General features: G+C 70.9%; 54 protein-coding genes (2 of these 54 running past the window's edge). 22 read left to right on the top strand and 32 right to left on the bottom strand.

The genetic code is table 11. The features are described from left to right. A protein-coding gene (locus tag BLV96_RS17725; RefSeq protein ID WP_244180291.1) for a beta strand repeat-containing protein crosses the window boundary here: on the top strand, nt 1–2,317 show its 3' portion. It extends 956 nt beyond the left edge of the window; only the last 2,317 of its 3,273 coding nucleotides appear in the window; the start codon falls outside the window, past its left edge; the stop codon is at nt 2,315–2,317. Between the two features lie 185 nt (nt 2,318–2,502). Here the strand turns inward: BLV96_RS17725 and BLV96_RS17730 are convergent, their stop codons facing one another. Next, the gene (locus BLV96_RS17730) at nt 2,503–3,273 is read right to left on the bottom strand and encodes a dioxygenase family protein (protein WP_086675409.1); all 771 of its coding nucleotides are present in this window, start codon (nt 3,271–3,273) and stop codon (nt 2,503–2,505) included. 68 nt (nt 3,274–3,341) lie between these two features. Further along, nucleotides 3,342–3,722: a hypothetical protein gene (locus BLV96_RS17735; protein ID WP_086675410.1), complete on the bottom strand. Its 381-nt coding sequence runs from the start codon at nt 3,720–3,722 to the stop codon at nt 3,342–3,344. A 67-nt stretch (nt 3,723–3,789) separates the two neighbouring features. Here BLV96_RS17735 and BLV96_RS17740 point away from each other — a divergent pair, with 67 nt between their 5' ends. Then, on the top strand, nt 3,790–4,242 hold the full coding sequence (locus tag BLV96_RS17740) for a MarR family winged helix-turn-helix transcriptional regulator (RefSeq protein WP_086675411.1): 453 nt from the start codon (nt 3,790–3,792) through the stop codon (nt 4,240–4,242). On the opposite strand, the gene dnaB is transcribed toward BLV96_RS17740, so the two are convergent. The 12 genes from dnaB to BLV96_RS17800 form a co-directional block, all read right to left on the bottom strand. Continuing rightward, nucleotides 4,239–5,654 (bottom strand): replicative DNA helicase, encoded by a 1,416-nt coding sequence (gene dnaB, locus BLV96_RS17745; RefSeq protein WP_086675412.1) that lies wholly within the window; start codon nt 5,652–5,654, stop codon nt 4,239–4,241. The two genes, BLV96_RS17740 and dnaB, sit on opposite strands and share 4 nt — an antisense overlap. A 502-nt stretch (nt 5,655–6,156) precedes the next feature. Beyond that, nucleotides 6,157–6,945, bottom strand: a complete 789-nt coding sequence (locus BLV96_RS17750; RefSeq protein WP_086675413.1) for an ESX secretion-associated protein EspG — start codon at nt 6,943–6,945, stop codon at nt 6,157–6,159. A gap of 86 nt (nt 6,946–7,031) precedes the next feature. After that, the gene (locus tag BLV96_RS17755; protein ID WP_086675414.1) at nt 7,032–8,396 is read right to left on the bottom strand and encodes a hypothetical protein; all 1,365 of its coding nucleotides are present in this window, start codon (nt 8,394–8,396) and stop codon (nt 7,032–7,034) included. A 1-nt stretch (nt 8,397) separates the two neighbouring features. Then, entirely contained in the window at nt 8,398–9,003 is a 606-nt protein-coding gene (locus BLV96_RS17760) for a DUF3558 domain-containing protein (protein ID WP_086675415.1), read from the bottom strand. Beyond that, nucleotides 9,000–9,353, bottom strand: a complete 354-nt coding sequence (locus tag BLV96_RS17765) for a hypothetical protein (RefSeq protein ID WP_086675416.1) — start codon at nt 9,351–9,353, stop codon at nt 9,000–9,002. The genes BLV96_RS17760 and BLV96_RS17765 overlap by 4 nt, the downstream gene beginning before the upstream one ends. A 129-nt stretch (nt 9,354–9,482) precedes the next feature. After that, nucleotides 9,483–9,941 carry a 50S ribosomal protein L9 gene (rplI, locus tag BLV96_RS17770; protein ID WP_086675417.1) on the bottom strand — a complete coding sequence of 153 codons (459 nt, stop codon included), beginning with the start codon at nt 9,939–9,941 and terminating at the stop codon, nt 9,483–9,485. Nucleotides 9,942–9,955: 14 nt separating this feature from the next. Beyond that, nucleotides 9,956–10,204 (bottom strand): 30S ribosomal protein S18, encoded by a 249-nt coding sequence (gene rpsR / locus BLV96_RS17775; RefSeq protein WP_003098744.1) that lies wholly within the window; start codon nt 10,202–10,204, stop codon nt 9,956–9,958. A 43-nt stretch (nt 10,205–10,247) separates the two neighbouring features. Continuing rightward, nucleotides 10,248–10,760, bottom strand: a complete 513-nt coding sequence (locus BLV96_RS17780) for a single-stranded DNA-binding protein (protein WP_086675418.1) — start codon at nt 10,758–10,760, stop codon at nt 10,248–10,250. A 17-nt stretch (nt 10,761–10,777) separates the two neighbouring features. Then, nucleotides 10,778–11,104, bottom strand: a complete 327-nt coding sequence (gene rpsF, locus BLV96_RS17785; RefSeq protein ID WP_176173898.1) for a 30S ribosomal protein S6 — start codon at nt 11,102–11,104, stop codon at nt 10,778–10,780. Between the two features lie 102 nt (nt 11,105–11,206). Beyond that, entirely contained in the window at nt 11,207–12,076 is an 870-nt protein-coding gene (locus tag BLV96_RS17790; RefSeq protein WP_208608256.1) for a hypothetical protein, read from the bottom strand. Between the two features lie 82 nt (nt 12,077–12,158). Continuing rightward, nucleotides 12,159–13,067, bottom strand: coding sequence for a hypothetical protein (locus BLV96_RS17795; protein ID WP_208608257.1), 909 nt, complete (start codon nt 13,065–13,067; stop codon nt 12,159–12,161). Between the two features lie 120 nt (nt 13,068–13,187). Next, the gene (locus tag BLV96_RS17800; RefSeq protein ID WP_091389321.1) at nt 13,188–13,988 is read right to left on the bottom strand and encodes a hypothetical protein; all 801 of its coding nucleotides are present in this window, start codon (nt 13,986–13,988) and stop codon (nt 13,188–13,190) included. A gap of 114 nt (nt 13,989–14,102) precedes the next feature. Here BLV96_RS17800 and BLV96_RS17805 point away from each other — a divergent pair, with 114 nt between their 5' ends. After that, complete coding sequence (locus BLV96_RS17805) at nt 14,103–14,876, top strand: deoxyribonuclease IV (protein WP_167379641.1); 774 nt, start codon at nt 14,103–14,105, stop codon at nt 14,874–14,876. On the opposite strand, the gene BLV96_RS17810 is transcribed toward BLV96_RS17805, so the two are convergent. Together BLV96_RS17810 and BLV96_RS17815 are read right to left on the bottom strand one after the other, a co-directional pair. Continuing rightward, nucleotides 14,873–16,423: a glycosyltransferase family 87 protein gene (locus BLV96_RS17810; protein WP_091389327.1), complete on the bottom strand. Its 1,551-nt coding sequence runs from the start codon at nt 16,421–16,423 to the stop codon at nt 14,873–14,875. The two genes, BLV96_RS17805 and BLV96_RS17810, sit on opposite strands and share 4 nt — an antisense overlap. Nucleotides 16,424–16,472: 49 nt before the next feature. After that, nucleotides 16,473–17,531, bottom strand: coding sequence for an ROK family transcriptional regulator (locus BLV96_RS17815; RefSeq protein WP_091389328.1), 1,059 nt, complete (start codon nt 17,529–17,531; stop codon nt 16,473–16,475). A 56-nt stretch (nt 17,532–17,587) separates the two neighbouring features. On the opposite strand from BLV96_RS17815, the gene BLV96_RS17820 reads away from it, so the two are divergent. After that, nucleotides 17,588–18,631: a Gfo/Idh/MocA family oxidoreductase gene (locus tag BLV96_RS17820; RefSeq protein WP_086679636.1), complete on the top strand. Its 1,044-nt coding sequence runs from the start codon at nt 17,588–17,590 to the stop codon at nt 18,629–18,631. 42 nt (nt 18,632–18,673) lie between these two features. Here the strand turns inward: BLV96_RS17820 and BLV96_RS17825 are convergent, their stop codons facing one another. The 4 genes from BLV96_RS17825 to BLV96_RS17840 all read right to left on the bottom strand — a co-directional run bounded on the left by BLV96_RS17825 (nt 18,674) and on the right by BLV96_RS17840 (nt 26,899). Then, on the bottom strand, nt 18,674–21,025 hold the full coding sequence (locus tag BLV96_RS17825) for a transglycosylase domain-containing protein (RefSeq protein WP_086679633.1): 2,352 nt from the start codon (nt 21,023–21,025) through the stop codon (nt 18,674–18,676). 79 nt (nt 21,026–21,104) lie between these two features. Next, nucleotides 21,105–23,540, bottom strand: a complete 2,436-nt coding sequence (locus tag BLV96_RS17830; protein WP_244180293.1) for a transglycosylase domain-containing protein — start codon at nt 23,538–23,540, stop codon at nt 21,105–21,107. A 151-nt stretch (nt 23,541–23,691) separates the two neighbouring features. Further along, a complete protein-coding gene (locus BLV96_RS17835) occupies nt 23,692–26,151 on the bottom strand; it encodes a transglycosylase domain-containing protein (protein ID WP_086679628.1) in 2,460 nt (819 codons plus the stop codon). A 349-nt stretch (nt 26,152–26,500) separates the two neighbouring features. After that, nucleotides 26,501–26,899 (bottom strand): DUF5318 domain-containing protein, encoded by a 399-nt coding sequence (locus BLV96_RS17840; protein ID WP_086679625.1) that lies wholly within the window; start codon nt 26,897–26,899, stop codon nt 26,501–26,503. A gap of 245 nt (nt 26,900–27,144) precedes the next feature. Here BLV96_RS17840 and BLV96_RS17845 point away from each other — a divergent pair, with 245 nt between their 5' ends. From BLV96_RS17845 to BLV96_RS17860, 4 genes are all read left to right on the top strand, one after another. Continuing rightward, the gene (locus BLV96_RS17845) at nt 27,145–27,690 is read left to right on the top strand and encodes a PadR family transcriptional regulator (protein WP_086679623.1); all 546 of its coding nucleotides are present in this window, start codon (nt 27,145–27,147) and stop codon (nt 27,688–27,690) included. 72 nt (nt 27,691–27,762) lie between these two features. Beyond that, nucleotides 27,763–28,851 (top strand): inositol-3-phosphate synthase, encoded by a 1,089-nt coding sequence (locus tag BLV96_RS17850; RefSeq protein ID WP_086679620.1) that lies wholly within the window; start codon nt 27,763–27,765, stop codon nt 28,849–28,851. 91 nt (nt 28,852–28,942) lie between these two features. Further along, nucleotides 28,943–29,473: an RNA polymerase sigma factor gene (locus BLV96_RS17855; RefSeq protein ID WP_244180296.1), complete on the top strand. Its 531-nt coding sequence runs from the start codon at nt 28,943–28,945 to the stop codon at nt 29,471–29,473. Next, a complete protein-coding gene (locus BLV96_RS17860; RefSeq protein ID WP_086685285.1) occupies nt 29,470–30,171 on the top strand; it encodes a hypothetical protein in 702 nt (233 codons plus the stop codon). The genes BLV96_RS17855 and BLV96_RS17860 overlap by 4 nt, the downstream gene beginning before the upstream one ends. Here the strand turns inward: BLV96_RS17860 and BLV96_RS17865 are convergent. Continuing rightward, the gene (locus BLV96_RS17865; protein ID WP_091389331.1) at nt 30,164–30,802 is read right to left on the bottom strand and encodes an HAD family hydrolase; all 639 of its coding nucleotides are present in this window, start codon (nt 30,800–30,802) and stop codon (nt 30,164–30,166) included. The genes BLV96_RS17860 and BLV96_RS17865 overlap by 8 nt on opposite strands. Nucleotides 30,803–30,868: 66 nt before the next feature. On the opposite strand from BLV96_RS17865, the gene BLV96_RS17870 reads away from it, so the two are divergent. The 5 genes from BLV96_RS17870 (at nt 30,869) to BLV96_RS17890 (ending at nt 37,100) form a co-directional block, all read left to right on the top strand. After that, nucleotides 30,869–31,327: a MarR family winged helix-turn-helix transcriptional regulator gene (locus tag BLV96_RS17870; RefSeq protein ID WP_086680461.1), complete on the top strand. Its 459-nt coding sequence runs from the start codon at nt 30,869–30,871 to the stop codon at nt 31,325–31,327. Then, nucleotides 31,317–32,534 carry an MFS transporter gene (locus BLV96_RS17875; protein ID WP_086680463.1) on the top strand — a complete coding sequence of 406 codons (1,218 nt, stop codon included), beginning with the start codon at nt 31,317–31,319 and terminating at the stop codon, nt 32,532–32,534. Before BLV96_RS17870 ends, BLV96_RS17875 begins: the two co-directional genes overlap by 11 nt. A gap of 109 nt (nt 32,535–32,643) precedes the next feature. Further along, entirely contained in the window at nt 32,644–34,722 is a 2,079-nt protein-coding gene (locus tag BLV96_RS17880; protein ID WP_086680465.1) for a PhoX family protein, read from the top strand. 88 nt (nt 34,723–34,810) lie between these two features. Further along, the gene (locus BLV96_RS17885; protein ID WP_086680468.1) at nt 34,811–36,406 is read left to right on the top strand and encodes a DUF7850 domain-containing protein; all 1,596 of its coding nucleotides are present in this window, start codon (nt 34,811–34,813) and stop codon (nt 36,404–36,406) included. A 13-nt stretch (nt 36,407–36,419) separates the two neighbouring features. Next, entirely contained in the window at nt 36,420–37,100 is a 681-nt protein-coding gene (locus BLV96_RS17890) for an SDR family oxidoreductase (protein ID WP_086680469.1), read from the top strand. Between the two features lie 231 nt (nt 37,101–37,331). Here BLV96_RS17890 and BLV96_RS17895 read toward each other — a convergent pair whose 3' ends face one another. Genes BLV96_RS17895 through BLV96_RS17905 form a run of 3 tightly spaced genes read right to left on the bottom strand, consistent with a single transcriptional unit; the run spans nt 37,332 to nt 41,097 of the window. Then, on the bottom strand, nt 37,332–38,639 hold the full coding sequence (locus tag BLV96_RS17895; RefSeq protein WP_086680471.1) for an amidohydrolase family protein: 1,308 nt from the start codon (nt 38,637–38,639) through the stop codon (nt 37,332–37,334). 23 nt (nt 38,640–38,662) lie between these two features. Next, nucleotides 38,663–39,313, bottom strand: coding sequence for a response regulator (locus BLV96_RS17900; RefSeq protein WP_086680473.1), 651 nt, complete (start codon nt 39,311–39,313; stop codon nt 38,663–38,665). Next, the gene (locus BLV96_RS17905) at nt 39,310–41,097 is read right to left on the bottom strand and encodes a sensor histidine kinase (RefSeq protein ID WP_086680474.1); all 1,788 of its coding nucleotides are present in this window, start codon (nt 41,095–41,097) and stop codon (nt 39,310–39,312) included. The genes BLV96_RS17900 and BLV96_RS17905 overlap by 4 nt, the downstream gene beginning before the upstream one ends. 173 nt (nt 41,098–41,270) lie before the next feature. On the opposite strand from BLV96_RS17905, the gene BLV96_RS17910 reads away from it, so the two are divergent. Together BLV96_RS17910 and BLV96_RS17915 are read left to right on the top strand one after the other, a co-directional pair. Beyond that, nucleotides 41,271–41,972, top strand: coding sequence for an ABC transporter ATP-binding protein (locus BLV96_RS17910; RefSeq protein ID WP_086670921.1), 702 nt, complete (start codon nt 41,271–41,273; stop codon nt 41,970–41,972). Continuing rightward, nucleotides 41,969–44,218: an ABC transporter permease gene (locus BLV96_RS17915; protein ID WP_086670923.1), complete on the top strand. Its 2,250-nt coding sequence runs from the start codon at nt 41,969–41,971 to the stop codon at nt 44,216–44,218. The genes BLV96_RS17910 and BLV96_RS17915 overlap by 4 nt, the downstream gene beginning before the upstream one ends. A 40-nt stretch (nt 44,219–44,258) precedes the next feature. Here the strand turns inward: BLV96_RS17915 and trmB are convergent, their stop codons facing one another. The 6 genes from trmB to BLV96_RS17945 all read right to left on the bottom strand — a co-directional run bounded on the left by trmB (nt 44,259) and on the right by BLV96_RS17945 (nt 49,145). Continuing rightward, nucleotides 44,259–44,954, bottom strand: a complete 696-nt coding sequence (trmB, locus tag BLV96_RS17920; protein ID WP_086670925.1) for a tRNA (guanosine(46)-N7)-methyltransferase TrmB — start codon at nt 44,952–44,954, stop codon at nt 44,259–44,261. Nucleotides 44,955–44,963: 9 nt separating this feature from the next. Next, a complete protein-coding gene (locus BLV96_RS17925) occupies nt 44,964–45,533 on the bottom strand; it encodes a hypothetical protein (protein ID WP_086671128.1) in 570 nt (189 codons plus the stop codon). Between the two features lie 156 nt (nt 45,534–45,689). Beyond that, nucleotides 45,690–46,445, bottom strand: coding sequence for a hypothetical protein (locus BLV96_RS17930; RefSeq protein ID WP_086670927.1), 756 nt, complete (start codon nt 46,443–46,445; stop codon nt 45,690–45,692). Next, nucleotides 46,442–47,347: an ABC transporter ATP-binding protein gene (locus BLV96_RS17935; protein WP_086670929.1), complete on the bottom strand. Its 906-nt coding sequence runs from the start codon at nt 47,345–47,347 to the stop codon at nt 46,442–46,444. The genes BLV96_RS17930 and BLV96_RS17935 overlap by 4 nt, the downstream gene beginning before the upstream one ends. Before the next feature lie 92 nt (nt 47,348–47,439). Next, a complete protein-coding gene (locus tag BLV96_RS17940; protein ID WP_086670931.1) occupies nt 47,440–48,189 on the bottom strand; it encodes an ABC transporter permease in 750 nt (249 codons plus the stop codon). A 17-nt stretch (nt 48,190–48,206) separates the two neighbouring features. Continuing rightward, on the bottom strand, nt 48,207–49,145 hold the full coding sequence (locus BLV96_RS17945; RefSeq protein WP_086670934.1) for an ABC transporter ATP-binding protein: 939 nt from the start codon (nt 49,143–49,145) through the stop codon (nt 48,207–48,209). A gap of 197 nt (nt 49,146–49,342) precedes the next feature. On the opposite strand from BLV96_RS17945, the gene BLV96_RS17950 reads away from it, so the two are divergent. The 3 genes from BLV96_RS17950 (at nt 49,343) to BLV96_RS17960 (ending at nt 51,884) form a co-directional block, all read left to right on the top strand. Then, entirely contained in the window at nt 49,343–49,930 is a 588-nt protein-coding gene (locus BLV96_RS17950; protein ID WP_086670936.1) for a TetR family transcriptional regulator, read from the top strand. Continuing rightward, entirely contained in the window at nt 49,927–50,838 is a 912-nt protein-coding gene (locus BLV96_RS17955) for an SDR family NAD(P)-dependent oxidoreductase (protein WP_086670938.1), read from the top strand. The genes BLV96_RS17950 and BLV96_RS17955 overlap by 4 nt, the downstream gene beginning before the upstream one ends. A gap of 149 nt (nt 50,839–50,987) precedes the next feature. Beyond that, on the top strand, nt 50,988–51,884 hold the full coding sequence (locus tag BLV96_RS17960; protein ID WP_244180298.1) for an endonuclease domain-containing protein: 897 nt from the start codon (nt 50,988–50,990) through the stop codon (nt 51,882–51,884). A gap of 3 nt (nt 51,885–51,887) precedes the next feature. Here BLV96_RS17960 and BLV96_RS17965 read toward each other — a convergent pair whose 3' ends face one another. Next, nucleotides 51,888–52,544, bottom strand: coding sequence for a response regulator (locus BLV96_RS17965; RefSeq protein WP_086670940.1), 657 nt, complete (start codon nt 52,542–52,544; stop codon nt 51,888–51,890). Beyond that, complete coding sequence (locus BLV96_RS17970) at nt 52,541–53,707, bottom strand: sensor histidine kinase (protein ID WP_425266188.1); 1,167 nt, start codon at nt 53,705–53,707, stop codon at nt 52,541–52,543. The genes BLV96_RS17965 and BLV96_RS17970 overlap by 4 nt, the downstream gene beginning before the upstream one ends. Nucleotides 53,708–53,898: 191 nt before the next feature. On the opposite strand from BLV96_RS17970, the gene BLV96_RS17975 reads away from it, so the two are divergent. The 4 genes in view from BLV96_RS17975 to BLV96_RS17990 are tightly spaced (at most 59 nt apart) and all read left to right on the top strand, a layout consistent with a single transcriptional unit that may run on beyond the window. Next, nucleotides 53,899–55,407, top strand: coding sequence for a dynamin family protein (locus BLV96_RS17975; protein ID WP_208608287.1), 1,509 nt, complete (start codon nt 53,899–53,901; stop codon nt 55,405–55,407). 59 nt (nt 55,408–55,466) lie between these two features. After that, complete coding sequence (locus tag BLV96_RS17980) at nt 55,467–56,114, top strand: hypothetical protein (RefSeq protein WP_086670946.1); 648 nt, start codon at nt 55,467–55,469, stop codon at nt 56,112–56,114. A 46-nt stretch (nt 56,115–56,160) separates the two neighbouring features. Beyond that, complete coding sequence (locus BLV96_RS17985; protein WP_086670949.1) at nt 56,161–56,547, top strand: nucleotide exchange factor GrpE; 387 nt, start codon at nt 56,161–56,163, stop codon at nt 56,545–56,547. Next, nucleotides 56,544–57,054: the beginning of a dynamin family protein gene (locus BLV96_RS17990; RefSeq protein WP_086670950.1), read on the top strand. It continues 1,328 nt past the right edge of the window; the window shows 511 of its 1,839 coding nt (coding positions 1–511); its start codon is at nt 56,544–56,546; its stop codon lies off the right edge, out of view. Before BLV96_RS17985 ends, BLV96_RS17990 begins: the two co-directional genes overlap by 4 nt.

A 57,054-nucleotide genomic window follows, 5' to 3' on the forward strand; every position in this document is an offset into this window, starting at 1 on the left:
GACCTACCTCGAGACGTCCGGCAACGACTCGTTCCTGTCCGGCAACGGCGGGGCGGCCTCGCTGTCCCCGATCGCGAACGTCGCGGGTGTCGCGGGCTCGTGGATCGGCAACGCCACGGCGGGCATCCCCGACGCCGGCAGCTCCTCCAGCACGGTCGACTCGGGTGGCTTCGTCAAGACCGCCGGCGACAACGCCAGCGGCTCGGGCAACGTCCTGAACCCGTCGGTCGCGCTGCCGGTCGAGGCCTTCGGCATCGGTGGCACCTACATCGGCCAGGCCAACGCCGCGCACGACAACACCACCGACGCCAACGCGGGCAACGGCAGCTACACCAAGGGCAACGGCTCCGTCCTCGGCGGCAACATCGTCAACACCCAGGCCGCGGGCGCGCCCGAGGTCTTCGGCATCGGCGGCAGCCACATCGGCAACGCGTCCGGCTCGGCGACCGAGGACAAGACGGTCACCGCCGGGGCGTACGACGGCACGCAGGGCAACGACTCGTCCGGCTCGGGCAACGTCGTGCAGGTGCCGGTCGGCCTGCCCGCCGAGGTCTTCGGCGTGGGCGGCTCCTTCATCGGCCAGGGCTCCGGCTCGGCCGACGAGACCAAGGTCGTCTCCGGCGGCGGCGGTGGCAGCACCCACGACGACAACGGCTTCCTGAGCTCGAACCTGGGCACCGTGCCGGCGTCGCTGCCGGTGCAGGTCGCCAACATCGGCGGCGCGTTCGTCGGCCAGGGCCACGGCAAGGGCTCGACCGACACGACGTCCAACGCGGGCGGCGACGTCACGGCGAACGGCCCCGCCGGCGCCGGCGCCGGCAACATCATCGAGGCCCCGGTCTCGCTCCCGGTGCTGGCCGCCGGCAGCGGTGCCGCCCTCGCGGGCATCGGCACCGGTGAGAACGACAACATCACCGACTCCTCGGCCGGTGGGGACGCCCTCACCGACGGCCAGGACGGTGCGCTGGCCGGCAACATCGTGAAGGCCCCGGTCGCGGGTGTCGCGCAGGTCTTCAGCGACGGCGTCGCGGGTGCGGCCCTGGGCCACGGCCTGGGCACCAGCGACACCATGTCGCAGGCGGGCGGCGACGCCACCACCAACGGTGACGGTGGCGCCGTGGCCGGCAACATCGTCGGCGCGGACGCGCTGCCGGTCGCGCAGGTCTTCGGGGACGCCGTCAGCGCGGCGGGTGTCGCCACCGGCACCGGCATCAACACGACGTCCGTGCAGAACGCGGGCGACGACACCACCTCGGGTGTCGAGGGTGCCATCTCCGGCAACATCCTCGACATCCCGGCCACGGCGATCGCGCAGCTGTTCGGCGACGCGGTGACTGTGGGCGGCGTCGCGCACGCCATCGGCGACAACTCGCTGACCACGCAGAACGGCGGCGAGCCGGTCACCGAGGGTGACGGGTCGGCCCTGTCGGGGTACAACTTCTACCACGACATCGTGGCGCCGGTGCAGATCTTCGGCGTGCCCATCGAGCTGCTCGGGGTCGCGACCGCCGAAGCGACCGACATGACGAGCATCAACGAGGACGAGGACGCCATCGCGTTCCCGGTCGAGGGCTCCGAGCTGGCCGCCGACGAGCTGCCCTCGCTGGCCGCGCTGCGCAGTGGCCTGCCGGCCCAGGGCCTGCCCTCGCTGGACGGGCTGACCGGCAAGCTGCCGATCGCCGGTCTGCCGACGCAGGGCCTGCCGTCGCTGACGGGCCTGACCGGCAAGCTGCCGGTCGCCGGGCTGCCGGCCCAGGGCCTGCCCTCGGTGGACGGGCTGACCGGCAAGCTGCCGACCGCCGGGCTGCCGGCCCAGGGCCTGCCCTCGGTGGACGGGCTGACCAGCAAGCTGCCGACCGCCGGGCTGCCCACCCAGGGCCTGCCCGCGCTGCCGGTCGCCGCGCCCCTCGGCACCGAGCGGGCCGACCTGCCGACCGGTGGGGGCAACCCGCTGGCCGGGCTGACCAAGCTGGCGCAGCTGCCGGCCGCGGGTGGCCTCAACGGCGCCCCGGCGCTGCCGAAGGCGGGCCTGCCCACCCCCGCGGCGCTGCCCGTGGTGAACGGCCTGCCCGGCCACACCCAGCGTGCGGACCTGCCGGTCGCCGCCCTCCCGGTGACCCCGGCGCTGCCGGTCGCCCTCCCGGTGACCCCGGCCCTGCCCGCGGCCCCGGCGCTGCCGGCCGCCCCGGCCCTGCCGGTGAACGCCAAGCTGCCGGTGCTGGACAGCGCGGCCCCGGCCGCGCAGGTCCCGGCGATGTCGGGCCTGGACTCCACCGGCTTCCTCGGGAAGCTGCTGGGCCTGGTGAAGCGCAAGTAGTTCGGTGACGCCGGGTGAGGTTCAGCCAGAACCCGCCCGGCCCCCCAACCCCGGCAGGTGTTCCACCGCGCCGCGAGGTTTCCTCGCACGGAGCACCTGCCGATCGATGGAACGCTCCTTCCCTGGAGACGGCGAGCCCCAGGAACCGATCAGGTTCCTGGGGCTCGTTCGTGTTCCGGGGCCGGTCAGGAGAACTGCAGGGACCGCTTCGCCAGCCCGTGCCAGAAGCCGTCGATCACCGTGCGGCCGGACTTCTCCTCCGCCGTCGCGCCGAGGGAGACGAACAGCGGCGCGAAGTGCTCGATCCGCGGGTGCGCGAGGGCCGCCGCCGGCGCCTTGTGCCGGAAGTCGAGCAGGGCGTCGACGTCTCCGCCGCGCACGACCTCGTCGCCCCAGTGGTCGAACTCGGCCGACCACGCGGGCGGTGTCCCGTCGGTCGCGCGGGCCATGCCGCTGAGGTTGTGGGTGAAGAAGCCGCTGCCGATGATCAGCACGCCTTCGTCGCGCAGCGGCGCGAGCTTGCGGCCGAGGTCGAACAGCTCCTGCGGGTCGAGCGAAGGCATGGACACCTGCAGCACCGGGACGTCTGCGTCCGGGTACATCTCGACCAGCGGCACGTAGGCGCCGTGGTCGAGGCCGCGCTCCGGCGCGTCGTGCACTGGGGTGTCAGTCGAGCGAAGCAGCTTCCGCACCTTCTCCGCCAGCTCCGGCGCGCCCGGTGCCGCGTATTTGACCTGGTAGTAGCGCTCGGGGAAGCCCCAGAAGTCGTACACGAGCGGCACGGTCGTCGTGGCCGCGATGGTCAGCGGGGCCTCCTCCCAGTGCGCCGACACGACCAGGATCGCGCGGGGCTTGGGCAGGTCGGCCGACCAGGCGGCGAGCTGGCGGGTCCACGTGGTGTCGTCGGCGAGCGGCGGCGCTCCGTGGCTGAGGTAGAGGACCGGGGTGCGGGTCATCGACGGCTCCAGTGCTTGAAAGTTCAACTACTAGGATACCTGACGCCGGTGCGGTCCGGGATATTCCACTAGTGCCCTTCGAGGTTCGCCGCGCAGCGCTCCAGGGTGCGGATCGTCGTGCGGTAGTCGTCGTCGCTGATGCCGTCGGTCACCGCCGTGCGGAACGTCCGGACGCGGGCCTCGACCCGGGTGTGGGCTTCGCGGCCGGCGTCGGTGAGCTCGCCGTTCCCGGCGACCCAGCCGCAGGTCCGGAGGTCGGCCAGCTGACCGGCCGTCTCGCCGAACGGGGCCAGTGCCGCGCCGACCTCCTCCGGCGTGCGGGCACCGAGGGCGATCGTGTTGAGTACCTGCCAGTGCCGGCGGCTCAGCGACTCCGCGTCGAGGGCCTGGGCCATGGAGGATTCGAGGAGCTCGTGGACGTGGCGCAGGTGCCATCCGAGGGGTTTCATGGGTACTCCGACTATGTCGATGAACAACTACATGTAAAAGTACATGCAGTTCGGAGGTGGAGCAACCATGACGGACGCGGTGGCCGACGTCGAACGCGCCATGATCGCGATCCGCCGCAGCCAGCAGCGGCGGGCGCTGAGCCGGATCGGCAAGGCCCGCGGCCAGGGCGCGCACGACCCGGTGCACGAACTGCTCGACGTCGTCGAAGAGCTCGCCGAACGCGGCGAGGCGGGCACGGTGACCGCGTTGAGCGCGGCGATGGGTGTCGACCAGCCACGCGCGAGCCGGCTGGTGGCGCGCGCGGTCGAACAGGGCCTGCTGCGCCGCGAAGCCGATCAGCGCGACGGACGGCGTGCCGTGCTCGTGCCGACCGAAGCCGGCCAGGCGCACCTCGACGAGCTGCACGCCTTCCGGCGCTCGGTGTTCGCCGAGGTGATGGCGGACTGGCCGGAGGAGGACCGCGAGAACTTCGGCAGGCTCCTCACGGCGTTCGTCCGCGGGTACAGCGCGCTCGGCTAGTCGTGCGAGAGGTCGACGAACCGGCTGTAGTGCAGCTGGTGGGCGACGGTGATCGTCGCCGTCGGCCCGGCACGGTGCTTCGCGATGATCAGATCCGCTTCGCCCGCGCGCGGGTCGTCGCGCTCCCAGGCGTCCGGGCGGTTGACCAGGATGACGAGGTCGGCGTCCTGCTCCAGTGAGCCGGACTCACGCAGGTCCGACAGCATCGGGCGCTTGTCCGTGCGCTGCTCGGGACCACGGTTCAGCTGGCTGATCGCGATCACCGGGACCTCGATCTCCTTCGCCAGCAGCTTCATCTGCCGCGAGAACTCCGAGACTTCCTGCTGCCGCGACTCGACGCGCTTGCCGGACGTCATCAGCTGGAGGTAGTCGAGGACGACGAGCTTGAGGTCGTTGCGCTGCTTCAGCCGCCGGGCCTTCGCGCGGATCTCCATCATCGTCATGTTCGGCGAGTCGTCGACGAACAGCGGCGCCTCGGACACCTCGCTCATCCGGCGGGCCAGCCGCGTCCAGTCGTCGTCGGACATCTTGCCGCCGCGCATGTCGGCGAGGCGGATCTTGGCTTCGGCCGAGAGCATGCGCATGACGATCTCGGTCCGGCTCATTTCCAGCGAGAAGATGACGCTGGTCATGCCGTGCCGGATCGACGCCGAGCGCGCGAAGTCCAGACCCAATGTCGACTTGCCGACACCGGGACGGGCGGCGACGATGATCATCTGGCCCGGGTGCAACCCGTTGGTCAGCTCGTCGAAGTCGGTGAACCCGGTCGGGATGCCCTGGGACTGGCCACCGCGCGAGGCGATGGCGTCGATCTCGTCCATCGTGGGCTGCAGCAGCTCTTCCAGCGCGACGTAGTCCTCGCTGGTCCGGCGCTCGGTGACGTCGTAGATCGCGGCCTGCGCGCGGTCGACCACCTCGTCGATGTTCGCGCCGTCGGCCGCGGCCGCGCCGTAGCCGTACTGCACGATCCGGGTGCCGGCCTCGACCAGGCGGCGCAGCACGGCCTTCTCGGCGACGATCTCCGCGTAGTAACCCGCGTTCGCCGCCGTCGGCACCGTCGCGATCAGCGTGTGCAGGTAGGGCGCGCCGCCGACGCGGCCCAGCTCCCCGCGCCGCTCCAGCTCCGCCGAGATGGTGATCGGGTCGGCGGGCTCGCCGCGGCCGTAGAGGTCGAGGATGCAGTCGTAGATCGCCTGGTGCGCGGGCCGGTAGAAGTCGTCGGGGCCGAGCGCCTCGATGACGTCGGCGACCGCGTCCTTCGACAGCAGCATGCCGCCGAGCACGGACTGCTCGGCCGCGAGGTCCTGCGGCGGCTGGCGGTCGAACCCGCCGCCCCCACCACCGGAGCCGGGGTCGCTCGGACCCGGGTCGGACTCCGCGTACATCGGACTGCGGTCGTCGGTCAGCGCCACCGCCCCGGACACCTCCTCATCGTGTCGAACACCCGTTCGAGTATGCCGGATCTTCGCTCTCGAAGCACGCGGCTCGATCCGCGTCACCCGTCTCCGGGCCCCTCCCCGATGATCGGGGACAACGTCCGTCAGTCGTCTTCGACACGCGGAGCGCCACCGTGAGTACAGGCCCGAGCGGGCACGCTAGATCCCCCGGAAGGCGGATGGCAATTCCGGATGGGGACCCATCTGTGGACAACCTGGGGATGAACGGGGGTAACCAGTCACAGGTGGCCCGAGAGCTGTGGACAACTTGGGGACAAGGCTGATCGGCTTCGGTAACTCCGCAGGTCAAAGCCTGTGAACAAGGTGTGGAGAACTTGCCGAAAACTCGTTCGGCGTGTCGCGTGAAACCCGTTGTTCGGCGTGTCGTGGACCAGCCGGAGACCATTGAGTCGCGCGACCTGTGGATGAATATCACGGAGGGTAGAGCGGTCACCCGGTGGGCTGAACGGCCGACGGATCAGGCCGCGGTCAGCCTGCCCTGTGCGCTGCGTAACCGGTCGGCGAGAACGCGCTGGTCGGCCGGGGTGAAGGCGATCCGGTTCTCCCCGCGCCCCGGAACCTCTTCGGTCAGCCATCGGCCTTCCGAGGTATCGATGTAGTTCACCGGACGTTCGATCCGCTGCCACCCGCCGGTGCGGCTGCGGGCCGCGACGTACAGGCTGCCGCTCCCCATTCGGCGTAGCGCCAGGATCCGCCGGAGCTCGTCGGCCTCCTGCGAACCCTCGGCCGGGCGGTCGTTGCGGAGCACCGCGTACCCGCCGTCGTCACCGCGGGGGCTTCCCTCGAGCTGGCTCTTCGGCACCGCGAGCGGCGTCCCGCGCCCGGGCGCCAGCTTCGGGATCTGGCCGAGGAAGTCGTCGAGCAGCTCCCCCGGTCGTGACGACTCCAGCACGACGGCGTCCAGCTCTTCGTGCTTGGCCAGCACGAACGCCTCACCGCCGGCGCTGCCGGCCAGCAGCCGGTAGCTGACCGGCTTGCCCTGGAACCCGCCGTCTACCCAGCCGTAGTACTCCAGCTGCGGCCGGGCGATCGCTTCGACCGTCGCGACGAACCCGGGGTGCATGCCGCGCGGGCCGTACAACCCGGCCTTCGAGAGCTCGGCGTTGACCCGCTCGTCCTCGGCGCGCTGGGCTTCGTCGCTGTACCACGTCGGCTTGTCGGACAGCACCGTGTGCGGCTCGCCGCCCCGGCGCCGGATCAGGTTGATCAGGGTGCCGGTCGAGATGGTGACCTGCCTGTCCAGCACGCTTTCCCCCAGTAGGAATCCGAACCCGGTGCAGCCGAAACGCCGGGCGCGCCCATCTTGGCACGCGCCCGGGCCTCCCGCGTGCGCTACTCGCCGATGACCGGCGGGGCCGTCAGCTCGTCGGTCCCGAAGATGTCGTTCGGGTCGTCGCCGAGCAGGTACTTCGACGTGCGTTCCTCGTCGCCGCCGCCCTGGCCCTTGGCGCCGTGGCCCATGCCGCCCATGCCACCCATCCCGGTGGAACCCGTGCGCCCGGCCGCCGCGCCGCCCGCGCCCATGGCGCCGCCGGCCCCCATGCCGCCGCGGCCCGCGCCGGCCGAGCCCGCGCCACCCGGCAGGGCCGCGCCGGTCGAGCCACCGGGCCCGAAGCCCGCGCCGCCGCCCGGGCCGAAGCCCGCCGTCGGGTCGCCGATCCCGGCCGAGCCGCCGGGTCCGAACCCGCTGCCGCTGCCACCGCCACCGGAGAAGCTCGGCGTACCGCCGCCGGGCCCGAAGCCCGGCATCCCCGGCACGTCCGACGGCGAGAAACCGGACGAGTGCGTGCCGTCGTTGAAGTTCGGCGGGGTGTAGTTGCCGCCGCCGGGCAGCTTCGACGGGTCGTAGCTCCCGCTCGGCACCTTCCCCGGGTCGAAGCTGGGCACCTTGGACGGGTCGTACCCACCGCCCGGCACCTTCGACGGGTCGAAGCTGCCGCCGGGGGTGTTCGGCGAGCCGGGGAACGACGGGACGCCACCCGGGCCGGGCATGTTCACGCCGCCGGGGCCGGTGCCCGGGGCACCGCCGCGCTCGCCGTCTCCCGTCCCGTTGCCGTTCCCGTTACCCGGCTTCTTCTTGCCGTCCTTGCCGTTGTCGACGCTGACGTTCTCCTGCTGCCCCTTCAGCGCGGAGTACGTCGGCATCTTCTGGCCGTTGTCGTTGCTCGCCTTGTAGTAGGTGTTGAAGGCGTCGACGTTGGCCTGGCCCTTGGTGTTGTAGTCGCGGATCGCCCGGTCGGTGTCGGTCGTCCACGGCGTCACCGCGTTGAGCAGGTTGTTCTTCGGCGGGTCCTTCGGGACCTCCTGCACCTGCGCGTGCACCGTGGTGAACGCGTTGTTCTGCTCGCCGAGGTACTTGTCGGAGTCGGTGAGCTTGGTGCCGGAGTCCTCCATCCACACCCGCAGCGGGTGCGCGCCGGCGTTCTGCGCCGCTTCCGAACCGCCGCCGGTCCAGGCCGAGTCCATCTCCTTGGCCAGCGTGTCGATGGTCGTCAGCCGGTCCGCGTAGGCACCCTTCAGCCGGCTCGCCGCCGCCTGCCCGTTCTGGATCGAGCCGGTGCCGGGGCCGGTGGTGACCTGGTGCCAGATGTCGTAGCAGTCGATCTTGCGATCGCCCTGCTGCGAGGTGTGGTCGTCCGAGTGCGTGGTGGCCATGTTGTACGCGGCGAACCCGCCGAGCAGGACCAGTTCCAGCATGTCAGCCCCCCATCAAGGTCTGGACCATCGCTTCGCCGAACTTCCCCGCGACCGAGCACGGGTCCGCCGCGCCCGCGCCGTGGTCGTACTGCACCAGGATGTTGACGGCCAGCTCGTCGGTCACGCCGACGAACAGGCCACACTTGCCGTTCTTGCGGTCGTCGAGCGCGGCGGCGTAGACGGCCGGGTACCCGTAGGCCTGCGACTCGCCGAAGTAGGCGTCGTTCGCCTTGGTGTCGTAGACGTCCTGGAGGCCGTTCTTGTTCGCCGTCACCGTGGTCACGTCGATCTGGTTGCCCGGGTCGGCCGCCTCCTGGAAGGTGCAGCTCGGGCCGTTGCCGGTGCTGCGCGGGGTGCCGTCGCCGAGGCTGAGGGTGGAGCGGCCGGCCGCGTTGATGGTGTTGCACGCGTCCGACGTGATGTTCGCGGTGTTCAACGGCTCCGGCACCCGCGGCGCGGAGTCGGCGGCGGACCGGCTCGTCGTCTCGCTGGAGCTCGACTCGGCGGTCGCCGCCGGGTTGGCGGTGCCGCGGGTCTTGCCCGAACAGCCCGCGACGGCGAGCACGGCGAAGGCCAGGGCGCCGGCGGCGAGGAGTCGTCGGTTCACGTGGCCTGGTTCCCCGTCTTCGAGAGGTCGGCCTGCGTGTCCGACTCCTTGGTGGTGATCTTCTGCTTCGCGGCCGTCAGGGCCTCGATGTAGTTCTTGACGTATTCCTGCATCTTGGAGTTCTGCTCGAGGAACGCCTTGCCGGACGGGTTCGCGAGCTTCTCCCAGTCACCGCTGGCGAACTCCTTGCCGGGCGCCTTGACGTTCGCCATCAGGTTGGCGTCGTCATAGTCGCGCTTGAGGTCGGCCTGGAGGTCCTGCCACTTCTTGATCACGCCGTCGATCTTGTCGGCGTCGAACGTGAAACCCCCTCCGCCGGACGGCGCGGACATGTTGACCTCGTTACCCATCCGAGTGCGCTCCCTTCGCGTCCCGCTCCATTGTCCTACGACGGCCGCCGTCTGTCCGGGGTTCCCCCGAAACGCGTGAAGGCGGGCCGCCCACCAGGGAGCGACCCGCCTTGTGCACGGCGTACTGCCTTACTGCGAGGCCTTGACCTCGAGGCGCACGTCGACCTTGACGTCCGGGTGCAGCCGGGCGCCGACCGAGTGCTTGCCGACGGTCTTGATGTGGTCGCGCAGCTCGATGACGCGCTTGTCGAGCAGCGGGCCACCGGCCGCCTTGATCGCGTCGACGATCTCGCCGGCGGTGATCGAACCGAAGAGCTTCTTCGAGCCCTCGGCCGCCTTGCCGGTGAGCTGGACGGCGCCGAGGCCCTCCAGCGTCGCCTTGATCTCCTTGGCGTGGTCGAGGTCGCGGATGCGACGGCTCTCCTGCGCGCGCTGGATCGTGCGGACGTTCTTCTCCGCGCCCTTGGAGGCCACGATCGCGTAGCCCCGCGGGAGCAGGTAGTTGCGCGCGTAACCGTCCTTGACCTCGACGATGTCGCCGGGGCCGCCCAGGTTGGCCACGTCCGTGGTGAGGATGATCTTCGCCATGTCAGTGCCCTCCCTTAGCGCGCGGTCGAGGTGTAGGGCAGCAGCGCCATCTCGCGGGAGTTCTTGACCGCGATGGCGATGTCACGCTGGTGCTGGCTGCAGTTGCCGGTGACGCGACGGGCACGGATCTTGCCGCGGTCGGAGATGTACTTCCGCAGCAGGTTGGTGTCCTTGTAGTCGATCAGTTCCGGGCGGCCCTTCTTCTCGGCCTTGCAGAACACGCAGACCTTCTTCTTGGGCTTGCGGATGGGTGGCTTGGCCACTGTCTACTCCTGGTAACTCAAATCTTTGTGGATGTGTACGAGATCAGAACGGGGGCTCGTCCGAGAAGCCGCCACCGCCGCCACCGGCGGGCGGTGCGGAACCCCACGGGTCGTCGGCGGGCGCGCCGCCTCCGCCACCGCGGTTTCCACCGCCACCGCCGCCGCCGAAGTCACCACCGCCGCCGCCACCGCGGCTGACCTTGTTGACCTTGGCCGTGGCGTAGCGCAGCGAGGGCCCGATCTCGTCGACCTCGAGCTCGACGACGGTGCGCTTCTCGCCTTCCTTCGTCTCGAACGACCGCTGCTTCAGGCGGCCCTGCACGACGACGCGGGCGCCGCGGGTCAGGGACTCGGCGACGTTCTCCGCCGCCTGGCGCCAGATGTTGCAGCGCAGGAACAGCGCCTCGCCGTCCTTCCACTCGCCGGACTGCCGGTCGAGGGTGCGCGGGGTGGACGCGACGGTGAAGTTCGCGACCGCCGCACCGGACGGGGTGAAGCGCAGCTCCGGGTCGGACGTCAGGTTGCCGATCACCGTGATGACGGTGTCTCCAGCCATCGGGGATCCCCTCGGGCTCAGGCCTTGGCGGCGGCGGGCTTGGCCGCGGCGCGCTTGACCTCGCGACGCATGACCTTGGTGCGGAGCACGGTCTCCTGCAGCGACAGCTGGCGGTCCAGCTCCTTCACCGCGTCCGAAGACGAGTTCAGGTCGAGCAGCGCGTAGATGCCCTCGGCGTGCTTCTTGATCTCGTACGAGAGACGACGACGGCCCCAGACGTCGACCTTCTCCACGGAACCGCCCGAAGTGCGGATCACGTTGAGGAAGTTGTCCAGCGTGGGGGCGACCGTGCGCTCGTCGAGCGTGGGGTCCAGGATGACCATTACCTCGTAATGGCGTGACACAACCACTCACCTCCTATGGGCTCGCGGCCACGGACTGTCCGTGGCAGGAGGGTTTGTCCAGGTAAGGCTACCTGGAGGTGCTTCCGGGGCCGGAGGCCGGGGTCAGCTCGCGCGGCGCAGGACCCAGGTGCGCACGAGCCCCGCCGTGACGCCGGCCAGCACGATCACCGCGAGCAGCATCGGCAGCTGGACGTCGTTCGAAGCGCCGTTCGAGGCGAGCGACTGAGCGTTGCCCGCGTCGCGGATGCCGGCGCTCTGGCCGCTCTGGTCGCCCTGACCCGCCTGCGGGACGGAAGCGTCACCGGGCAGCGTCCCGTTCGCGGGGTACCGCGCGCCCGGGGCGACGGCCGTGCCGGCGGTCGCCGTGGGGATGCCGCCGTAGTCGCGCATCGGGGCGCTGCCGCCCGTGCCGCCCGCGGTGCCCGGGTTCAGGTTCGAGAGGTTGCCGGTGCTGCCGCCGGGGGTGCTGTCCTGTGGGGTGCCCGTGCCGCCGGTGCCCGGCTGCCCCGGAGTGCTCGGGGCGACGTAGTTGCCGGCGAGCAGCGTGAGGTTGCAGGCCTTGGCGACCGTGCTCTCCACGCTGTTCAGGGTCTTGTTCCAGTCGAGGCCGAGACCGAGCGAGTGGGAGTTCGCCAATGCGGTGCGTACCGCCTTGCCGATCGCCGCGCCGGTTGCTTCGCCGCCCGCGGAGTTCGGCACCTGCCCCACGGTGATGGCCGGAACGCCGGCGATCGAGTCGCCCGCCCAGGCTCCGATCGCCAGCGTGCCGGCGTTGTTCGCGCCGTTGGTGACCAGTGTCTTGACGGAAGCTCCGGTGATCGCGATCTGGTCGCCCATCTGGCCGGTAACCGTGCCGGTGCAGCTGTTGCTGACCACCTGCTGGCTCGCCGAGGCCGTGCCCGCGGAGAGGAACGCGCTTCCGGTCACGAAGGCGGCAAGGGCGGTCACGGTCAAGAACTTCCGCACGAGCACTGTCCTCCAGAGACTTACGGGGGCGTCGTTCCCTACAACAGGGTCAACGAAGTCAATACGCGAAAGATACTCGGCAGTCGGGTCAATTCGCAGCGGCCATTCGGCGGAGCACCCAGGTCCGCACGAGGCCCGCGCTGACTCCGGAGAGTGCCAGCACCGCGATCAGCAGGGGGAGATTCGACCCGTCCGTGAAACCGTCGGACGCGGACGGTAGCGCTTCGGCCTGGCCCGCCGTCTGGATCCCGGAGTTGCCCGCCGTGTTCTGGTCCGGGCTGGTGAGGCCGTACTGCGGGGCGTAACCCGGGATCTGGCTGCCGTACCGGATGGCGGGCGACGGCGTGAACAACCCGGCCGTCGCGAACGGGATGCCGCTGTAGTCCCGCATCGGGGCGTAGCCCGTGCCGATGCTGAACGGGAAGCCGCCGAACGCCGGGCTCGCGCCGCCGCCGGAGAAGCCGGGGAGCAGCGGGCTGTTGGCTTCCGGGATGCCGCCGGAGCCCTGCGGGGCGCCGCCCTGCTGGTTGCCGCCGGTCCCGCCGGACGGCGGTTGCTGCGGGTTGCCGCCCGTACCGGGCTGCGGCGACGCCTGCTTGCCGCCGTTGTTGATCGAGTTGAGGCCGTTGGTCCCGGCGGTGTTCAGGCCGTCCGCGGCCTGGTTGAGCGCGCTCGCGGCGGGCGCGCCGACGCCCGGGATCGGCGAGACGACGGTGTTCACCACGTTCACGGTGACCTTGCAGACCGTGTTGAGCAGGCCGCCGACCGCGCTGGTGAGCACGGTGGTCGCCTGCCCGACGATGCCCAGGTCGACCGGGAGCGGGAGGCCGAGCAGCGAGCCCTGGATGTGGTCGCCGGGCTTCGCCGTGACGGTGCTGCCGCACGGCACGGTCTTGGTGTCGGCGGAGGCGGTGCCGGGCATGCCGAGCACGGCCGAACCCGCGAGCACGAACGCCGTCGCTCCGACCGCCGTTGCCCTCCGTGTCCGATCCTGCATGCTGCCGCCCCATCGTCGGTGTCCCTTTCCCAGAACAACGACGTTAAGGCAGCACGGTGACGCCCGCTCGTTCAGAAATGTCCGGCATTCGAGTGGAAGCGGACGTCACCTTCAGTGAAATCAGGCCGGCTTGCGGCGGATCCAGGCCCGGACGAGGGCCGCGGCGACGATCGCCAGCGCCAGGACCGCGAGCAGCATCGGCAGCTTCGCCGGCGGCGTGACGCCCGGGAGCGCCTCGGCCGTGCCGGACTTCTGCTCGTCGACCGTCGGAACCTGCCGGCCCGGGATGATCTGCGCGATCACCGGCGCCTGGACCAGGCTGCCCGGCAGCAGCGAGGCGTTGCTGAAGATGCCCGAGATCGCGTCGCCGGGCAGGCCCGCGTTGCCGGGACCGGTGGTCACCGGGCCGGTGCTGTCGCCGGGCGGGGTCTGCCCCGGCGGCGTCGGGCCGGGCGGGGCCGGGGGTGCGGGCGGTGCCGGGTTCGGCGGGAGCGGCAGCGGGGGCAGCTCGCCGGCCACACCCTGCGTCACGCCGCCGACGGTGTTCACGACGCTCTGCGCGGCCGGGCAGACCGTCTTCGCGGCCGCGTCGCCGACCACCGGCACGTCGCCGATGCCGAGCGCCCGCACGGTGTCGCCGACCGGGAGGGTGAGCAGCGGGGCCGAGCCGTTCGTGTTCCGGGCGCTGGAGTCGAGGCCGACGGTCAGCTGGTTCGGGGCGTTCAGCGGGGCGCCGGCGTCCAGTACGAGGCCGGTCTTCGCGTCGCGGGCCTGGCCGTTCTGGAGGGTGGCCGAGCAGTCGCCGCCGAGGGTCGGGCTCGGGTCCGCGCTGGCCACAGCCGGCATCGCGAAAGCGAACAACGCGGCCGAAGCGGCGGAGGTGAATCCCAGTGCGGTGATCCGGGTGAACTGCTTCCCCATCGATGCCCTCCGGCAGTCGGACCAATCTGGATCACGGAACGCGCTCACGGTACTCCACGAGCGTCACCAGCCGGTCCAACAGGGGAAAGAAGTACCCGGAGTAGCGTGCTCGGCATGCTGATTGGCGCCCATGTCCGTGACGACGACCCGTTGACCGCGGTCGCCGAGCGCAAAGCCGACGTCGTCCAGTTCTTCCTCTCCGACCCGCAGGGCTGGAAGGCCCCGAAGCCGCACCCCCACGGCGAGGCCATCGCGGCCGACCCCGTCGAGGTGTTCATCCACTCGCCTTACCTCATCAACGTGGCTTCGCTGAACAACCGGATCCGGATCCCCTCCCGCAAGAACGTCACGCAGCACGCGGACGGCGCCGCCGCGATCGGCGCGAAGGGCCTGATCGTGCACGGCGGGCACATCGGGGAGAAGGACGACGTCGAGGTCGGCCTGGACAACTGGCGCAAGCTCTTCGAGCGCGAGCAGGAGAAGGGCGGCTTCAAGGTCCCGATCCTGATCGAGAACACCGCCGGCGGCGAGAACGCGATGACCCGCGACCTCGACGTCATCGCCCGGCTGTGGGACAAGGTCGGCGAGTTCGGCGCCGGGTTCTGCCTGGACACCTGCCACGCGTTCGCCGCGGGCTGGGACCTCGAGACCGCCGTCGAGAAGGTCAAGGCCATCACCGGCCGGATCGACCTGGTGCACCTGAACAACTCCCGCGACGAGTTCGGCTCGACCCGCGACCGGCACGCCAACGTCGTCGAGGGCGAGGGCACGATCGACCCCGAGGTGCTGGTCGGCGTGGCCCGGGCCGCCGGTGCGCCGGTCGTCGTCGAGACCCCGGCCGACGGCCAGGCGACCGACATCGCCTACCTGCGCGAACAGCTGGGCTAAGCCGCCACGGCCTTGCGGCGGCGCCGGACGGCGTTCGGGACGATCACGTCCCGGGCGCCGTCGAGGAAGCCGCCCGCCGGGTCGTCGTCGCCCGCGGCGCGGACCAGGTCCGTGCCCGGCCGGTAGATCTCGCGCACGACCAGCACGCACAGTGCGGCGACGGCGAGGTCGCGGAGCACGACCGTGCCGAGGAACCAGCCCTCGGGCAGCCCCTTGTGGTCGACGCCGAGGTAGTAGAACATCCGCGGCACCCAGACCAGGGCGTCGAGCAGCATCCAGCCGAGCAGCAGCCGCCAGCGCGGGATCGCCAGCACGGCCAGCGGCACCAGCCACAGCGAGTACTGCGGGCTCCAGACCTTGTTCGTCAGCAGGAACGCGGCCACGACGAGGAACGCGAGCTGGCCGACGCGCGGCCGGCGCGGCGCGGCGAGCGCGATGTAGGCGATACCCGCGCAGCAGGCCAGGAACAGCACGGCGACCGTCAGGTTGAGGTACGTCGGCGTCTGGTTCTTCTGCAGCACGCCGTCGAAGCCGGCCCAGCCCGTGGCGTACGAGAGGACGTTGTAGAGCGAGTCCGGGTCCATCGGCCGCAGCGTGTTGAGCCGGAAGAACTCCCACCAGCCGCGGGTCGCGGTGAGGATGAACGGCGCGTTCACCGCCAGCCACGTCACGACGGTGGCGGCCGCGGTCTTCCAGAACGGCGTGAGCTTCCCGGCGCGCAGGCACAGGAAGAACAGCACGCCGAGCAGGAACAGCGGGTAGAGCTTGGCCGTCGCGCCCAGGCCGAGCAGGAGCCCGGCGAGCAGCGGTTTCTTGCGCGCCCAGGCGAGCAGGCCGGTCGCGGTGAACGCGGTCGCGATCGCGTCGAAGTTCGTGAACGCGTGCACCAGCACCAGCGGCGAGACCGCCACCAGCACCATGTCCCACGGCCGGCGTTTCACCGTCCGGCCGGTCGCCCACACGGTGACCAGCCAGGCCAGCGCCAGGAACAACGCCGTCAGGTCGAAGTAGACGGCGACCGGCAGCGCGCCGGGCAGCCAGCCGCTCTCGGCGACGTTCAGCCAGCCCGCCGCGAGCTTCGCGTTCGCCCACTGGAAGAGGCCGGTGAACACCGGGTACTCCATGTACCGGGTGTCGTTCTCCGCGGTCTGCGAGCTCTCCTTCCACGACGTGTAGTACGGGAAGGTGCCCGGCCGGTCGAGCCGCTCGGAGCTGTAGAGCGGCACGACGTCGGAGTAGCACATCGCGACGAACGGGCGGCCCGCCCGCCAGTCGAGCTGGTTGGCGCCGCTGGAGTCCTGGTACTGCTGGATGCAGGAGCCCTTGCCGAGCCAGCAGAGCATCAGCGCGAGGGTGGCCAGCAGCAGGCCGACGCGCTGCGGCGACCAGAACCAGTGCCGGCCGACCGCCGCGTGCTCGCCGAGCGGGCCGCCGAGGGGTCTGGTGACCGCCGCCGCGAGGGGCTCGTTCCAGCTCGGGACGACCCGTTCCGCCCGGGTAAGCGTCACGGGGCCCTCGTCCGGCTCGCGCGTGGTCTCCTCTGGCACGACTGCGGATGTTAGCGGTCGGCGGCCGCCACCGAGGTGAAGGCGGTGATCATGCCGGATTCGCGTAGTACGAGGCCAGGACCTCCGCGGCCGCCCCGCGCGTGACGATCTCCTCGCCGCCGTCGTCCTCGACGACCTCGATCCGCTGCCACTGCGGCAGCGGCAGCAGCTCCGCCAGCCGTTCCGAAACGGCGTCACGGTACGTGCCCGGTTCGTCCCGCACAGCGCGCCCGGCCAGCACGATCCGCTCCAGGTCGAGCACCTGCACGAGGTCGGCGAGGCCGATCCCGAGGAAGCCGGCGGCGGTCCGCGTGTCGGGTGCCCGCTTGGCCATGATCTCGACGCAGCCGCGGCGTCCGCAGGCGCAGGCGGGCCCGTCGAAGGCGATCGTGGTGTGCCCGAACTCACCCGCGTTGGTCCGCGGGCCGCGGTAGAGCCGCCCGTCGATCAGCAGGCCGACGCCGATGCCGGTGCCGACGAGCACCACCGCCGTCGCCGTCGGCTCGCCGTGCGGCCAGAGCCGGGCGAACGCGGCGGAATTGGTGTTCTTGTCGAGCGTCACCGGCAGTCCGGTGCGCTTCTCGAGCAGGTCGCGCAGGGGGACGTCGTGCCAGCCGGGCATGTTCGTCGCGTCGCGGACCAGGCCGGCGAGGTGGTCCAGCGGACCGACCGCGCCGAGGCCGAGGCCGAGCACCTCGAAGCCGTCAGCGAGCTCGAGCGCGGTCGACCCGATCGCTTCGACGGCCTGCTCGGGCGTGAAGCCGGCCGGGAGCGGGCCGCCGGCCGTCTCCTCGACCTCGCCGATGAGGTTGGTGCGCAGCACGCGGTACTCGTCGCGGTCCAGGCGCGCGCCGAGCGCGTGGCGGGCGCCGGCCCGGATGGTCAGCTGCGTGCGGGGCTTGCCGACCCCGGTCGAGGCCTGGCGTTCCTCGTCCAGCAAGCCGGCGTCGAGGAGTTCGGGCACGATCTTGGAGACGGCCTGCTGGGTGAGCCCGGTGCGTTCGGCGAGCTCGACGCGGCTGAGGCCGCCGGCGCGCAGGATGTGCGTGAGCAGGAGGGCACGGTTGTGTTCGCGCACGTTGCGCAGGTTCACCCCGGTGTCCGCCATGGTCCGGATCTTCCCACGTCTGGTCAATAACGCAACAGTGTTGTTTAATGGGCCGCATGAGTGACTTGCGCGTGGGCATCCTCGGGTACGGCATCGGCGGGCGTGTCTTCCACGCCCCGCTGGTGGCGGCGACGCCCGGCCTCACCCCCGCGGTGATCACGACGTCGGGCAACGCCGTGCAGGCGCGCACCGACCACCCGGGCGCGGAGGTCGTCCCGGACGCCGACGCGCTGTTCGAGCGGGCCGGCGACCTCGACCTCGTCGTGGTCAGCACCCCGAACCGCACGCACGTCCCCCTCGCGCTGCGGGCGATCGAGGCCGGGCTGCCGGTGGTCGTCGACAAGCCGTTCGCGCCGACCGCGCTCGAGGCCGAGCAGGTCGTCGCCGCGGCGAAGGCGGCGGGCGTCGGCCTGACGGTCTTCCAGAACCGCCGCCTCGACTCCGACTTCCTCACCGTCCGGAAGGTCCTCGAGTCCGGGAAGCTCGGCGAGGTCTTCCGCTTCGAGTCCCGCTACGACCGCTGGGTGCCCAAGCCCAAGGACAACTGGCGCGAGTTCGGCGACCCGGCCGAGGCCGGCGGCCTGCTCTACGACCTGGGCGCGCACATCGTCGACCAGGCGCTGCAGCTGTTCGGCCCGGTCACGCAGGTGTACGCCGAGACCGACCGCCGCCGCGCCGGCGTCCAGGTCGACGACGACGTGTTCGTCGCGCTGAAGCACGTCAACGGCGTCCGGTCGCACCTGTGGGCGTCCGCGCTCGCCGGCACGCTCAACCCCCGGTTCCGGGTGTTGGGCGACCAGGCGACGTTCACCAAGTACGGCCTCGACGTGCAGGAACCCCAGATCAAGGCGGGGATGCGCCCCGGTGAGGAAAGCTGGGGTGTCGAACCCGCGTCGGACGCGGGCAAGATCGGCGTCGGCAACGACGTCAAGACGGTCCCCACCGAAACGGGCCGCTACGAGCAGTTCTACGCCGAAGTGCGCGACGCCCTGCGTGGCGATGGTGCCTTCCCCGTCGACCCGGAGTCGTCGGTCGAAGCCCTCCGCGTGATCGAGGCGGCGCACCGCTCGGGCGTCGAAGGAACGGTCATCAAGCTCTGACCCCCAGTCTGGCCGTGACGCCGGTGTCCCCCAGCGCCGACGTCACGGCCTCTTCCTCCCCCGTTGCCGGTCCTGCAGTTCCTGCAGCCGCTGCTGGAACTGGCGGAACTGGTCCAGCTGCTGCTGGTTGCCGGGTCCCACCTGGATCCGCTGGTCCTGCTGGTCCTGCTGCCGGTTCTGGTTCTGCTGGTCCGGTTGCTGTTGCTGCTGCTGGACCTGCACCCGGTCCTGCGGCGAGCTGATCGCCGCCACGCGGTCGAAGCGCTCGCCCGGCCGGCCCGACAGGTACAGCTGCATGAACCGGTCCCAGATCGGGCCCGCGAGCGTCGAGCCGAACAGCGGGGCGCCGTTCGGGCCGCGCAACGCCTTGTCGCCGTCGCTGCCCACCCAGACCGCCGCCGACACCGAAGGCGTGTAGCCCACCATCCACGTCTGCGAGTTCGCGTTCGCCGCCGACGCGGGTTCGTCGTTCTGCGGGGTGTGTTGCTGCGTACCGGTTTTCCCGGCGCACTCGTGCCCGGCCGGGCAGCTCAGCCGCGAGAACTGGATCACCGGGGCCAGCGCCGCCGTCACGTTCCCGGCGATCTGCGCGCTCTTCAGCGGGTCGTTGTCGGCGAAGGCGTCGGTCGGGCGTTCCTTGGCCTGGTAAGCGGTTTCGCCGTTCGCGTTGGTCACCTTCTGCACGAAGTGGCGGTCGCGCTGGATGCCGCCCGCGGCGAAGGTCGCGTACCCCGACGCCATGTCGGCCGCCGTGACCTGGGTTCCGCCACCGCCGATGGAGATGTTGTTGTCGCCGGTGAACAACTTGCTGCGGCCGCCGTTGCCGTCCGTCCGGATCCCCGCTTCCTGCGCCGCTTCCGCCACCCCGGACGGTTTCGTGACGTTGAGGACCATGTCGTAGAACACCGTGTTCGTGGACCGCTGCATGGCTTCGGCGACCGTGCACTGCTGCGAGCAGCTGCTGCTGTCGCCCGCGTTGCGGATCGGCAGGTCGACGCCGGGGAACGTCCGCGGTGACGTGCCGTCGAAGCGCGCGTCGAGGCCGCGGCCGAGCTTGAGGAAAGCGGCCAGGTCGAACGGTTTCATCGACGAACCCGGGTTGTGCGGCTCGTCGGCCCAGTCGCGGCCGGCCAGGTCCTCGCCGTTGGGGCCCTTCACGATCGCCTCGCCGCCGTAGTAGGCGAGCACGCCGCCGGACTTCGGGTCGACCGCGACGAGCGCGTTCAGGATCCGGTCGTCGGTCTGGTCGGCCATGCCCTCGGCGACGGCTTTTTCCGCCGACTGCTGCGCCTGCTGGTCGATGGTGGTGAACACCTGGAAGCCGCCCGAGTAGTACTGCTTCTCGTCGATGCCCTGCGCGGCCAGCTCGGCCTTGACCTGCTTCTTGATGAACGGGTTCAGCGCGCCGGCTTCCCGGCTCTCCCGCAGTGGGATCGGCGCCGGGAACTTCGCGCCCGTGCGCTGGGCCGGCGTCAGGTAACCGTTCTTCAGCATCCGGTCCAGCGCGGTGTTCCAGCGGCCCGTCGCGACGGCTGTGTTCTCCGAGCGGCCCGGTTGCTGGATCAGCCCGGCGAGCAGCGCGGCCTGCGAGTAGTCGAGCTGCCCGACGTCCTTGCCGAAGTAGGCCTGCGCGGCGGCCTGGATCCCGTAGGCGCCGCGGCCGAAGTAGATGATGTTGAGGTAGGCGGTGATGATGTCCGCCTTCTCGTAGGTCTGGTTCATCTTGAACGACTTCGCGAGCTCGACCCACTTGCGGCTCAGGGTCGGGTCGTCGTCGCCGGAAGCGTTCTTGATGTACTGCTGCGAGATCGTCGACCCGCCGCCGGACCCGCCGGTGACCTGGTTGTACGCCGCGCGCAGGATGCCGCCGACGTCGAAGCCGGAGTTGGTCTCGAAGGAAGCGTCCTCGGTCGCGATCACGGCTTTCTTGACGACGTCCGGGATCTGGTTCGCCGCGAGGATCTGCCGGTTGCCGCCGGTGGGCACGTCCTTGCCCATCTCGGTGCCGTCGCTGAAGAGGTAGGTCACGGCCTGGCCCTGCGCCTGCGCGACCGTCTCCGGTGAGGGGACGTCGACGGCGAGGTAGGTGATCAGGAACGCGATCGCGGGAACGGCGAACGACAGCCCGGCGACGACGTAGGCGATCCGCCGGACCCGCCGCCAGCGCCGGCGCCGCAGGTCCCGGTCGGTGAGCGGCCGCGGCCGTCGCGGCGGCTGACCGGGGCGCGGCCGCAGGATCGGCACGGTCGGCGGCTCGTCCGGCTCGGTGCCGTTGTGCACGTGGTGGGTGATCAGCTCCGGCTCGGCGCCCAGCAGGCCGGAGCGCGGCACCGGCCGCCGGGTACGTCGACGCGGGACGTGCTGCCGGCCGGGTGACGTGCGGTCGTGGTTCACGGGCCGTCCTCCACGGTGGGCTGCGGACGCAGTCCTCTCGAAGAGGACACGGACCGCGGCCCACCGTGGTTCAGCCCGGCTAGTTGTCCGGCTCGTCGGACTTCGTCGGGGTCTCCTTCGACGTCGGCGGCGTCTTCGTGTGCTTCGGCGTGCTCTCCTGCGACGACGACTGGTTGCCGTGGTTGCCGCCCTGGTCGCCGTCGTTGCCGTTGTTGTCGCCGTCGCCGCCCTGGTTCTCGTCCGTCGGGGTCGCGTCCGTCGTCGTGGCCACGTCGGACGACGGCGGCGGCGGGACTTCGCCGCCGATGCGGTCGACCTTGTCGAACCGCTCGCCCGGCTTGCCGGTCAGGTACAGCGAGAGGAACTTCTGCCACATCGGGCCGGCGATGGTCGAGCCGTAGATCGGCGAGTTGTTCTTGCCGTGCAGCGGCTTGTTGCCGTCGCCGCCGACCCAGGCCGCCACCGAGACCGACGGCGTGTACCCGACCATCCACGTCTGCGAGTTCGCGTTCGCCGCCCACGACGGCTCGCCCGCGGTCTTCGTGTGCTGTTGGGTCCCCGTCTTGCCGGCGCACTCGTGGCCGCTGGGGCACTTCAGGTGCGAGAAGTCGATCACCGGCTTCAGCGCCTCGGTGACGTTCCCGGCGATCTGGCGGCTCTTGTCCGCGTCGCTGTCGAACGCGGCCTTGGCGTCGGTCGACGCCTCGTAGGCGACCTCGTTCTGCGCGTTGCTCACCTTGAGCACGAAGTGGCGGGGCCGCTGCTGGCCGTTGGCCGCGAACGTCGCGTACGCCGCGGCCATGTCCAGCGGCGTGATCTGGGTTTCGCCGCCGCCGAGGGAGATGTTGTTGTCCTTGGTCGAGATGATCGACTGGCCGCCGTCGTCGTTCTTGGTCTTCACGCCGGCTTCGCGCGCCGCGTCCTTGACCGGCTGCTGGTGGGTCTGGTTGAGGACCATGTCGTAGAAGACCGTGTTCGCGGACCGCTTCATCGCCTCGGCGACGGTGCACTCCTGCGAACAGCTGCTGCCCGGACCCGCGTTGCGCACGACGCGGCCGTCGAAGGTGCGGTTGTTGGAGCCGTCGAACGTCGCGTCGAGGCCCTTGCCCATCTTGAGGAACGCCGTGAGGTCGAACGGCTTCATCGACGAACCCGGGTTCTGCGGTGTGTTCGCCCAGTCGCGCCCGGCCTGGTCCTGCCCGTTGACCTGCACGATCGGCTTGCCGCCGTAGTAGGCGAGCACGCCGCCGGTCTTCGGGTCGACGGCGACCAGCGCGTCGAGCAGGTTGTCGTCGACCTGGTTCTCGAGCGCCTCGGTGGCGGCCTGCTCCGCGGCCTGCTGCGCCTTCGGGTCGATCGTCGTCTGCACGACGAAGCCACCGGAGTAGTAGCGGTCTTCCGGGATGTCGTGCGCGGCCAGCTCGTCCTTCACCTGCTGGACGACGAACGCGGGCGGCGCGCCGGCCTGCTGCTTGCTGTCTTCGAGCGGGATCGGCGTCGGGAACTTCGCCGCCGCGCGGTCGGCCGCGGTGATGTAGTTGTTCTTCACCATCCGGTCGAGCGCGGTGTTCCAGCGGTCTTGCGCGACCTTGGGGTTCTCCGAGCGGCCCGGCTGCTGGATCAGGCCGGCCAGCAACGCGGCTTCCGAGAAGGTCAGGTCCTTGGCGTCCTTGTGGAAGAAGGCCTGCGACGCCGCGCCCACCCCGTACGCCCCGCGCCCGAAGTAGATGATGTTCAGGTACGCGGTGATGATGTCCTTCTTCTCGTACGTCTGGTTCATCTTGAAGGACTTGGCCAGCTCGGTCCACTTGCGCGTCAACGTCGGGGCGTCGTTGTCGGTGGCCTTCTTGATGTACTGCTGCGAAATCGTCGAGCCACCGCCCGTGCCGCCGGTGGCCTGGTTGTACACCGCGCGCAGCAGGCCGCCGACGTCGAAACCGGAGTTGGTCTCGAAGGAGTCGTCCTCGGTCGCGATCGCCGCGTGCTTCATGACGTCGGGGATCTGCTCCGGCGTCAGCAGCACGCGGTTGCCGCCGCGCGGGACGTCCTTGCCCATCGGCGAGCCGTCGGCGAAGAGGTAGGTCACCGCCTGGCTCTGGTTCTGCGCCACCTCGGTCGGCGACGGCACGTCGACCAGGAAGTACGTGATGACGAACGCGATCGCGGGGAGCACGAAGAACACCGCGACGAACGCGTAGGCGACCCGCCGGATGATCTTCCAGCGGCGCTTCTTGCGCTGTTCCGGCGTGAGGACCGGCTTGCCGTCGTCATCGGGCCGGCCGTCGTCGACCGGTTCTTCGTACGCGTGGTGCGTCATCAGCTCGGGGCCACCGCTCATCGGCGGCGGCTCGGGGCGGTACCCGCGCGGCGGCGTCCGCGGCGGCTGCTGGGGTGGCTGCTGCTGCCAGGGCTGCTGCGGGCGGCGCGGACCCTGGCCGGGCGGCGGACCCTGGGGTGCGCGACGGCGCGGATCGGGTCCCTGGCCGGGCCAGGAGCGGGATCGATCGTCGGACACGGGGCAGTCCTCCAGTGGGTCCGCGGGCAGCACGAGTCGCCGCCCCCTCTTGGAAAAGACGCGCGTGAGGCACCCGGGTTGCCGAAACGATCTTCCTGAAACGCTTCAGGGCCCTCCGCGCGTTCGCGGAGGGCCCTGAAGGAGGACGCTGCTACCCGGGCCCGGAGCCCGGTGGCTGGGCGACTCCGCCACCACCACCGAACGTGTTGCCCTGACCGGGGTCGATGCTCGTGATCGGCGGGCCCGGCCGGGTCCGGGTCCGGGTCGGCGTGCTCGTGTCGGTGTCCGACGGCTCGGTGCTGGGCGAGCTTTCCGTGCTGGTCGGCGGCGTCGTCGTGGTCGGCGTGTCCGGCGGCTTCGACTGCGTCGTCGTCACGTCGTTGACGTCCTTGCCGATCGCCTGGACCTTGTCGAACTTCTCCGCCGGCTTGCCCTTGAGGTAGAGGTTCATGAAGTTCTGCCACGTCGGGCCGGCGATGGTGGCACCGAAGATCGGCTTGTTCTTCGGATCGTGCAGCGGCTTGTTGCCGTCGCCGCCGACCCAGACCGCCGCCGACACCGAAGGCGTGTAGCCGACCATCCACGTCTGCGCGTTGCGGTCGCCGTACGACTTCGGGTCGCTGTCCTTCGCCGTGTACTGCTGCGTACCGGTCTTGCCCGCGCACTCGTGACCGCTCGGGCACTTCAGGTTCGAGTGGTTGATGACCGGGACCAGCGCCTCGGTGACGTTGCCCGCGATCTGCTGGCTCTTCGACGCGTCGTCGTCGAACGCCGGGTTGGTCTTGATGTTGTTCTGGTCGAACTCGACCTCGTCCTGGTTGTTCGTGAGCTTCGCGACGAAGTGCTGCTCGTGGTACGTGCCACCGTTGGCGAACGACGAGTACGCGGCCGCCATGTCCTCCGGTGTCACGGCCGTGCCACCACCACCGAGCGAGATGTTGTTGTCGTCGGTGTAGAGGACGCTCTTGCCGTCCGGCGCGACCTTGACCCCGGCTTCCTTGGCCGCTTCCGCGACCCGCGACGGCTTCGTCACGTTCAGCACCATGTCGTAGAACACGGTGTTCGCCGAGATCTCCATCGCCTTCGCGACGGTGCAGTCCTTGCCGCAGCTCGCGCTGTCACCCGCGTTCCGGACCGTGCGGCCGCCGAGCACCCGGTTGTTCGAGCCGTCGAACGTCTCGCCGAGGCCCTTGCCCATCTTGAGGAACGCCGTGAGGTCGAACGCCTTGACCGACGAACCGGGGTTTCTCGCCTGGTTGGCGCGGTCCTGGCCGATCTGGTCCTTGCCGTTGGCGTCCTTCACCAGCTCCGGCCCGCCGTAGTAGGCAAGCACGCCGCCGGTCTTCGGATCGACCGCGACCAGCGCGTTCAGCAGGTTTTCGTCGGTCTGGCCCTTCATGCCGTCCGCGGCGGCCTTCTCCGCCGCGTCCTGGGCCGCCGGGTCGATCGTCGTGTAGATCTTGGCGCCGCTGGAGAACAGCTTGTTCTCGTCGTAGCCCTTCGCCGCGAGTTCGTCCTTGATCCGCTGCTGGACCTGGTAGGTCAGCTTGCCGGAGTTCTGCTCCTTGTTGGCGTTCTTCGCGATCGGCGTCGGGTACTGGAAGGTGGCGCGCTCGTCCGCCCGGAGCCACTTGTTGGCGACCATCTGGTCCATCACGTACGCCCAGCGCTTCTGGGCGTACGCCTGGTTCTCCGAACGGCCGGGACCCTGGATCAGGCCGGCGAGCAGCGAGGCTTCGGACGCGTTGAGGTCCTTGGCGTCCTTGTTGAAGTACGCCTTCGCGGCCGCCTGGATGCCGTTCGCGCCGCGGCCGAAGTAGACGATGTTCAGGTAGGAAGTGATGATCTCTTCCTTGGACTGCTGGTTGTTCATCTTGAACGACTTGGCCAGCTCGGTCCACTTGCGGGTCAGCGTCGGGGCGTCGTTCTGCGTCGCCTGCTTGATGTACTGCTGGGAGATGGTCGAACCACCGCCCTGGCCGCCGGACACCTGGTTCCAGACCGCGCGCAGGATGCCGGTGACGTCGAAGCCCGAGTTGGTCTCGAACGTCGCGTCCTCCGCCGAGTACACCGCGTGCTTGACGACCTCGGGCACCTCGCCCGGCTTGAGCAGCTGGCGGTCGCCGCCCGGCGGGAGTTCCCGGCCCAGCTGCTGCCCGTTGGCGTCGAAGTAGGTGATCGGCTGGTTCTGCAGCGACTTGATGCTGTCCGGCGTCGGCACGTCGACCAGGAAGTACGTGATGACGAACGCGATCGCGGGGACGACGAAGAAGAGCCCGACGAAGGCGTACGACACCCGCCGGATGATCTTCCACCGGCGCTTCTTGCGCTGCGCCGGCGTGAGGACCTTCTTGCCCTTTTCGTCGAGCTCGTCCTGGGGCTCGACGTCGTCGGCGAACTCGTTGAAGGCAGCGTCGTCGTAGCCGTCGTCGTACGGGTCGCGGCCGAAGTCGTCGGTCCCGTTGTGCGCGTGGTGGGTGATCAGGTCCGGCTCGCGCCCGGGTGGCGGCACCGGCCGGTTGCCGGGCTGGCGGAAGCCCTGCGGCGGGGAGCCGGGCGGGCCCTGCTGCGCGCGTTGCCCCGGTGGCGGGACGGCGCGGCGCGGCGGCATGCCCTGCTGACGCGGGCGCTGCGGCCGCCTCGGCGGCTGCTCGTCGCCGGCGGGCCACTGGGGACCGCCTTCGTCGCCGGACGGCCACTCGGGCGACCCGCCGCCACGCGGGTTGCCGCGGGGCGGCGTCCCACGCTGAGCCGATTCACCGCGTGGCCGGCGGGGGGCTTCTTCGCCGGGCCACGCCGGTCCGGGGTCTTCCCCCGGCCACGGGCCTGACTGGGCACGGCGAGGTGCATCTGGCTCCTGGCCGGGCCAGGAGCGGTTGCGGTCGTCGTTCACGAATGGGCCTCCCAGACCGGCACCCGGTAGTGCGCCGTTCTGCGCTCTTCAGCGGTAGTGATCCAGCTCACCGGCCTGCGGTCCTTCGCGGACCGTCGGCCGGCTCCCCCGTGCCGAGGACGTACGACCGGACCAGGTGGTTCCAGTGGCACGCGCGGCACACTTCGACGTCGTACACGGTGAACTCGGCGAACAGGCCGGCCATCCTGGCCAGCTCTTCGGGGGTCCTCGCCGAGCCCGCGACGTGCTTGAGTTCGTCGCCGTAGACCCAGGACACCAGGGTCAGCGGCTCCTGGCGGCAGATCGGACAGGGCTGGTCACCGGCCCGGCCGTGGAACTTAGCCGCCCGCAGCAGGTACGGGCTCGCGTCGCAGGCTTCATAGCTGCCGACGCGCCCGGAGCGGACTTCGGCGAGCAGCGCACGGCGCTGCAACGCGTAGTCCACGACCTGCCGCTGGTTAATCACCAGGACAGAGTACGGGCTCTTCCTGTGTCGTCCACGCCCCCTAGCGCGACCAACCTCACGACCGGGACGGACACGCCGGACGTTCGATAACTCTCCGGTGAATTTCCCCCACTCCAGAGTGAGGGCGCCTGTTGGCTTCGCCACTTCGATGTATCGGCGCGATATAGTGGCTGAGTAGGTTTGATCGAGGCGCTCGTTCGGAGCAACGCGGGTCGTCTCGGTTTGTTCCCGGAAGGGGGTGCGCTGTGCTGGAGTTCGCGATCCTCGGTCTTCTGCACGAGGCGCCCATGCACGGGTACGTGCTGCGCAAGCGGCTGCACGAGACGCTCGGCACGTTCCGGACGTTCTCGTACGGCTCGCTGTACCCGACCCTGCGGAAGCTGCTGCGGGCCGGGTACCTGGTCGAAGAGCTGGACGAGGCCGACGACCGGGCGTGGTCGCGGCGCGGCCGGCGGGTCTACAAGCTCACCGCGGAGGGCAAGGAGCGCTTCGGCGAGCTGCTCGGCGACGCCGGGCCGCAGACCTGGGACGACGAGGGTTTCGGCGTCCACCTGGCCTTCTTCTCGCGGACCCCGGCCGACGTGCGGATGCGGATCCTCGAGGGCCGCCGCCGCCGCGTCGAAGAACGCCGCGAGGGCATGCGGGCGGCGCTGGCCAGGGCCGAGGAGAAGATCGATCGCTACACCCGCGAGCTGCACCGGCTGGGGCTGGAGACGAGCGAGCGGGAGGTGCGCTGGCTCAACGAGCTGATCGCGCACGAACAGGCCGAGCGGCAGGGTCCGGAGACCTGAGCCGCCCGGCGCGGGCCGCAGCGTCGCGGCACCAGACCTACTGAACAGACACGGATTGAAGGAGAAACCCCCATGGGCGAGAACCGCCGCGTACGGGTGGCCATCGTGGGCGTCGGCAACTGCGCGGCGTCGCTGGTCCAGGGTGTCCAGTACTACCGCGACGCGGACCCGGCCACCCGCGTCCCCGGTCTGATGCACGTCGACTTCGGCGGGTACCACGTCCGCGACATCGAGTTCGTCGCCGCGTTCGACGTGGACGCCAAGAAGGTCAGCCGCGACCTGTCCGAGGCGATCTTCGCCTCCGAGAACAACACCATCAAGATCGCCGACGTGCCGCCGCTCGGCGTCACCGTCCAGCGCGGCCACACCCACGACGGCCTCGGCCGCTTCTACCGCGAGACGATCGAGGAGTCCGACGAGACCCCGGTCGACATGGTCGCCGCGCTGCGCGAGGCGCAGGCCGACGTGCTCGTGTCGTACCTGCCGGTGGGCTCCGAGGTGGCGGACAAGTTCTACGCCCAGGCCGCGATCGACGCCGGCGTGGCGTTCGTCAACGCGCTGCCGGTGTTCATCGCCTCCGACCCCGAGTGGGCCAAGAAGTTCACCGACGCCGGCGTCCCGATCGTCGGCGACGACATCAAGTCCCAGGTCGGCGCCACCATCACGCACCGCGTGCTGGCGAAGCTGTTCGAAGACCGCGGCGTCCAGCTCGACCGGACGATGCAGCTCAACGTGGGCGGGAACATGGACTTCCTGAACATGAAGGAGCTCGAGCGGCTCGAGTCGAAGAAGATCTCGAAGACCCAGTCGGTGACGTCGCAGGTCGACCGCGACCTCGGCAAGGGCAATGTCCACATCGGACCGTCGGACTACGTGCAGTGGCTCGACGACCGCAAGTGGGCCTACGTCCGGCTCGAGGGCCGCGCGTTCGGTGACGTGCCGCTGAACCTGGAGTACAAGCTCGAGGTGTGGGACTCGCCGAACTCGGCGGGCATCATCATCGACGCGGTCCGGGCGGCGAAGATCGCGCTCGACCGCGGCATCGGCGGCCCGATCCTGTCGGCGTCGTCCTACTTCATGAAGTCGCCGCCGGAGCAGTACGACGACGCGACCGCGCGTGACGCCGTCGAGAAGTTCATCCGCGGCGAGGTCGAGCGGTAAGCAGACTCTTGGAAGAAGGCCGTCACCGCTGGTGGCGGCCTTCTTCGCATGGTGCACTAAACCGGTGGGGCGGGGTGGGCGTTGGCGGGGCGTGAGTGCGAGCGTGGGCGAGAGCGCGCCGGGGGACCTGGGCGCGCCGACGTTCCACGACCTGTTCCGGGAGTACTTCGCCCAGATGACGAGGCTGGCGCACCTGCTCGGCGCGGACGACGCGGAGAACGTCGCCCAGGAGGCGTTCGTCAAGCTCCACCAGCGCTGGGACACGCTGTCGGACCACACGCGGGTGGCCGGCTACCTGCGCACGACCGTGGTGAACATGTCCCGGTCGCGCACGCGGCACCTGCGCGTGGTGCGGCGAACCCCACAGGAACGGCCGCCGGACGAGCTGTCGGCCGAGGTCCGGGCGGTGGCCAACTGGGAGCACGAGCGGCTGCGCGAGGTATTGGGGAAATTGTCCCGTCGCCAACGCGAGGTGCTGGTGCTGAGGTATTGGCTGGACCTCAGCACGGCGGGCATCGCGGAGACCCTGGGTATCTCACCCGGGACGGTCAAGGCGACCACGCACCACGCGATGGAGAACCTGCGCAAGCACCTGGGGGAAGAGCCGGGAGGTGAGCGATGACCGACCTCGAACGCAAGCTGGCCGACGCCCTGCGGGAGCAGGCGGACCAGGTCACGCCCAACCTCGACGCGGCGTGGGCCGAGCAGCAGCGAAGGCAGCGCCGCCCCCGGCGCCGCCGGTTGACGGTGGTGGTCGCCCCCCTGGCGGCGGTCTTGGTGGTGTTGACGAGCGTGCTGCTGGCCACGCGGCTGAACGACGCCTCGCCCCCGGCTCCGCCGGCCCACCCCGGCGATCTGCTCACCCTCCCGCAGGCCGAATACCAGCCCATGGGCGAGCTGAAGGTGGTGAGCACCCCGGTCCGGCTGATCGACTTCGCCGGCCAGACCGACCGCTGGACCCCCTACGCGTTCATCGCGACCACGGTCCCCGCGCCCGATCAGACGTTGTTCTGCGTCGCCGCGGTCCCGGAGAACCAGCCGCTCGACGAATCAGAGCCGCAGTACGCGACCAAGTCGCCTTCGTGCGCGCCGATCTCCTCCGGACGGATCCGCGCCGGATACGTGGGTGAGACCGGGGGGCCGCTGCCGCCCGGGAAAGCGGTCTACCTGGTCGACTCAGCGGTGGTGGGCCTGGTCCGGCTGTTCGACGAGAAAGGCGGTCTGAGCACGGCGAAGCCGTTCGGGGCCGTCACGCCGGGCAAGGTGTACTTGGCCACCGTCGACCCAGGCTGGCCGCCGGTGCGCTTCGACGTCAGCTGAGCCCGAGCGCCCCCGGCAGGTCGGTGATCTTCTCCACCACCGCCGTGGCCTGCTTCAACACCGCTTCGTCCGGCGGGAAGTGCGGGTTCGGCACCGCATAAACCGCCATCCCCGCGGCCAACGCCGACCGCAGCCCGTTCGTCGTGTCCTCGACGGCCGCGCAATCGCCCGGCGCCGCCCCCAGCAGCTCGGCCGCCCGCAAGTACACATCCGGCGCCGGCTTCCCCGCCCCCACCTGCTCCGACGACACCGCCGCCCCGACCGGCAACCCCGTCACGTCCAGGAACCCCTTGATCAGGATCACCGGCGACGAGCTGGCGATCGCCACCGGCCACCGGCCCGACACCTGCCGCACGACCTCCACCGCACCCGGGATCAACGGCGGCTCGGCGGCGTACCGCGCGGCCATCCGCTTGACCACCAGCGTCGCGATCTCGGCCGGCGTCGTCCGCGCGCCCAGCTCCTCGACGAGGTACCGCGCCCACTCCGGGGTGCTCATCCCCTGCTGCGCGCGCGTCGCCTCCGGCCGCCACGTGCCGCCGTGCTCGGCGACGACCGCGCGGCGCACCTCGTCCCAGATGCGCTCCGAGTCCACCAGGACGCCGTCGAGGTCGAAGATCACCGCTTCCATACCCCGAGCCTAGCCTGTGAGCCGACTTACTTAGCCACCCTTACTAATTTTTGTTAGCATAGCTAAGTGACTTCCCCGATCGCCGACCTCGCCCACCGGCTGCGGCCGCTGGTCTTCCGGCTGTACCACCAGGTGCGCCGGCAGACGCCGCAGCTGACGCTGACCCTCACGCAGGGCTCGGTGCTGAGCGAGCTGGTCAACGGCGGTCCGCGCCGGATGAGCGCGCTGGCCGAGTTCGAGCAGGTCAAGCTGCCGTCGATGACCGACGTCGTCAGCCGGCTCGAACGCCTCGGCCTCGCCACCCGGACGCCGGATCCCGCCGACCGGCGGGCGGTGCTCGTGGACGTCACCGACGAGGGCCGCCGCTTCTACGCCGAGACGGTGGCCGCCCGGGAGGAGTTCCTCCGCGAGCGGCTCATCGCCATGGACGACACCGACCGCGCCGCGATCGAAGCCGCCCTCCCGGCCCTCGCCAAATTGCTCGTTGATGCCAAAAAGGAGGAACTGATCAGCGATGAGCGCTGAACACCACTCGAGCCTGCTGGACGCCGTCAAGGGCCAGCCCAAGCAGGTGTGGATCACCGCGTTCGCCGCGGTCATCGCCTTCATGGGGATCGGGCTGGTCGACCCGATCCTGCTGTCCATCGCCAAGGGCCTGGACGCGACGCCGTCGCAGGTCACGCTGCTCTTCTCGTCCTACCTCGGCGTCCAGGTCATCGCCATGCTGGTCACCGGCGCGGCGAGCGCCAAGTTCGGCCCCAAGAAGACCGTCCTCGTCGGGCTGACGCTGATCGTCGTGGCCACCGCGCTCTGTTCGGCCGCCGGTTCGATCGAGCAGCTCGTCGGGCTGCGCGCGGTCTGGGGCCTCGGCAACGCGTTCTTCATCGCGACCGCGCTTTCGGTGATCGTCGGCGCCGCGACCGGCGGCCAGTCCGGCGCGATCCTGCTCTACGAGGCCGCCCTCGGGGTCGGCCTGTCGGTCGGCCCGCTGCTGGGCGCGCTGCTCGGCTCGATCTCCTGGCGCGGCCCGTTCCTCGGCACCGCGATCCTGATGGCCGGCGCGCTCGTGCTGTGCGCGGTGTTCCTCAAGAGCGACAAGGGCGAGCAGCGCGCCCCGATCAAGCTGCTCGACCCGCTGCGCGCGCTGAAGCACCCCGGCCTGCTGCGGACCTCCGTCGCGTCGGCGCTGTACACGGCCGCGTTCTTCGCGGTGCTGGCCTGGTCGCCGTTCGTCCTCGGCTGGAGCGCCATCGCCGTCGGGCTGGTCTTCTGCGGCTGGGGCCTGTGCGTCGCCGTCGCCGGGGTCGCCCTCGCGCCGCGGCTGGCCGCCAAGCTCGGCGAGCGGCACGCCGCCGCGGCCGCCGTCTTCGGTTACGCCGTGCTGATGCTGGTGCTCGCCGTGCCGAGCAAGCCGGTCCTGGTCGCCGGGATCGTCGTCTCCGGGCTGGTGTCCGGCCTGCTGAACACGCTGTTCACCGGCACCGCGATGTCGATCAGCGACGCGCCGCGCCCGGTCGCCAGCGCGGGCTACAACTTCTGCCGCTGGCTCGGCGGCGCCGTCGCCGCGACGCTCGTCGGGCACGTCGCCGAGTGGTTCGGCTCGCCGCAGGCGCCGTTCATCGCCTCGGCCGTGCTGTGCGTCGTCGCGGGGGCGCTGCTCTCGCTGCGGGAGAAGAAGGCGGACCCGCACGCGGTGCCGCAGGAGGCGGTTCTCGTCGGCGAAGAGTTCTGACGGGGCCATTCGGGGCAGCAGTACACCCGCCGTTCATCTGAATGTCTGGAATGGCTGGTTTTGGGAGCTTAGGTTCGGTTCGTTCCCGAACTCCCACCATGGAGGCGAAGTGCTCGACCGCCTGCTCCCGCTGCTGCCCACCCACCCGGGCGGCCGCTCCCCGATCACCTGTGAATACCGCTGCGGCAACGCGTGCGCCCACCCCGAGGCCAACGAATCCGGCAACGAGTACTTCGGCGACGTCGTCAAGGACATCTCGCGCCGCCGGGTGTTCAAGGCCGGTGCCGTGATGGCCGCCGCCGCGGGCGGGTTCGCCGCCCTGTCCGGCACCGCGGCGGCCGCGCCCGCCCACCACGGCCCCGGGCACGGTGGCCCGAAGCCGCGGCCGGTTCCCGGGACCGACTTCGACCCGGTCCCGCCGAACAAGCTCGACCAGGTCAGCATCCCGGCGGCGTACGACCAGCGCGTCGTCGTCCGCTGGGGCGACCCGGTCGTCGCCGGTGCCCCGAAGTTCGACTTCGCCAAGCAAACGGCGGCGGCGCAGGCGAAGCAGTTCGGCTACAACAACGACTTCGTCGGCCTGATCCCGCAGGACCCGCTGGGGCTGACGAACCTGCTCGTGGTCAACCACGAGTACACGACCGAGGTCCACATGTTCCCGGCCGACCAGTACGACCCGGCGAACCCGACCGAGGAGCAGGTCAAGATCGCCTGGGCGGCGCACGGCCTGTCGGTGCTGCTGACCCGCCGCGACCCGATCCACGGCGGTCTTTCGGTCGTCCCGAGCCGGTTCGGCCGCCGGATCACGCTCGACACGGTCTTCGAGGTCCGCGGCCCGGCCGCCGGTTCGAAGTTCCTGAAGACGTCGGCCGACCCGTCGGGCCGCAAGGTCCGCGGCACCCAGAACAACTGCTCCGGCGGCGTGACGCCGTGGGGCACGGTGCTCTCCGGCGAGGAGAACTTCGACCAGTACTTCGCGAACGCCGACAAGGTCACCGACCCGGTCGAGGCCGCGCGGCTCAAGCGCTACACCGTCGGCACCGGTACGAGCACCCGCAAGTGGGAGCGCTTCGACAAGCGCTGGGACGTCTCGCAGGAGCCCAACGAGCCGAACCGCTTCGGCTGGGTCGTCGAAATCGATCCGAACGACCCGAACTCGACGCCGGTCAAACACACCGCGCTCGGCCGGTTCAAGCACGAGGCCGCCAACATCAAGATCACCGCGGACGGCCGCGTCGCCGTCTACTCCGGCGACGACAGCCGGTTCGAGTACATCTACAAGTTCGTCTCCAAGGGCAAGTACAAGCCCGGCAACAGCGCCCACGCGCGGCGGCACAACTCGGCGCTGCTCGACGAGGGCACGCTGTACGTCGGCCGCTTCACCGGCGACAGCCCGGCCGCCGAGATCGACGGCACCGGCAAGCTCCCCGCGGACCACGAGTTCGACGGCACCGGCGAGTGGATCCCGCTGGCGAGCGGCACCAAGTCCTTTGTGGACGGATTCACCGCCGAAGAGGTCTACGTCTTCACCCGCCAGGCCGCCGACAAGGTCGCCGCGACGAAGATGGACCGCCCCGAGGACATCGAGCCGAACCCGGTCAACGGCCGGATCTACGCGGCGCTGACCAACAACACCGACCGCGGCGCGGCGGGCAAGGCCGGCGTCGACGAGGTGAACCCGCGCAACGGCAACAAGAACGGGCACGTCCTGGAGTGGGAGGAGAACCGCGGCGACGCGGCGTCGACGCGCTTCTCCTGGCGGCTGCTGCTCGTCTGCGGTGACCCCGCCGCGGCCGACACCTACTTCGGCGGCTTCGACAAGAGCCAGGTCAGCCCGATCTCCTGCCCGGACAACGTGGCCTTCGACCGGCACGGAAACCTCTGGATCTCCACCGACGGCAACGCGCTCGGCGCGAACGACGGCCTGTTCTCGGTGCCGGTCACCGGCCCGGAGCGCGGGCACGTGAAGCAGTTCCTCTCGGTGCCGGTCGGTGCGGAGACCTGCGGTCCGGTCGTGACGGACCACGTGGTGCTCGTCGCGGTCCAGCACCCGGGCGAGAACGCGGCGAGCTCGGCGAACCCGACGTCGCACTGGCCCGACGGCGGCACCGCGCAGCCGCGGCCGTCGATCGTCTCGGTGTGGAAGAAGGGCCGCTTCGGCCTGCCGGGCCGCATCGGCGAACGCTAACGCACTGGGTCCGCACCGGGCTGAACTTCACTCTTAAGTGGACGGTTCTCGGCCGGTGCGGGCCCGGACAGCGCGCCATAGTCGAGGCATGGTCCGTTCGGCGCGCGTGGTGGCAGTGGCGGTGGTGGCGTTTTCGGGGGTGGTGGTGCCCGCGGCGACCGCCGACCCGGCGCCGGCGTGCGGCGGGATCGCGGCCAACCCGAGCGTCGAGGAGACGGCCCGCAACGGAGCTCCCGATGCGTACGTCTTCACGCCGGCCGCGCCGGTGCCGCCCGGTACGCCGCCCGCGAAGGCGCCGAGGCTGCTGACCGAGCAGGCGTTCGCCGTCGACGGGCAGCGGTCCGCGGTGATCCAGACGCCGGACGGCCGGGCCAGCACGGCCGCTTCGACCGAGAAGTTCGTCCCCGGCGGCGTCTACACGCTGAGCGTGTCGACGGGCTCGTACGTGCCGGGCGCCGGGCCGGCGACCGGGCTGCGCTTCTACGACGTGAACGGCACCCAGGTCCAGGAGACCAAGCTGGTCGCCGACCACTTCGCCGGCGATGGCCGGCTGGAGCGGCAGGACTTCCCGGCGGCGACGGCCCCGGCGAAGGCGTCGGCGGTGAAGTTCTTCGCGACGACGAGCGCCGAACGGCTGCGCTGGGACTGCGTCGACCTGCAGCTCGCGGCGTACTCGGTGAAGAAGGAAGTGCAGAACCCGGCGACCGGCGCGTGGGGCACGTTCGCGACGGTCACCGCGGGCGAGACCGCGCACTACCGCGTCACCGTGACGAACGACGGCACGCAGGACCTGAGCGGGATCACGGTACTGGACCCGTGGTGCAGCGGGAAGTTCGAGCCGTTCGCGCTCTCGGCGGGCGCGAACAAGGCGCTGACCTGCGACCACCCGAACCTGACGGTGGCCGACACCGGGCACGTCAACACGGCGAAGGTGACCGGCGTGAAGTACCCGGGCGGCACGCTGGGCGACAAGACGGCGTCGGCGACGATCACCGTGCTGCCCCCGCCGGCGATCGCGAAGATCGGCGACTTCGCCTGGGCGGACCGCAACCGCGACGGCATCCAGGACCCGGACGAGCCGGGCGTCGCGGGCGTGAAGGTGACGCTGAAGGACGGTGCGGGCGGCACGGTCGGCACCGCGACGACGGACGACAAGGGCAAGTACGGCTTCGAGAAGCTGAAGGACGGCACGTACCAGGTCTGCTTCGCGGTCCCGTCGGGATACGCGGTGACCAGCGAGGACGCGGCGCCCGACGACCGCGACTCGGACGCGGGTCCGGACGGCTGCACCGCGCCGCGCACGGTCGGCGGCCCGTCGCACGAGGACTTCGCGGTGGACCTCGGCCTGGTCACGCCGACGAACCGGATGGGCGACTTCGCCTGGTCGGACACGAACGGCAACGGCCTGCAGGACGCCGGCGAGCCAGGCCTGGCCGGGGTGAAGGCAACGCTGAACAACGGCACGAGCGTCGTCACCGGTCCGGATGGTGCTTACGCATTCACCGGCCTCGAAGACGGCAGCTACCAGGTCTGCTTCACCGCCGAGGGGCACAAGCCGACCACGAAGGACGCGGACGACGACGCGAAGGACTCCGACGCCGACCCGGCGACGGGCTGCGCGGAGCCGCGCAAGCTCGGCCCGGACAAGCGGGACGACCAGACGGTGGACGTGGGCTTCGCGTAGTTACGGTGGGGGCATGACGACGGATCTTCCCCTCGCCCTCGTGACCGGCGCTTCCCGCGGCATCGGCAAGGCGGTCGCCCACCAGCTGGCCCCGACCCACCGCCTCCTCCTCGGCGGCCGGGACGCGTCCGCGCTCGAGACGCTGGCGAAGGAGCTTCCGGGCGCGAAGCCGTGGCTCGTCGACCTGACCGACCCGACGTCCCTCGAACGCGCGGTCGCGGACATCCAGTCGTTGGACGTGCTGGTCCACTCGGCCGGCGTCGCCAAGCTCGGCCGCGTCGAGGAGGCGACGGCTCAGGCGTGGCGGGACAACTTCGAGGTCAACACGTTGGCTGTGGTCGAGCTGACCCGCCTGCTGCTGCCCGCCCTGCGCACGGCCCGCGGCCACGTGGTCGTGATCAATTCGGGCGCGGGCCGCAACGCGCGTCCAGGCTGGTCCCCGTACGCGGCGAGCAAGTTCGCGGTCCGCGCCTTCGCCGACGCGCTGCGCAAGGAGGAGCCGGAGCTGCGCGTGACGTCGGTCTACCCCGGCCGCACGGACACCGACATGCAGCAGGAGATCTTCAAGGGCGAAGGCCGCGACTACGACACCTCGCACCTGCTGAAGGCGGACTCGGTGGCGACCGCGGTGGTGACGGCGGTGTCCGCCACCCCGGACGCTCACCAGACCGAGGTCATCCTGCGGCCCCGCTGACCAGCCCAGGCCAGCCCCGCCCCTCCCGGCAGAGTAGGTAGCTCTCCGTCGGCCCACCACCCCGAAGCCGGATTGTGACGACGGACGGCAGCACCGCGTCAAGGCGGGAAAGCGTGCCTTGACCCGGCGCTGCCGTCCGTGTTCTGGCTTCGTATCGGGGTGCGGGGGGAGGTCTGGGTGGGGTGCGGGTTCTGCCGTCGGCTTGCCGTGGATCAAGCCCGCAGCCGGGTATCAAGCCCGCAGCCGGGCGGCGGTCTCGGCCACCCCGGCCTGGACCTTCGCCCGATCGACGCGAAGCGACTCCCCATCGGCGACGACCTGCTCGCCCGCGACCCACACGTCCCGGACCCGCCGCGACCCCGCCGCCCACACCAGGTTCGACAGCAGCTGCACGTCCGGTACGTCCAAGCCGCACGCGAACGCCGGGTCGTCGAGGTCGATGTGGACCAGGTCGGCCCAGCGGCCCGGCTCCAGCACGCCGATGTCGTCCCGGCCGAGCGCCGCGGCTCCGCCGCGGGTGGCCAGCAGGAAGACGTCGGCCGCGGTCAGCACCGTCGAGTCGCCGGTCGCCAGGCGGGCGAACATCGCCGAGAGCTGCAGCTCCTCCCACAGGTCGATGTCGTCGTTGGACGCCGGGCCGTCGGTGCCGAGGCCAACCGCCACGCCCGCGTCGCGCAGGTCCTTGATCCGCGCGATGCCCGAAGCGAGCTTCGCGTTCGAGCCCGGGCAGTGCGCCATGCCGACGCCGTGCTTGGCGAACAGCGCGATGTCGGTGTCCGAGAGGTGGATCGCGTGCGCGGCGAGCACCCGGCCGTCCAGCATGCCGAGCTTCTGCAGCAAAGCGGGCACCGAGCCGTGCACCGAGCGAACCGCAGTGTCCTCCGCAGCCGCCTCGGCGATGTGGATCTGCACCAGCGCGCCACGCGAAGCAGCCGACTCCGCCGTCGCCCGCAGGCCCTCTTCGGACAGCATGTACGCCGAGTGCGGGCCGTAGCCCAGCTCGATGCGGTCGCCGGGGCCGAAGCGCAGGCCGTCCGTGTCGATCCAGCGCTCGATCGCCGCCAGCTGGGCCCGCCAGTCGAGGCCCGGCAGCTCCATCACCGGCGGCGCGACCAGCACGCGGCCGCCCGTCGTGAGGACGGCGTCGACCAGCTGCTCGCCTTCGAAGTACATCTCGGCGCTCGTCGTGACGCCGTGGCGCAGCATCTCGACCGAGCCCAGCAGCATGCCGGTGCGGACGTCCTCCGGCCGCAGCTTCGCTTCGGCGGGCCAGATGATCTCGTTGAGCCAGGGCAGCAGCGGCAGGTCGCCGCCCATGCCGCGCAGCAGCGTCATCGGGCTGTGCGCGTGCGTGTTGACCAGGCCGGGAACCAGGATGCCGGTCAGGGTGGTGACCGGTGCGGCGGACTCGGGGGCGGTGGCCGCCGGTCCGCAGTAGGAGATGCGCCCATCGGTGTCGACGTCGACGACCGCGTCACGCAGGAGCGAACAGGACGCGTCGGCGGGGAGAACGACAGGGGCGTGGAAACGGCGTTGCATCTCTGGATACTACGCACCCTGGATTACGACACGACTCCGTTCCGCCACGCCCACGCCGCGGTCTCCACGCGGTTGCGCGCGCCGATCTTGCCCTGCACGGACGCCAGGTGCGTCTTCACCGTGGACAGCGACAGGAACAGCTCCGCGCCGATCTCGGTGTTCGTCAGCCCGCGGGCCGCCGCCTTCACCACGTCCAGCTCGCGCGCGGTCAGCGGCTCGGACGGCGGGGTGGCCGGCGACTTGGGCGTGCCGCCGTCGAAGTGCTTGAGCAGGCGGATGGTGATCTGCGGGGAGACCAGCGCGTCGCCGCGGTCGGCCGCGCGGACCGCCTCGATCAGCAGCGCCGGGCCCGCGTCCTTCAGCAGGAAGCCGTGAGCGCCGTTGCGCAACGCCGTGTGGACGTACTCGTCGAGGTCGAAGGTCGTCACGACGACCACCTTCAGCGGGTCGGCCACGTCCGGGCCGGCCAGCTGCCGGGTGACCTCGAGGCCGTCGAGGCCGGGCATGCGGATGTCGAGCAGGCAGACGTCGGGGCGCAGCTCGCGGGCCTTCGACACCGCCGAGACGCCGTCCGCGACGTCGGCGACGACCTCGATGTCGTCCTGGGCGTCCAGGATCATGCGGAACCCCATCCGCACCATCTCCTGGTCGTCGGCGATCAGTACCCGGATCACTCGTCCCCTTCCCCGGCGGCCAGCGGCAGCCAAGCTTCGACTCGCCAGCCACCGTCCGGGCCGCGCCCGGCCGACAGCCGGCCCTTGAGCAGCGCCACGCGTTCGCGCATGCCGACCAGACCGTAGCCGCCCGACCCGCCGGCGGGCCGCCGTGCCGTTTCGTGGCCGTTGTCCGTCACCCGCAAGTGCAGTTCCGCTCCGCTCACCTCGGCCAGCACGAACGCGTCGGTCGCGTCCGAGGCGTGCTTGCCGACGTTCGTCAGCGACTCCTGGACCAGCCGCAGCGCCGAGCGGCCGACCTCGTGCGGCAGGTCCGGCGGCAGGTCGAGGTGCATCGACGTCGGCACGCCGTGGTTGGCGCCCTCGACCAGCTTCCGCAGGTCGGCGCCGAGGTCGGTGGTGGCCTGCTCGCTGAACTCGCTCGCCCCGGACGGCGCGTCGCCGCGCATCGAGCGGACCAGCCGCCGCATCGCCGCGAGGGCTTCGACGCCGGCGTTCTCGATCCGGCCCATCGCCTCGACCGCGATCTCCGGCTTCTGCGAAGCCATCAGCCGCGCGGCCTGGGCCTGCACGACGATCCCGGTGACGTGGTGGGCGACGACGTCGTGCAGCTCGCGGGCCAGCGCCATCCGCTCCGCGGTCTGCGCGTCGGCCACCGCCGACTGGACGACCGTGGTGCGCTCGGAGTCCCGCGACCGCAGCATCATGCCGATCGCGATCGAAACGCCCAGCAGCAGCGTCGCGGTGAACGCCAGGATGGACAGCGTCTGCGGATCGGTCGTCAGGCCGGCGGGCTTGTTCGCGTTGACGATCGCGCCGAGCGCCACGACGGCGGACAGGATGCCGATCCGCGGCCACGACTGGCTCAGCCCGCGGGCCCGGGTCACGTTCACCACCACGCCCATCCCGGCGATGACCTGCACGGCCGGGATGCCGCCGGGCATCGGGTAGTCGTAGCGCAGGTGCAGGAAGGGGGTGACGGCCGTGGACACCAGCATGATCGCCGCGACGCCGAGGAGGGCGTCCGCGGGCCGCCGCGGCGACAGCACCGCGACGGCGGCCGCGACGAGCGAGCAGAACAGGATCGGGAAGCCGCGGGCGTTGCTCGAGTACGTGTAGCCGAACTCGAAGATGAGCGCGAACCCGAGCAGCCCGATCAGCGGCCACTGCCCCATGGCCAGCTCGTTCACCCGCTGCAGCTTCTGCGTCCGCGGGTCGGCCTTCGGCCGGCGGTCCCGGAGCGTGATGGCCGGGACGACCGGGCCGAGGAGCAGCAGCAGACCGAACACCAGCCCCTGGGTGGCCGTGCCGCCGTCGATGTCGTTGACGCCCCGGTAGCGGCCGAAGAGGGCGACCAGCCCCCCGACGACGAGGAAGCTGACCACACAGAACGCCACGCCCGCCCGCGCCCGCCGGGTGACGTAGTAGACCATCAGCACCCCGGCCACGACCTCGGTGATGGTGATCTTCGGCAGCACGCTCGAGTAGGCCGGGATGCGGAACGCGTGGATCCAGAGCGTCGAGAACACGAGCACCACGCCGCCCGCCACCCCGGCGACGGCGGCGCGCTTCTGCGCCCACTGCGCGCAGGCGACCATCGCGAAGATGCCGGGCAGGAGCCCGAAGTCGACGAACTTGGGACCGTTGTCGTCGAGCGCCGCCTGCGTCGTGAAAACGACGTCGAAGAGCAGGGCGGCGAACAGGACGGCCGAAGGCACGCCGATGCGCCGCACCAGGGCGGCGGCGCGGGCGTACAGCGTTTTCGGCGGGGGCGCGGCGGTCACAACGTGACGTTAGAGGATTCGCCCGCCTTCGCACCTTGGCCGAGTGGCCCGCGCTCCCTCGGCCGATCGGCCGATGCCGCACCACTGGTGACTGGCCGTCTGCCCGAAGTGGACACCCCTCGATCTCCGCGAAGCTCATCGGCGTCAAGATCCGATCCGACAGGGAGAACGTGGTGGACCCGAACACTCCACAGTGGACGAATGGGCCGGTGCTCTCCGGCCGCGGGCTCGTGAAGCGCTACGGCGCGCAGTACGCCCTGGCCGGCATCGACATCGACATCCAGCCGCGGGACGCCGTCGCCATCGTCGGGCCGTCGGGCTCGGGCAAGACGTCGCTGCTGCACGTCCTGGCCGGCATCCTCAAGGCCGACGACGGGCAGATCCTCCTGGCCGGACAGCGGATCGACCACCTCGGCGAGAAGAAGCGCAGCGAGCTGCGCCGGACCGAGTTCGGTTTCGTCTTCCAGTCGGGAATGCTGGTCGCGGAGCTGTCGGCCGAAGAGAACGTCGCGCTGCCGTCGCTGCTGGCGGGGCTCGGCCGCAAGGAAGCCATCGACGCCGGCCGCCAGTGGCTTTCGCGCCTCGGCTTGGCCGGCAAGGAGAAGCGGCGCCCCGGCGAGCTGTCCGGCGGCGAGGCCCAGCGCGTCGCGATCGCCCGCGCCCTGACCCACCGGCCGAAGGTCATCTTCGCCGACGAGCCGACCGGTGCCCTCGACACGCGCACCGGCCGCGACACGATGGACGCCCTGCTCGGCGCCGCCCACGAGACGGGCGCCGCGGTGATCGTGGTGACCCACGACCGCGAGCTGGCCGAGTCGATGCCCAAGACCGTCGCCATCCGCGACGGGCTGATCGCGACGAGGCTAGCGGCGTGAACTCGCTCCAGATCGCTCTGCGGGTGCTGAAGGTCGACCGGCGGACCCGGACGTCGGCGATCCTCACCGCGATCGGGGTGGCCGTCGCGACCGGGCTGGTGCTGCTGCTGGCGACGCTGCCGTTCGCCACGCAGAACCGCGAGCAACGCGCCCTCTGGCAGGGCGAACACTTCTTCAGCCGCGGCTCCGACGCCCCGGCCAAGATCCTGTTCAACTCGGCGAAGGACTACTTCGACGGGCAGCAGATCATCCGCGTCGACGTCGCGCTGGCGCCCGGCGCCACCGCGGCCGAAGTCCCGCTGCCCGCCGGGGTGCCGCAGCTGCCGGGGCCGGGCGAGACCGTCGTGTCGCCGGCGCTCGGCCGGCTCCTGCAGGGCCACCCGGCCGACCAGCTCGGCGACCGGTTCGGCAAGCCCGTCGGCGCGCTCGACGAGAACGGCCTCCGCTTCCCGGAGCAGCTCGTGGCGCTCGTCGGGCACACCCCCGACCAGATGGCGGAGAACGCCAACCCGATCCCGGGCTTCCCGAGCGGGAAGGCGAGCCCGGACCCGCTGCTCATGCTGCTGTCCTGGGTCGGGATCATCGTCCTGCTGGTGCCGAGCCTGGTGCTGGTCGCGTCCTCGGCGCGGCTGACCGCGGCCCGGCGGGAGCGGCGGCTGGCCGCGATCCGGCTGGCCGGGGCGACGCCGGGGCAGGTCACGAACATGGTGGCCGCCGAGACGACGCTGTCCGCGGGCATCGGCGCGCTGCTGGGCCTGCTGATCAGCCCGGCGCTGCACGGCCTCGCGTCGTTCGTGCCGTGGGCCGGCGGCACGTGGCTCGCGGCCGACTTCGCGCTGCCGGTCGGCCTGACGGTGTTCATCGTCGTGGCCATCCCGGTGCTCGTGGTGCTCGCCGGGATCCTCGGCCTGCGCCGCGTGCTCAAGAACCCGCTGTTCGCGACGGGCGGCCACACGAAGAAGCCGTTGCGCTGGTGGCGTCTGCTGGCGCTGCCCGCGGCCGGGCTGTTCTTCCTCGTCGCGGTGACGACGGCGAAGGACTCCGGCGGCATCACGATGGTCATGGCGGGCCTGTTCCTGCTGGTCGGCTCGGCCGCGGTCGTCGGGCCGTGGGTGACGTCGGCGGTGGGCGGCACGTTCGTGCGGATCTGGCGGCGCCCGTCGGCGTTGCTGGCCGGCCGCCGGCTGCGTGACGACCCGAAGGGCGCTTACCGCGCCTCCGCCGGGATCGTGCTCGCGGTGTTCGCCGGCTCGATGGCGCTGACGCTGCTGCCGACGTTCGAATCGATGGCGGGCGGCGGGCGGTCCTTCCAGGACTCCGTGCTCTACGTCGACACCGACGCCCAGCACGCGGGCAAGATCGTCGACCAGGCCAACGCGTCCCTGCAGAAGTACGGGCAGGCCGAGAAGGCCGTCGCGGTCGGCGAGGTCTACCTGGTCCAGGGCGACGGCCGGGAGCGCACCGGCAACCGCGCGCTGGTGATGACCTGCGCCGACGCCGTCAAGCTGACCCGGTACGGCCTCACACCGGCCAACTGCACCGGCGGCCCGGCGGTCTTCGGTGACACGCAGCTGGACCTGGCGAAGTACCAGATCGCCACCGAGTGGGAGGCCCCCGCGGTCGCCGTCAACTCGGGTACGCGGGCCGAAGCCGTGCCGCCCCGGGACTCGGACCTGTCCAGCACGTCGATCATCGACCCGGCCGCGTTGCCGGCCGGCGTCACGCCGAAGTGGGTCACCGTGGTCGCGCCGACCACCGACGCCAACCGCGAGATCGTCCGGACGGCGCTGGCCGCGCCGGCCGCGGGCGAGGAGATCGGCAGCCGCGACCAGTACCTGTTCAACCAGCAGACCGAGCTCGGCGACCTGCGCCGGGTCACGGTGATCGGGCTGATCGCCGCCGGTGTCCTGGCCGGCTGCAGTGCCGCGGTCGCGACCGCGGGCTCGGTGATGGACCGCCGTCGCACGTTCGGGGCGTTGATGGCGGCCGGCACGCCGGTCCGGGTGCTGGCGAGGGCGCTGCGGATGGAGGCCGCGCTGCCCGCGCTGGTCGCCACCATCGGCGCGGGAATCGTCGGGGTACTGGTCGGCGTTGGGCTCTACAGCATGGTCGACGAGCGGGGCATCGTGCTCAGCCCGTGGCTGCTGGCGCCGGTCGTGCTCGGGGTCGGGGTGGCCCTGCTCGGCGCGTCGGTCTGCACCCCCGCGCTCAAGCGGGTCCAGGCCGAACCGCTGGCCGACGAATAGGTAAGGACGTTCGCCCCTCTGTCGGGGGAGGGGCGAACTCCTACCGCTTTTCGAAGATGAGGTCGTGCGAGACGCGGCCGTCGACGTCGGCGCGCTGCTCGAACTTGGTCACCGGCCGCCACTCCGGCCGCGGCGCCCAGCCGTCGTACCGGTTCTTCAACGCCGGTTCCGCGGAGCAGACCTCGAGCATCTGCTCGGCGTAGTTCTCCCAGTCGGTCGCCATGTGGAAGGTGCCGCCGGGCGCGAGCCGCGACGCCACGAGCGCGGCGAACGACGGCGACACGATCCGCCGCTTGTGGTGCTTCTTCTTCGGCCACGGGTCCGGGAAGAACAGCCGGACGCCGTGCAGCGTGTCCGGCTCGACGTGCTCGGTCAGCAGCACCACGGCGTCACCGTGCAGCAGCCGCAGGTTTTCGACGCCCAGCTTTTCGGCGCGCAGCATCAGCTGGCCGAGGCCTGGGTCGTAGACCTCGGCGGCGACGTAGTTCAGCTCCGGCGCCGCGGCGGCCAGCTGCGAGGTCGTCTCACCCATGCCGGAGCCGATCTCCAGCATGACCGGCGCTTCGCGGCCGAACCACTCGGTGAAGTCCAGCGTTCCGGCGGGCAGCTCACCGACCGTGCGGCCGAGCTCCGGCCACAGTTCGTCCCACGCGCGTTGCTGCCCGACGGTCATCCGGCCACCGCGCTTGACGTAGCTGACCACGCTGCGCAGCCGGGGCTGGTCCTCGTTTTCCACTCACCGAGGTTAACGAACGGCTTCGAGCACCCCGAGACGCGACCGCAGTCCCGCGAGCCCGGCGATGGCGATCGGTTCCGGCGTCGGCCCGGTGTGCGCGGGCAGGACGTCGATCCAGCCGGGGTGCCGATCGGTGTTGATCACCGTCGTGGGAATCGCGTGCCCCGATTTCCCGCGTTCGGACGGCATGAACTCCCAGTAGCCGGATTCGCCGTCCGCGGCCCACGGGACGAATTCCCAGCCCGGCCGCCGGCCGAGCAGTTGCGCGATGCGGTCCTCGACGCGGAAACCCTGTTCCCGCGAATCCAGCTTCCCGTCCGCGATCGCGCGGAGCCACCACGGCGCCGGGATCGGCCCCGCCATCCCGGCGGAGGCGCGGAACAGGCCCAGGACCGTGTCTTCGGGCGCGCGGTGCACCCACGCCCGGCGGAGTTCGGCCGGCGTCGCCGCCGTCATGGCAGCCTGCGGGAGCTCGATCGCTCGTGACCATTCGAGGTCCAGCATCGGTTCGAGCCGGGGAGCGTCGTCTTCGACGCGGGCTCGGGGAATCGTGTTGCCCAATTCTTGACCGGTGTTCACCGTCAAGGATCACCTCCAGGGGAGCGCAGACGGTTCCGGTGCTCACTTACGAATATTGCCTGGTCATAGCAGTATGTCCGGTGCCTGTGAGAGAAGCCACAGCCTCTTCATCTTTTGTTAACACGAATTTTTGAGGTATTGAGAGCGCCGTCACGCTCAGGCGTCGCGGCGTGCGGTGGTGACGACCCCGGCCACGAACAGTGCAACGCAGATCGCCGCGAAGTAACCGAGGTACCCCCACGGGCCGAGCGGGGCGGGCGGCAGCTGCAGCGCCCCCACGCCGAGCCCGCCGGCGCCGACGAACTGGTCGGCCGCGTGGAACGGCATCCACTGGTAGATGTGCTTGCCGGCGCCCGGGATGAGGATCACCACGCCTTCGAGCACCTGCGTCCACACGAGGACGATGGTCAGCGCGAAGGCGACGCTGCGCAGCAGCAGGGCCACGCCGACGCCGGCCACCGCGGCGAACAGGAAGACCAGGCTCTGCCCGAGCACCGAGCGCCATTCCGCGCCGGAGTGCAGCGCGAGGTCGGCGTCCGGCGCCACCAGCGTCGCCAGGCCCCACGAACCGAAGCCGACGAGCAGCCCGAGCCCGGCGCCGACCGCGCCGACGACCGCGACCTTCGCCAGCAGCGCGGGCACCCGGCTCGGCACGGCCTGGAACGTCAGCCGCATCGTGCCCCAGTTGAACTCCGACGCCGTCGCGAGGATCGCGAGGACGACCAGCACGGTCCGGCCGTTGCCGCTCGCGAGCTGGGTGTTGCCGACCGTCGGCGGGATCTCCGGGCCGGCCAGGGCGAAGAACAGGGCGGTGAAGCCGAGCGGTGCGGCGAACGCGAGCGCCAGGCACCACCACGGCGCCCGGGTGCTGAAGAGCTTGATGCGCTCGGCGCGGAGCAGGTTCGTGATCATCGAGCGGCTCCCGCCGTGAACTCGGTGGCTTCGCGGGTGAGGTCGAGGTAGGCCTGCTCCAGGGAGCCGGTGATCGGGCTCAGCTCGTGCAGCGTCGCGCCGGCGTCGAAGGCCAGTTGCCCGATCCGGTCACTGTCCATTCCGGACACCACGAACGCGCCGTCGGCCTCGGTGAACTCCGCCTGGCCGGTCAGGGCGGCCCGCAGCTCGTTGGCGTGCGGGGTGCGCACGCGGACGCCGTGCTCGCTGGTCTGCGCGACGAATTCGTCCATCGTGCCCTGGTAGATCAGCCGGCCCCGGCCGATCACGACCAGGTCCTGGGCGGTCTGCGCCATCTCGGGCAGCAGGTGGCTGGAGACGAAGACGGTCCGGCCGTCGGCGGCCAGCGCGTGCAGCAGCTGGCGGATCCAGGCCATGCCCTCGGGGTCGAGGCCGTTCACCGGCTCGTCGAACAGGAGCACGCGCGGGTCGCCGAGCAGCGTGCAGGCGATCCCGAGCCGCTGCAGCATGCCGAGCGAGTACTGCCCGGCGCGGCGCCCTTCCGCGCTGGTCAGCCCCACCAGCGCGAGCACTTCGTCGACGCGCTTCTCGGGGATGCCGTTGGTCGCGGCCAGCCAGCGCAGGTGGTCGCGCCCGCTGCGGCCGGGGTGGCGCCAGGTGGCGTCGAGCATCGCGCCGACCGTCCGGAGCGGATCTTTCAGCTCCCGGTACGGGACGCCGTCGACGAGGACCGTGCCCGCGTCCGGGGTGTCGAGGCCGAGGACCAGCCGCATGGTCGTGGACTTGCCGGCGCCGTTCGGGCCGAGGAAGCCGGTGACGCGGCCCGACCGCGCGGTGAACGTCAGCTCGTTGACCGCGGTGGTGGCCCCGTACCGCTTGGTCAGTGCGTTCGCTTCGATCACCCGGGGAGCCTATCGGGAAATGGGGAATCCGGGTCGCCCCCCGACAGCGCGACCCGGATTCCCGTTTTCCCCTTATCCCCTTGTTCCCCCTTTTATGCGTCCCGCTTCTTCGCAACCCCGAGTGCGACGAGCAGGAACACGACCGCGATGCCGGCGAAGTACGCCAGCGCCCACCCCGGGCTCAGCGGCGAGTCCGACGGGGCGGGGCCGTCGACGACCGCCGAGCCGCGCAGGAACTTGTTCGCCACGTTGAACGGCAGCCACTCGTGGATGGTGTGCCCGATCTTCGGGATCAGCTGCACCAGCTCTTCCACGGCCAAGTAGTAGATGAGCAGCAGTGCGATGGCACCGGCGCTGTGCCGGATGAGGATCCCGAGCGCGACCGCGAGCACCGCGCTGAGCGCGAACACCGGGCCGAGGCCCGCGACGTTCATCCAGTCCTGCGAGGTGTGCAGGCCGAGGTTGTCGTCCGGCCGCATGAGCATGCCGAGGCCCAGCGCCCCGAACGCGGCGATCTCCCCGATCACCAGCGCCACGAGCGCGACGACGATCGCCTTGGCGACCAGCGCGGGCGAGCGGTGCGGCACGGCCTGGAACGTCGTGCGGATGGTGTTGAACCGGTATTCGGTGGTCACCGCGAGCGCGGCGAGCACCATGACGACGGCGATCCCGAACTGGGAGCCGCCGAACTGGGTGGCGGACAGCGTGAGCTGCGAGTCCGACGGCGTCGCGCCGGCGATGATGGCCGCGAAGCCGATGGTCAGGGCCAAGGTGATGAGCGCGCACCACCACGGCGATCGGGTGCTGAACAGCTTGATGCGTTCGACTGCGAGCAGGTTCATGGTCTTGGGTTCCCCGGTTACTTGGCGGACTCGAGCACGTGCTGCGCCTCGGCGTCGAGGCCCGTGTGGTACTCGACGGAGTCGCCGGTGATCTGCATGAAGGCCTGCTCCAGCGAGCCGGTCTGCGGGCTCAGCTCGTGCAGCACGATCCGGTTGGCGGCGGCGATCTCGCCGATCTTGTCGCTGTCCATTCCGGACACCACGAGCGCGTTCGCCTCCTCGGCGACCCCGGCGCTGGCACGCTGCAGGGCGTCCCGCAGCTCGGCCAGCTGCGGCGAGCGCACCTTGACCGTGTTCTCCGCCGCGCGGGCGACGAAGTCTTCGGTCGACGACTGCGAAATCAGCTGTCCCCGGCCGATCACCACGAGGTTGCTCGCGGTCAGCGCCATCTCCGAAAGCAGGTGGCTCGACACGAAGACGGTCCGGCCTTCCTCGGCCAGGCGGTGCATGAACTTCCGGATCCAGAGGATGCCCTCCGGGTCGAGGCCGTTCACCGGCTCGTCGAACAGCAGTACCTCGGGGTCGCCCAGCAGGGCGGCCGCGATGCCGAGCCGCTGCGACATGCCGAGCGAGAACCCGCCGGCGCGCTTGCCCGCGACGCTGGTCAGGCCGACCGTCTCGAGCACCTCGTCGACGCGGCTCGCCGGGATGCGATTGGACTTCGCCATCCACAGCAGGTGGGCGCGCGCCGAGCGGTTCGGGTGCACCCACTTCGCGTCGAGCAGCGCACCGACCGTGCGCAGCGGTTCCTTGAGTTCGTGGTACTTCTTGCCCCCGATGGTGACCTGGCCGCCCGTCGGGTTGTCCAGGCCCAGGATCATCCGCATGGTGGTGGACTTGCCCGCCCCGTTCGGGCCGAGGAAGCCGGTGACCTGACCCGCGGCCACGGAGAACGACAGGTTGTTCACCGCCAGTGTCTTCCCGTACCGCTTGGTGAGGCCGGTTGCCTCGATCATGACTGCTCCTCTTCCGCCCCTCGCTTACGACGCGTTCATCGTCGCGGGTCGGGGGCGGTCCGCGCGTCACCCTGCGGGTCTAACCGCTCCCCCTACCTGAGTAGTACCTTGCTGGCTCTTCGGCTGATGCGCGATCCGTGATGACCCTGAGACGACCCTGATTCGACGTCATTAATGAACTATGGTTCAATAATGACGTGGCCCGGCCGAGGAGTATCACCGACGAGCGGCTGCTGGGTGCGGCGGAGACCGTCATCGGCAGGTGCGGCCCCGGTTTCAAGCTCGCGCAGGTGGCGTCCGAGGCCGGGGTTTCGGTCGGCACGGTCGCACAGCGGTTCGGCTCCAAGAGCGGCCTGCTGCAGGAGATGAGCCGGCGGGCCACGCGGCGGGCGGTCGAGCAGATGCGGGAGTGCGCCGAGCAGGCCGACGACCCGGTCGCCGGCCTGCGGGCCGCGGCGGTCGCGGTCTACGCGGTGCTCGGTGACGCCGAAGAGGCGGCGAACCACCTGGGCCAGCTCGGCGTGGACATCGGCGACCCGGTGCTGCGGTCGCTGCTGGGCGAGCACTTCACGGCGGTCGAGGAAGAACTGCGGCGGCTGGTGCGGGCGGCGGCTCCCGCGCTGCCGCACGCACCGAGCGTGCCGCGGGCGGCCCGGGTCGTGCTGGACGTGATCAACGGAGTGTCGATCGACTGGTCGATCCGGCCGCACGGGCGGCTGGCCGACCGGCTGGCGGAGGACGTCGACGCGGTTTTGACCGCGTGGCGGGGACGGGAGGATTCATGAGTTTGGAAGGCAAGGTAGCGGTGGTCACCGGGGCGACCCGGGGCTGCGGCCGGGCGATCGCGGTGGAGCTGGGCCGCGCGGGCGCGACGGTGTACGTCACCGGCCGCACGACGCGCGAAACGGTGTCACCGATGAAGCGCCCGGAAACGATCGAAGAGACGGGCGAACTGGTCGAGGCGGCGGGCGGCCGCGCGATCGTCGTCCGCTGCGACTTCACCTCGCAGTCCGATGTGGACGCGTTGAAGGCGCGCATCGAGTCCGAAGTGGACGGAATCGACCTCCTGGTCGACGACGTCTGGGGCGGCGACATGTACTTCCACTTCGACGCGCCGTTCTGGGAGACGCCGCTGGAAGACGCGCTCAACCTGACGCACAACGCGCTCGACACGCACCTCATCGCGCTGCACAAGCTGCTGCCCCTGGTGGTCGCCCGCCGCGGCCTGGTGCTGGAAGTGACCGACGGCGACAACGACGACTACGTCGGCGCGGGTCTCCCCTACTACGTCGCGAAGTGCGGCATCCGGGCACTCGGCCGGGCACTGGGCGTGGAGCTGAAGAAGAACGACTGCGTCGGCCTCGCGGTCACACCGGGGTTCCTGCGTTCGGAGTCGATGCTGGACGCGTTCGAGGTGACCGAGGACAACTGGCGCGACGCGGTGGGCAAGATAGCGCCGGTCGACTTCAAGATCTCCGAGACGCCGTACCTGCTCGCGCGCGGAGTGGCGGCCCTGGCCCAGGACCCCGCCGTGTCCCGTTTCGCCGGCCAAACGCTGGCATCCTGGACGCTGATGAAGGAGTACGGCTACACGGACATCGACGGCGACCGCCCGGACTTCGGCCGCTGGATCACCGAAGTCCGCAACGCGGGCAAGGACCCGGCAACAACCCCACCAGACGACTACCGCTAATCCCGAGCTTTCACGTGAAAGCTCGGGTCCCAGGTGGGAGCTTTCACGTGAAAGCTGGGGTTGTCCACAACTTGGGGGGGGTGTGGACAACCTGGGTTTGTTGATCTTGGAACGGCGGATTGCGGCTGGACGCGCGGGATGCTCGGTTCGTGTTGTGCACCTCCGCCGAATTCGAGTTCGCCGAGCCCTTCCTGGGTAGCCACGCCATTGCCGCTGGTGCGGTGACCGAGCAGACCCTGCGATCACCGCTCTTCACGAAGCTCTTCCGCAACGTCTATGTGGCTTCGGCGACACCAGTCACGCATGTGCTGCGTTGCCGAGCCGCTGCGCTACTCGCACCGCCGTGCGCGGTTCTCACCGGCTGCTCGGCCTCGACCGTCCGCGGCATCGAGCTGGCCGGAGCCCATGACCCGGTCGAGTTCGTCTTGCCGGAAAGCGTGTTGTTCGCCCTGCAGGACGGTGTGCACATCCGGCGGACCAGCCGGGGACGGATTCACAGCGAGCCGTGGCAGGAAATCCGGTTGGCTTCGTCGGTCCGCCTTGTCTTCGACATCCTGACTGACACGAAGCTTCACCGATCACTGCCGAGGGTGGTCGGCTACCTCGACGCGTTGCTCCGGGCAGGTGAGATCGACACGACGGCTCTGGCGGCCTACCTGAAAGGCCGCCGGGAGAACGGAATCGTCCGCGCGAGAAGAGCCTTCCAACTCGCCGACCCCCGTTCGGAGAGCATTCCCGAGTCCGAGTTGCGGGTCTGGCTGACCGTGGCCGGCCTCGCCCCCGACCTCCAGGTTCAGGTCTTCGACGACCGAGGTGCGTTCGTGGGCCGGTTGGACCTGGCCTTTCCTGACCGCAAACTCGCAGTGGAGTACGACGGCGACTGGCACCGGGATGGTGACCAACCGCAGCGCGACGACGCGCGCCGGCAGGCGATCCGTGCGTTGGGCTGGCGGTTCGTGATCGTCACCAAGACCGAGCTGTACGGGGCACCGAAGGCCGTGGTCGCAGCGGTCCGTGCGGAGCTTTCACGTGAAAGCTCCGCTTGAGTGTCAGGCGAGGCCGGGGCGGGCGAGGCCGGTTTCGTAGGCCAAAACCACGGCCTGCACCCGGTCCCGCAGCTCCAGCTTCGCCAGGATCCGCCCGACGTGCGTCTTCACCGTCGCCTCCGAGAGGAACAGCGCCTCGGCGATCTCCAGGTTCGACATGCCCTTCGCGATCAGCACCAGCACCTCGCGCTCGCGGTCGGTCAGCACGTCCAGCTCCGCGGTGTCCCGCATCGGGGTGCCGCCGGAGCCGACGAAGCGGTCGAGCAGCCGGCGGGTCACCGATGGCGACACCACCGCGTCGCCCGAGGCGACCGCCCGCAGTGCCGACACGAGGTGGCCGGGCTGGGTGTCCTTCAGCAGGAACCCGCTCGCGCCACCCTGCAGCGCCGCGTAGACGTACTCGTCCAGGTCGAACGTCGTCATCACGAGCACGCGCGCGGTGCCGGCCGCGACGATCCGCTTCGTCGCCTCGACGCCGTCGAGCACCGGCATCCGGACGTCCATCAGCACGACGTCGGGCCGCAGTCGCGAAGCCAGCTCGATCGCCTGCGCGCCGTCGCCCGCCTCGCCGACCACGTCGATGTCGGCCTGGGCGCCCAGCACCATCCGGAACCCGACGCGCATCAGTTCCTGGTCGTCGACGACCACCACCCGGATCACTTGTCCAACCTAACCGGCAGCTCCGCGCGGACCTGCCACCCACCACCCGGAGCGGGGCCCACGTCGAGCGTCCCGCCGTACACGTGCGCGCGTTCGCGCATGCCGATCAAGCCGTTGCCGCCCGGCAGGCGCTGCGCCGGACCAGCCAGCTGCGGGATCCGGCCCGCGCCGTCGTCGGACACCAGCACTTCCACGAGGTCGCCGGTCCGGTGCACCCGCACCGCCGCGGTCGCGCCGCGGCCGGCGTGCTTGAGCGTGTTGGTCAGCGACTCCTGCACGATCCGGTAGATGCCGAGCGAGACGCCGGCGGGCAGGTCGCCGAGGTCGTCGGTCTCCAGCTCGACCGGCACGCCGGCGGTGCGCATCCGGTCGGCCAGGTCGGCGATGGCGTGCGCGTCCGGCTGCGGGACGCGGGGTTCGCCGTCGGCGTCGTCGCTGCGGAGCACGTCGAGCAGGCGCCGCAGCTCGCCGAGCGCGCCGCGGCCGGTCTCGGAAATCGTTTGCAGGGCCCGTTGGGCGAGCTCGGGGTTGCTTTCGATCGCGTAGGACGCGCCGTCGGCCTGCACGACCATGACGCTCACCGCGTGCGCGACGACGTCGTGCAGCTCGCGCGCGATCCGCCCGCGCTCCTCGGCCACCGCGATCCGGGTGGCCTGGTCCCGTTCGGTCTCGAGCAGGTGCAACCTGGCCTCCACTTCCACGTCGTAGGCGCGCCGGGCACCGACGAACTCGCCGAGCGTCCAGCACAGGGCGATGCCGAACGCGAGGAACACGATCGCGAGGACGAGTTCGTCTTCCGCCTGGTCCAGCGCCAGCTGCACGGCCGACGAGACGACGACCGCGCCGACGAAGATCAGGCCCTGCCGCCGCCCGGCGTAGACGACGACCGAGTAGATGCTCATCGCCAGCCCGGCGGCGCTGCCGATGCCGAGCATCAGCGTCGCGTGCACGACGCTGACCACCAGCACGACGTAGGCCGACCACAGCGGCGACTTCCGGCGGAACACCAGCGGCGCGACCATCGCGAGGTTGATCGGCACGGCGACGTACCAGGGCGGCAGCTCCGGCAGCTCGGCGAACTGGTCGGCGACGAACAGCAGCATGTCGATCAGGCCGAGCAGGACGGCGAGCACCGTGTCGCCCGCCATGGGGTGGGCACGCATCCAGAGACTCAGCCGTCGCACCAGACAACACTAGGTCCCGGGCCGCCGGAAGCGCGTCGGTCGCCGGTACCACCTTCGGTGCGACCCGAGGATGAGCCCCATGGCACGATTCACGGGGTTGTCCGAACGACCGGGGAGGGCTGGGGGCCGTGACGTCACCGGAGCAGGGCCGGCTCGCGGGCCCGCTGTCGATGTCGGTGGCCAACCTGTGCCACCGGCTGCAGTCGCAGGTCTCCGCACGCACCGCGGCCGGCTTCGCCGAAGTGCTGCGCCGGCTCGGCGCGCCGCTGCAGGTGGCCGTCGCCGGGCGGATCAAGTCGGGCAAGTCGACGCTGGTCAACGCCCTGATCGGGCGCCGGGTCGCGCCGACCGACATCGGTGAGTGCACGCGGCTGGTGACCCGGTTCCAGTACGGCACGGTCGACCGCGTCGAGATCGTCTTCACCGACGGCCGCAAGCAGGTGCTCCCCTTCGCCGCGGACGGGATGATCCCGGCCGAGCTGGGCGTCGACATCGAGCAGGTGTCGCACATCGAGGCGTACCTGACCAACGCCGTCCTGCAGGGCATGACGGTGATCGACACCCCCGGTCTCGGTTCGCTCGACGCCGCTTCGGTGTCGCGGACCGAGCAGCTCCTGGGCGCCGCGAAGCACGCGAAAGACGACGAAGGTTCGGACGAGCTGGACGACACCTCGCGCAACGCGGTCGCCGGCGCCGAGGCCGTCCTCTACGTCGTCACCCAGGGCGTCCGCGCCGACGACCAGCAGGCCCTCGCCGCCTTCACCGCCGCCACCGCGAGCCGCGAGGCGGGCCCGGTCAACGCGATCGCCGTGCTGAACAAGGCCGACACCATCGCGCCGGAGTCGGTCGAGGGCGCCGACGGCGACGTCTGGAAGGCCGCGACGATCCTGTCGGAGAAGCAGGCGAGCACGCTGAAGCCGCGCGTGGCCGACGTGCTGCCGGTGATCGGGCTGATCGCGGAGTCGGCCGAGTCGGGCGGGTTCACCTCCGCCGACGCCGAGGCGCTGCGGCAGCTCGCCGACCTCGACGACGACGTCCTGCAGACCATGCTGATCTCGGCGGACATCTTCACGACCTGGGAGTGCGACGTCCCGTCGGGCACCCGGCTGCGGCTGCTGGAGAAGCTAGACCTGTTCGGCATCGCGCACGCCGTCGAAGCCATCCGCAAGGAACCGGAGATCACGGCGGGCGCGCTGCGGCGGTCGCTGCTCGACGCGTCCGGTCTCGAAGCGGTTCGGCAGCGGCTGTCGATCGTGTTCGCCGCCCGCGCCGACGGCATCAAGGCGGCCGCGGCGCTCGCGTCGGTCACCGCGCTCGCGCACGCCTCCGGCGACCCGGGTGAACGCCAGCGCGTCCACGACGCCATCGAGGTGCTGCTCGCCAAGCCCGAAGCCCACCAGCTGCGGCTGCTCGAAGCGCTGACGCTGGTCGCTTCCGGCGCGGTCGACATGCCGGAAGACCTGTCCGAGGAGGTCCTGCGCGTCGGCAGCAACGCCGACATCGGGGCCCAGCTGGGCAAGCCCGGCGCGGCCCGGCCGGACCTCGCCGCGCACGCGCTCGAACGCGCCGGCTGGTGGCGCTCCTTCGCGTCCTTCGGGGCGACGCCCGCGCAGAGCCGGGTCGCGCACGTCGTGCACCGGGCGTACTTCTTGATCTGGCAACAGGTCCGCGAAGCCTGAGTTTGTTTCTGCTTGCCGACTTCCGCTGGTAGGCCCGGTTTTCCGCGTACTGTTGAGGCGTGCGCCTAGAAAACACGACATCGTGGCGAGCGGGCTGGAGCAGCGAGAACGAGATCGACGTCGCGCTGTACATCCGTGACGCCCTCGCGCTGTCCGTTTCCGAAGGACAGGTGCTGCCGCCCGTGGAGCCGCAGGTCCCGGTGCACGTCCCACCCGAGATCGACCGCGCGGCCGTCCAGGCGCAGTGGGCCGACTGGTGGACCGACCTGCTGGCCTTCCTGCGCAACCGCGAGGACCCGGACCCGCGCAGCCCGCGGACCCGCTACGGCCGGCCCGCCCTGGCGCAGGGCTCGGCGATGCGGCAGGCGCTCGACTTCTTCGGCCCGGCCGCGGCCCGCCACTTCGCCAACGCGCGCGGTCCGGCCCTGCGCGGCGCGGGCGAGCCGTCCGGCGGCACGCCGTGGGCGCCCGGCTTCTACCGCCGGCAGATCGTGGCCGGCGAACGGCTCGGCCAGCTCGTGCGCGAGGCCGAGGTCCGGCTGGGCCGGCGCGCGTACCCGTTCCGCCTGAACGTCATCGAGATCTCCGTCGCCGGATCGATCTGGCTGCGCACGGCCGAGGACCAGCTGCTCGTCTCGTCCCGGCTCGCCGAGGACGGCCCCGGCCTCGAAGCCGTGCTCCGCGAGGTGATCGACCAGCTCGTGTGATCGGGTTCCGCTCCCGGCGAGCGGTCGAATCCGCCAGACTGTCCGCATGGCGTGGTTTCGCAAGGACGGAACCGACCGCGGGTCCACCGCGTCGGACACCGATGTGCACCCCTTGCAGCAGGTCACCGATCTCGAGCGCGCGCTCGCGGATCGCCAGGCGCTGATCCAGATGTGCCTGTACGCCCTGGACCGCGCCCGCAGTGGCGGCGTCGTCGAACGCCTCGAAGAAGGGCTCGCCGCGATCGGGGTCCAGGCACTGCGGCCCGAGGGCGAGCGGTTCGACCCGGCTCGCCACGAGGCCGGTGGCGCGGTCCCGACCGACGACCCGGCGCTCGACGGGATCGTCGCCGAAACCGAGGTCACCGGCTTCGCCGACCACGACCGCCTGCTGCGCGCCCCGATCGTCACCGTCTACGCGAAGAAGACCCCGTGAGCGCACCGACCGCGCCGAGCCTGCCCGCGCAGGTCCAGGCGGCCCGCGACCAGCTGCTGACCGTCGTCCGCGACGCCGATCCGGCCGCCGCCAAGTGGGTCGACGAGGTCCGGAAGGCGCGGCCGAAGAAGCCGGCCGTGGTGGTCGTCGGCGAGACGAACCGCGGGAAGAGTTCCCTGGTCAACGCGCTGCTCGCGATGCCGGGACTGTCCCCCGTGGACGCCGACGTCGCCACCGCCACCTACCTCGTGTTCGACCACGCCGACGCGTGGGGCGCGCAGGCCTGCTACCCCGGCCAGCTCGCGTCGGTGCCGATCGACCTCGGGCAGCTGATCAACTGGGTGTCCGCCGCGCACGAGCTGCCGCCGGGCCAGCTCCCGCCGCGGTACGTCGAGGTCACCGGGCCGGTCCCGCTGCTGGAACGCCTTTCGCTGGTCGACACGCCGGGGGTCGGCGGGCTCGACTCGCTGCACGGCGAGCTGGCCAAGGAAGCCGCCGCGGGCGCGA

The sequence above is a fragment of the Amycolatopsis pretoriensis genome, assembly GCF_900107925.1.
GTDB lineage: Bacteria > Actinomycetota > Actinomycetes > Mycobacteriales > Pseudonocardiaceae > Amycolatopsis > Amycolatopsis pretoriensis.

Excerpts from the sequence above, each read along its gene's own strand:
- BLV96_RS17765 (WP_086675416.1), bottom strand. The coding sequence starts at position 9,353 with ATGGGTAACGAGGTCAACATGTCCGCGCCGTCCGGCGGAGGGGGTTTC.
- BLV96_RS17815 (WP_091389328.1), bottom strand. The coding sequence starts at position 17,531 with ATGGCGGACACCGGGGTGAACCTGCGCAACGTGCGCGAACACAACCGT.
- BLV96_RS17740 (WP_086675411.1), top strand. The coding sequence starts at position 3,790 with ATGACGGACGCGGTGGCCGACGTCGAACGCGCCATGATCGCGATCCGC.
- BLV96_RS17795 (WP_208608257.1), bottom strand. The coding sequence starts at position 13,067 with ATGCAGGATCGGACACGGAGGGCAACGGCGGTCGGAGCGACGGCGTTC.
- BLV96_RS17890 (WP_086680469.1), top strand. The coding sequence starts at position 36,420 with ATGACGACGGATCTTCCCCTCGCCCTCGTGACCGGCGCTTCCCGCGGC.
- BLV96_RS17850 (WP_086679620.1), top strand. The coding sequence starts at position 27,763 with ATGGGCGAGAACCGCCGCGTACGGGTGGCCATCGTGGGCGTCGGCAAC.
- BLV96_RS17895 (WP_086680471.1), bottom strand. The coding sequence starts at position 38,639 with ATGCAACGCCGTTTCCACGCCCCTGTCGTTCTCCCCGCCGACGCGTCC.
- BLV96_RS17755 (WP_086675414.1), bottom strand. The coding sequence starts at position 8,396 with ATGCTGGAACTGGTCCTGCTCGGCGGGTTCGCCGCGTACAACATGGCC.
- BLV96_RS17730 (WP_086675409.1), bottom strand. The coding sequence starts at position 3,273 with ATGACCCGCACCCCGGTCCTCTACCTCAGCCACGGAGCGCCGCCGCTC.
- BLV96_RS17800 (WP_091389321.1), bottom strand. The coding sequence starts at position 13,988 with ATGGGGAAGCAGTTCACCCGGATCACCGCACTGGGATTCACCTCCGCC.
- BLV96_RS17835 (WP_086679628.1), bottom strand. The coding sequence starts at position 26,151 with ATGCCGCCGCGCCGCGCCGTCCCGCCACCGGGGCAACGCGCGCAGCAG.
- BLV96_RS17885 (WP_086680468.1), top strand. The coding sequence starts at position 34,811 with ATGGTCCGTTCGGCGCGCGTGGTGGCAGTGGCGGTGGTGGCGTTTTCG.
- rplI (WP_086675417.1), bottom strand. The coding sequence starts at position 9,941 with ATGGCGAAGATCATCCTCACCACGGACGTGGCCAACCTGGGCGGCCCC.
- BLV96_RS17945 (WP_086670934.1), bottom strand. The coding sequence starts at position 49,145 with ATGATCGAGGCAACCGGCCTCACCAAGCGGTACGGGAAGACACTGGCG.
- BLV96_RS17930 (WP_086670927.1), bottom strand. The coding sequence starts at position 46,445 with ATGATCACGAACCTGCTCCGCGCCGAGCGCATCAAGCTCTTCAGCACC.
- BLV96_RS17940 (WP_086670931.1), bottom strand. The coding sequence starts at position 48,189 with ATGAACCTGCTCGCAGTCGAACGCATCAAGCTGTTCAGCACCCGATCG.
- BLV96_RS17820 (WP_086679636.1), top strand. The coding sequence starts at position 17,588 with ATGAGTGACTTGCGCGTGGGCATCCTCGGGTACGGCATCGGCGGGCGT.
- BLV96_RS17780 (WP_086675418.1), bottom strand. The coding sequence starts at position 10,760 with ATGGCTGGAGACACCGTCATCACGGTGATCGGCAACCTGACGTCCGAC.
- BLV96_RS17975 (WP_208608287.1), top strand. The coding sequence starts at position 53,899 with ATGTCGGTGGCCAACCTGTGCCACCGGCTGCAGTCGCAGGTCTCCGCA.
- BLV96_RS17985 (WP_086670949.1), top strand. The coding sequence starts at position 56,161 with ATGGCGTGGTTTCGCAAGGACGGAACCGACCGCGGGTCCACCGCGTCG.
- BLV96_RS17865 (WP_091389331.1), bottom strand. The coding sequence starts at position 30,802 with ATGGAAGCGGTGATCTTCGACCTCGACGGCGTCCTGGTGGACTCGGAG.
- BLV96_RS17735 (WP_086675410.1), bottom strand. The coding sequence starts at position 3,722 with ATGAAACCCCTCGGATGGCACCTGCGCCACGTCCACGAGCTCCTCGAA.
- BLV96_RS17860 (WP_086685285.1), top strand. The coding sequence starts at position 29,470 with ATGACCGACCTCGAACGCAAGCTGGCCGACGCCCTGCGGGAGCAGGCG.
- BLV96_RS17805 (WP_167379641.1), top strand. The coding sequence starts at position 14,103 with ATGCTGATTGGCGCCCATGTCCGTGACGACGACCCGTTGACCGCGGTC.
- BLV96_RS17970 (WP_425266188.1), bottom strand. The coding sequence starts at position 53,707 with ATGCGTGCCCACCCCATGGCGGGCGACACGGTGCTCGCCGTCCTGCTC.
- BLV96_RS17875 (WP_086680463.1), top strand. The coding sequence starts at position 31,317 with ATGAGCGCTGAACACCACTCGAGCCTGCTGGACGCCGTCAAGGGCCAG.
- BLV96_RS17955 (WP_086670938.1), top strand. The coding sequence starts at position 49,927 with ATGAGTTTGGAAGGCAAGGTAGCGGTGGTCACCGGGGCGACCCGGGGC.